Annotated in this window: 45 protein-coding genes and 1 riboswitch (1 of these 46 running past the window's edge); of the genes, 23 read left to right on the forward strand and 22 right to left on the reverse strand. The window is 36.0% G+C overall.

The window, feature by feature from the left end:
• Positions 1-477: 477 nt before the first annotated feature.
• From pruA to GOQ17_RS10150, 7 genes are all read right to left on the reverse strand, one after another.
• A complete protein-coding gene (gene pruA / locus GOQ17_RS10120; protein WP_159637248.1) occupies positions 478-2112 on the reverse strand; it encodes an L-glutamate gamma-semialdehyde dehydrogenase in 1635 nt (544 codons plus the stop codon).
• 312 nt (positions 2113-2424) lie between these two features.
• Positions 2425-3294, reverse strand: coding sequence for an AraC family transcriptional regulator (locus GOQ17_RS10125; RefSeq protein WP_159637250.1), 870 nt, complete (start codon positions 3292-3294; stop codon positions 2425-2427).
• A 9-nt stretch (positions 3295-3303) separates the two neighbouring features.
• Positions 3304-3954: a peptide-methionine (S)-S-oxide reductase MsrA gene (gene msrA, locus GOQ17_RS10130; protein ID WP_159637251.1), complete on the reverse strand. Its 651-nt coding sequence runs from the start codon at positions 3952-3954 to the stop codon at positions 3304-3306.
• 75 nt (positions 3955-4029) lie between these two features.
• Entirely contained in the window at positions 4030-4638 is a 609-nt protein-coding gene (locus tag GOQ17_RS10135; RefSeq protein ID WP_159637252.1) for a superoxide dismutase, read from the reverse strand.
• A gap of 104 nt (positions 4639-4742) precedes the next feature.
• Entirely contained in the window at positions 4743-5213 is a 471-nt protein-coding gene (locus GOQ17_RS10140; protein WP_159637253.1) for a nucleoside deaminase, read from the reverse strand.
• Positions 5214-5215: 2 nt separating this feature from the next.
• Positions 5216-5554 (reverse strand): tRNA-binding protein, encoded by a 339-nt coding sequence (locus tag GOQ17_RS10145; RefSeq protein ID WP_159637330.1) that lies wholly within the window; start codon positions 5552-5554, stop codon positions 5216-5218.
• A 5-nt stretch (positions 5555-5559) separates the two neighbouring features.
• A complete protein-coding gene (locus GOQ17_RS10150; protein ID WP_159637255.1) occupies positions 5560-5775 on the reverse strand; it encodes a hypothetical protein in 216 nt (71 codons plus the stop codon).
• 50 nt (positions 5776-5825) lie between these two features.
• Between GOQ17_RS10150 and GOQ17_RS10155 the strand changes: the two genes are divergently transcribed.
• From GOQ17_RS10155 to GOQ17_RS10210, 12 genes are all read left to right on the forward strand, one after another.
• Positions 5826-6443: a porin family protein gene (locus GOQ17_RS10155; RefSeq protein WP_159637256.1), complete on the forward strand. Its 618-nt coding sequence runs from the start codon at positions 5826-5828 to the stop codon at positions 6441-6443.
• A gap of 123 nt (positions 6444-6566) precedes the next feature.
• Entirely contained in the window at positions 6567-7739 is a 1173-nt protein-coding gene (locus GOQ17_RS16665; RefSeq protein ID WP_159637257.1) for a SusR-related protein, read from the forward strand.
• Positions 7740-7748: 9 nt separating this feature from the next.
• Positions 7749-8183 (forward strand): DUF6377 domain-containing protein, encoded by a 435-nt coding sequence (locus GOQ17_RS16670; RefSeq protein WP_159637258.1) that lies wholly within the window; start codon positions 7749-7751, stop codon positions 8181-8183.
• A 206-nt stretch (positions 8184-8389) separates the two neighbouring features.
• Positions 8390-11359: a SusC/RagA family TonB-linked outer membrane protein gene (locus GOQ17_RS10170; RefSeq protein ID WP_159637259.1), complete on the forward strand. Its 2970-nt coding sequence runs from the start codon at positions 8390-8392 to the stop codon at positions 11357-11359.
• A gap of 11 nt (positions 11360-11370) precedes the next feature.
• Positions 11371-12891, forward strand: coding sequence for a RagB/SusD family nutrient uptake outer membrane protein (locus GOQ17_RS10175; protein WP_159637261.1), 1521 nt, complete (start codon positions 11371-11373; stop codon positions 12889-12891).
• A gap of 34 nt (positions 12892-12925) precedes the next feature.
• Positions 12926-14404, forward strand: a complete 1479-nt coding sequence (locus GOQ17_RS10180) for an endo-1,6-beta-glucanase (RefSeq protein WP_236537120.1) — start codon at positions 12926-12928, stop codon at positions 14402-14404.
• Between the two features lie 4 nt (positions 14405-14408).
• A complete protein-coding gene (locus GOQ17_RS10185; protein ID WP_159637263.1) occupies positions 14409-15749 on the forward strand; it encodes a DUF5125 domain-containing protein in 1341 nt (446 codons plus the stop codon).
• 178 nt (positions 15750-15927) lie between these two features.
• The gene (locus GOQ17_RS10190; protein WP_159637264.1) at positions 15928-16713 is read left to right on the forward strand and encodes a succinate dehydrogenase cytochrome b subunit; all 786 of its coding nucleotides are present in this window, start codon (positions 15928-15930) and stop codon (positions 16711-16713) included.
• A 21-nt stretch (positions 16714-16734) separates the two neighbouring features.
• Positions 16735-18669: a fumarate reductase/succinate dehydrogenase flavoprotein subunit gene (locus GOQ17_RS10195; protein WP_159637265.1), complete on the forward strand. Its 1935-nt coding sequence runs from the start codon at positions 16735-16737 to the stop codon at positions 18667-18669.
• Between the two features lie 80 nt (positions 18670-18749).
• The gene (locus GOQ17_RS10200) at positions 18750-19523 is read left to right on the forward strand and encodes a succinate dehydrogenase/fumarate reductase iron-sulfur subunit (protein ID WP_159637267.1); all 774 of its coding nucleotides are present in this window, start codon (positions 18750-18752) and stop codon (positions 19521-19523) included.
• Positions 19524-19651: 128 nt separating this feature from the next.
• Positions 19652-21655 carry a tetratricopeptide repeat-containing sensor histidine kinase gene (locus tag GOQ17_RS10205; protein ID WP_236537121.1) on the forward strand — a complete coding sequence of 668 codons (2004 nt, stop codon included), beginning with the start codon at positions 19652-19654 and terminating at the stop codon, positions 21653-21655.
• Between the two features lie 32 nt (positions 21656-21687).
• On the forward strand, positions 21688-21954 hold the full coding sequence (locus GOQ17_RS10210; protein ID WP_159637269.1) for a hypothetical protein: 267 nt from the start codon (positions 21688-21690) through the stop codon (positions 21952-21954).
• Between the two features lie 2 nt (positions 21955-21956).
• On the opposite strand, the gene GOQ17_RS10215 is transcribed toward GOQ17_RS10210, so the two are convergent.
• A complete protein-coding gene (locus tag GOQ17_RS10215) occupies positions 21957-22940 on the reverse strand; it encodes a hypothetical protein (RefSeq protein ID WP_159637270.1) in 984 nt (327 codons plus the stop codon).
• 156 nt (positions 22941-23096) lie between these two features.
• On the opposite strand from GOQ17_RS10215, the gene dctA reads away from it, so the two are divergent.
• Together dctA and GOQ17_RS10225 are read left to right on the forward strand one after the other, a co-directional pair.
• A complete protein-coding gene (gene dctA, locus GOQ17_RS10220) occupies positions 23097-24362 on the forward strand; it encodes a C4-dicarboxylate transporter DctA (protein WP_159637271.1) in 1266 nt (421 codons plus the stop codon).
• 20 nt (positions 24363-24382) lie between these two features.
• Entirely contained in the window at positions 24383-24994 is a 612-nt protein-coding gene (locus GOQ17_RS10225; protein ID WP_159637273.1) for a lysoplasmalogenase, read from the forward strand.
• 19 nt (positions 24995-25013) lie between these two features.
• On the opposite strand, the gene GOQ17_RS10230 is transcribed toward GOQ17_RS10225, so the two are convergent.
• The 3 genes from GOQ17_RS10230 to GOQ17_RS10240 form a co-directional block, all read right to left on the reverse strand.
• The gene (locus GOQ17_RS10230; protein WP_159637274.1) at positions 25014-27125 is read right to left on the reverse strand and encodes a type IA DNA topoisomerase; all 2112 of its coding nucleotides are present in this window, start codon (positions 27123-27125) and stop codon (positions 25014-25016) included.
• 87 nt (positions 27126-27212) lie between these two features.
• Positions 27213-28559, reverse strand: a complete 1347-nt coding sequence (locus GOQ17_RS10235; protein ID WP_159637275.1) for a deoxyguanosinetriphosphate triphosphohydrolase — start codon at positions 28557-28559, stop codon at positions 27213-27215.
• Between the two features lie 60 nt (positions 28560-28619).
• The gene (locus tag GOQ17_RS10240; protein WP_159637276.1) at positions 28620-29090 is read right to left on the reverse strand and encodes a hypothetical protein; all 471 of its coding nucleotides are present in this window, start codon (positions 29088-29090) and stop codon (positions 28620-28622) included.
• A gap of 87 nt (positions 29091-29177) precedes the next feature.
• Here GOQ17_RS10240 and GOQ17_RS10245 point away from each other — a divergent pair, with 87 nt between their 5' ends.
• Together GOQ17_RS10245 and GOQ17_RS10250 are read left to right on the forward strand one after the other, a co-directional pair.
• Positions 29178-30239, forward strand: coding sequence for an aldose epimerase family protein (locus GOQ17_RS10245; RefSeq protein WP_159637278.1), 1062 nt, complete (start codon positions 29178-29180; stop codon positions 30237-30239).
• 177 nt (positions 30240-30416) lie between these two features.
• A complete protein-coding gene (locus GOQ17_RS10250) occupies positions 30417-31883 on the forward strand; it encodes a redoxin domain-containing protein (protein WP_159637279.1) in 1467 nt (488 codons plus the stop codon).
• Positions 31884-31943: 60 nt separating this feature from the next.
• Here the strand turns inward: GOQ17_RS10250 and GOQ17_RS10255 are convergent, their stop codons facing one another.
• The 5 genes from GOQ17_RS10255 to mtaB form a co-directional block, all read right to left on the reverse strand.
• Positions 31944-32399, reverse strand: coding sequence for a PepSY-like domain-containing protein (locus GOQ17_RS10255; protein WP_159637280.1), 456 nt, complete (start codon positions 32397-32399; stop codon positions 31944-31946).
• Between the two features lie 41 nt (positions 32400-32440).
• Positions 32441-32884 (reverse strand): PepSY-like domain-containing protein, encoded by a 444-nt coding sequence (locus GOQ17_RS10260; RefSeq protein WP_159637281.1) that lies wholly within the window; start codon positions 32882-32884, stop codon positions 32441-32443.
• 82 nt (positions 32885-32966) lie between these two features.
• Entirely contained in the window at positions 32967-34250 is a 1284-nt protein-coding gene (locus GOQ17_RS10265) for a sensor histidine kinase (RefSeq protein ID WP_159637283.1), read from the reverse strand.
• Positions 34251-34922 (reverse strand): response regulator transcription factor, encoded by a 672-nt coding sequence (locus GOQ17_RS10270; protein WP_159637284.1) that lies wholly within the window; start codon positions 34920-34922, stop codon positions 34251-34253.
• Between the two features lie 105 nt (positions 34923-35027).
• The gene (mtaB, locus tag GOQ17_RS10275) at positions 35028-36347 is read right to left on the reverse strand and encodes a tRNA (N(6)-L-threonylcarbamoyladenosine(37)-C(2))-methylthiotransferase MtaB (RefSeq protein WP_159637285.1); all 1320 of its coding nucleotides are present in this window, start codon (positions 36345-36347) and stop codon (positions 35028-35030) included.
• A gap of 162 nt (positions 36348-36509) precedes the next feature.
• Between mtaB and GOQ17_RS10280 the strand changes: the two genes are divergently transcribed.
• The 4 genes from GOQ17_RS10280 to GOQ17_RS10295 all read left to right on the forward strand — a co-directional run bounded on the left by GOQ17_RS10280 (position 36510) and on the right by GOQ17_RS10295 (position 39537).
• A complete protein-coding gene (locus GOQ17_RS10280; protein WP_159637286.1) occupies positions 36510-37331 on the forward strand; it encodes a thymidylate synthase in 822 nt (273 codons plus the stop codon).
• A 46-nt stretch (positions 37332-37377) separates the two neighbouring features.
• The gene (locus GOQ17_RS10285; protein WP_159637288.1) at positions 37378-37872 is read left to right on the forward strand and encodes a dihydrofolate reductase; all 495 of its coding nucleotides are present in this window, start codon (positions 37378-37380) and stop codon (positions 37870-37872) included.
• 852 nt (positions 37873-38724) lie between these two features.
• Positions 38725-39243, forward strand: coding sequence for a GNAT family N-acetyltransferase (locus tag GOQ17_RS10290; RefSeq protein ID WP_159637289.1), 519 nt, complete (start codon positions 38725-38727; stop codon positions 39241-39243).
• 39 nt (positions 39244-39282) lie between these two features.
• Positions 39283-39537 carry a hypothetical protein gene (locus GOQ17_RS10295; protein WP_159637290.1) on the forward strand — a complete coding sequence of 85 codons (255 nt, stop codon included), beginning with the start codon at positions 39283-39285 and terminating at the stop codon, positions 39535-39537.
• 466 nt (positions 39538-40003) lie between these two features.
• Here the strand turns inward: GOQ17_RS10295 and GOQ17_RS10300 are convergent, their stop codons facing one another.
• The 6 genes from GOQ17_RS10300 to argH all read right to left on the reverse strand — a co-directional run bounded on the left by GOQ17_RS10300 (position 40004) and on the right by argH (position 47018).
• Positions 40004-42451: a phosphocholine-specific phospholipase C gene (locus GOQ17_RS10300; RefSeq protein WP_159637291.1), complete on the reverse strand. Its 2448-nt coding sequence runs from the start codon at positions 42449-42451 to the stop codon at positions 40004-40006.
• A gap of 364 nt (positions 42452-42815) precedes the next feature.
• Positions 42816-43082, reverse strand: coding sequence for a Trm112 family protein (locus GOQ17_RS10305; RefSeq protein ID WP_159637292.1), 267 nt, complete (start codon positions 43080-43082; stop codon positions 42816-42818).
• On the reverse strand, positions 43060-43722 hold the full coding sequence (locus GOQ17_RS10310; protein WP_159637294.1) for a thiamine phosphate synthase: 663 nt from the start codon (positions 43720-43722) through the stop codon (positions 43060-43062). The genes GOQ17_RS10305 and GOQ17_RS10310 overlap by 23 nt, the downstream gene beginning before the upstream one ends.
• Positions 43709-44752 (reverse strand): AIR synthase-related protein, encoded by a 1044-nt coding sequence (locus tag GOQ17_RS10315; RefSeq protein ID WP_159637295.1) that lies wholly within the window; start codon positions 44750-44752, stop codon positions 43709-43711. The genes GOQ17_RS10310 and GOQ17_RS10315 overlap by 14 nt, the downstream gene beginning before the upstream one ends.
• Positions 44745-45476 (reverse strand): class I SAM-dependent methyltransferase, encoded by a 732-nt coding sequence (locus GOQ17_RS10320; protein ID WP_159637296.1) that lies wholly within the window; start codon positions 45474-45476, stop codon positions 44745-44747. Before GOQ17_RS10320 ends, GOQ17_RS10315 begins: the two co-directional genes overlap by 8 nt.
• Before the next feature lie 64 nt (positions 45477-45540).
• Positions 45541-45635, reverse strand: a riboswitch (TPP riboswitch).
• Positions 45636-45686: 51 nt separating this feature from the next.
• A complete protein-coding gene (argH, locus tag GOQ17_RS10325) occupies positions 45687-47018 on the reverse strand; it encodes an argininosuccinate lyase (protein WP_159637297.1) in 1332 nt (443 codons plus the stop codon).
• A 400-nt stretch (positions 47019-47418) separates the two neighbouring features.
• Between argH and GOQ17_RS10330 the strand changes: the two genes are divergently transcribed.
• The 3 genes from GOQ17_RS10330 to tamL form a co-directional block, all read left to right on the forward strand.
• The gene (locus tag GOQ17_RS10330; RefSeq protein ID WP_159637299.1) at positions 47419-50352 is read left to right on the forward strand and encodes a S9 family peptidase; all 2934 of its coding nucleotides are present in this window, start codon (positions 47419-47421) and stop codon (positions 50350-50352) included.
• Positions 50353-50533: 181 nt separating this feature from the next.
• On the forward strand, positions 50534-55819 hold the full coding sequence (locus tag GOQ17_RS10335) for a translocation/assembly module TamB domain-containing protein (protein WP_159637300.1): 5286 nt from the start codon (positions 50534-50536) through the stop codon (positions 55817-55819).
• A protein-coding gene (tamL, locus tag GOQ17_RS10340; RefSeq protein WP_159637301.1) for a translocation and assembly module lipoprotein TamL crosses the window boundary here: on the forward strand, positions 55809-57671 show its 5' portion. The gene runs 465 nt beyond the window's last position; 1863 of the gene's 2328 nt are visible here — the first part of the coding sequence; it begins with the start codon at positions 55809-55811; the stop codon falls past the right edge of the window. Before GOQ17_RS10335 ends, tamL begins: the two co-directional genes overlap by 11 nt.

Genomic DNA, 57671 nt, shown 5'->3' on the forward strand with positions numbered 1-57671 from the left:
CATTAGGTAATTCTCGTGTATTGCTCACTAACTTAAGGTTCATTCCTTCCTTGCTTTGCCGTAAGCAAGTACTACGAAATCGGCTGACTTCTCACAGCTAGCTTTACTCCTTGCTTCTGAAAAAAAAATTCCACAAGTCTGTGAGATCTCCCCGGGTAAGAACGATAACTTTCCTCTCATGTGTCTGCTACATTTACCTTGATGCTTCTGTACAGTATAGGACTTTAGTTTGTGTTGCAACCTCATCCAGCATAGTAGGCCTTATATGTAGTTTCTGTCCGTCAGACCGAGAGTTTGCCTGTGGCTTCCTTCAGATTCCACCTCACGGTGGACACCCTTGCCTTCGGCTAACACTTCCAACTGTAATGGCGTGTTCGGGACTTGCACCCTAGAGTTATCGCCCATGCCGGGTGCACAACAAAAAAAGCTCCGAGAAAATCTCGAAGCTTTACAACCTAATCAACCATCTAATATCTATTATTCTTCAGATAAAAATGGATATCTATAATCCGTATCTGGGGTAAATGTTTCTTTAATCGTACGTGGAGAAACCCAACGTAATAAGTTAATCATCGAACCCGCTTTATCGTTTGTACCAGAACCTCTCGCACCACCGAATGGCTGTTGACCAACTACTGCACCTGTACATTTATCGTTGATGTAGAAATTACCTGCCGCATTGCGTAATGCATGTGTAGCTTGGTCGATAGCATAACGATCTTGCGCGATTATCGAACCTGTCAACGCATAGATCGATGTAGAATCAACTAATTTCAAAGTTTCTTCGAATTTAGCATCTTCGTAAACATAAATAGTCAATACTGGACCAAATAACTCTTCTGATAACGTTTCGTAATCAGGAGTCTTTGCCAAGATAACTGTTGGATGAATGAAATAACCTTTAGATTTATCGTATTCGCCACCAATTACCACCTCTGCATCAGCAGATTCTTTCGCTCTCTCGATATATTTTGTGATTTTGTCAAAAGCTTTCTCGTCAATAACGGCATTGATGAAGTTAGAGAAATCTTCTGTCCCACCGATTTTGAATGATTTGATAACCGCTTCCATCAAGTCTTTCAACTCTCCCCACAATGATTGTGGAATGTAAGCACGTGAAGCAGCCGAACATTTTTGTCCTTGGAACTCGAAAGCACCACGAACTAAAGCTGTATTCAATACTTTGATGTCTGCCGAAGAGTGTGCAACGATGAAATCTTTACCACCTGTCTCTCCTACGATACGTGGGTAAGTTTTGTATAAATGAATATTCTCCCCAATTGTTTTCCAAATATCTTGGAAAACCCCTGTAGAACCTGTGAAGTGAATACCCGCAAAATCAGGATGCTTGAAAATCACATCTCCTGCGTCAGGACCTGAGACATACACTAAGTTGATAACGCCATCAGGAAGACCAGCTTCTTTGAAGACTTGCATTAATACATTAGCTGAATAAATTTGTGTATTTGAAGGTTTCCACACCACTACGTTACCCATCATTGCCACACAAGTAGGCAAGTTACCAGCAATGGCAGTAAAGTTGAATGGCGTCAATGCGAAAACAAAACCTTCTAAAGGACGTTGCTCTAAGCGGTTCCATATACCTTTGCTATTAGCTGGAGGTTGTTGTTGGTATATTTCAGACATGTATTTTACGTTAAAACGTAAGAAATCAATGATTTCACATGCTGAGTCGATTTCAGCTTGATATGGGTTTTTCGATTGACCCAACATCGTAGCCGCATTTAATTTATAACGGTATTTTGTAGAGATTAACTCTGCTGCTTTCAAGAAAATTGCCGCACGTTGCTCCCACGGAAGATTTTCCCAATCATTTTTAGCCGCCAAAGCCGCATTAATAGCATCTTTCACATGTTGTTTTGTACCTTGAGAGTAATAACCCAATACATGTTGATGATCGTGTGGAGGCGTAAGTTTTGCTTTATTTTCAGTACGAACTTCTGCACCACCAATATACATTGGCACATCAATTTCTTGTGCTCTTGCTTCAGCAATAGCAGCTTTCAATAATTCTCGCTCTTTAGTACCTGGAGCGTAACTATATACAGGCTCATTTACTGGAGCCGGAACGTTGAAAAATCCTTTTAACATAATCGTATTTATTTGTAGTAAAGATACATAGAAACCATTAACACCGATTTACCCTATTTATCCATGTATAAACGTATTCTGTCAAATCAACACATCAATTCATTATTAAAATCTTAATTAAAGCTAATTTAGGTTTACGCTATAAAAGTAAAAATTATCATGCATATAATCTTGTTATTTATCGTCACTTCGACTTAAGGAGAAGTCTATTTGATAATCAATAGATATGCTGAAATATAAATTCTCCATGACTTAGATTTCTTGCTTCGCTTCGCGCGAACTGACGCACTAACACAATAGGAAATCCTCCAATTACATGTCCAAGCTATGCGCTTGAATATATTTCTTAGGAGACATTTTAGTTATCGCTTTGAAGACGCGATTAAAATGTACAATATTATTAAAGCCAACTTGAAAAGCAGCTTCGGCGATATTTTCGGATTTATTATTGAGTAATATTTGACAAGCTTTTTCGATACGTACTTCGTTCAAAAAGGTAATGTACGTTTTCATCGTGTGTTTTTTGAAGAACTTACAAAACGAAGTTGGCGTCATATGCACTAGTGAAGCCACTTGATCCACGGAAATATCTTCTTGATATTTGTCAAAAGTAAATTTATAAACCTGAGAGATGCGCACACCATCTTTATCCGAATAACTCATATCGCGTACACCAGAATACAATGAAACTGCATCATGACGGTGTTGCGTCAAAGCGTGTAACAGTTGCAAAAATTCTGCAAAACGTGGCATTCCCGTCTTGACCATCAGATTGGTAAAGAAATGCATCATCGATTCGGAAATCGAACGATCCAACATTTTGGACGTGTGCAATTCATTGAAATAATCGCGCACTGACTCAAATTCCGGAATGTGATATAACTTTTTCATCCGCTCGAGATTCACAAAAATATGAATAGCATGAATATCTCCTTTCTCTTCTTCGGCTTCGACTTCCCGATCAAACATATGTGGCTCATTCGGCTTCAACACAAAAATATCACCCGACTGAAAAGACTGCATCACATTACCGACCATTATCGTACCTTTTCCACGCAGAATATATGTTACCTGCGCTTCATCATGGCGATGATAATAATTATAAAAATTTTCCTTTTTATCCTCCAAAACAGCAAAAACACCTTCGCCGTAAACAGAAACGGTAAATTGAATCGGTTTCATGCGTCGAATCTACTTTTTCTTAAGTTTATTAGCGAACACTTTCTTCACTTTTTCAACTTTTGGACGAGCCACTAATTGACAATACATCTCATTAGGATTGTTATTATAGTAGTTCTGGTGATAATCTTCTGCTTGGTAAAATTTATCAGCCATTTCGATAGTTGTAACGATTGGTTTATCGAAAGCACCTGATTTATTTAACTCAGCTATATAGAAACGTGATTTTTCTTCTTGTTCCTTATTTAGAGGAAAAATCGCTGAACGATACTGCGTACCTACGTCATTCCCTTGACGATTTAATTGTGTAGGATCGTGCATCGTAAAAAATACTTCTAACAATTCATCAAAAGTAATTTTCGTCGTGTCATAAGTTACCTTTACCGCTTCTGCGTGTCCAGTATTTCCTGTACTGATTTGCGCGTAGGTTGGATTTTCTGTGTGCCCGCCAATATATCCAGAGACCACCGTGTCTACACCTTCCAACAACAATAATGGTGCTTCCACACACCAAAAACACCCACCTGCTAATATAGCTACTTCTCTATTTTCCATTTTAATTTCCTCAACTTTCACGTATTCCTTATGCATTTTCGCCTTGCTCTGACACGAAAATAAAACACATAATGTAATACCAACTAAGATAAAACTGAATAATTTCATATCATCACAATTTAATAATAACAAAGGCGACATACTAGGATGTCGCCTTATCAAAATCTTATATCAGATCTCAAATTATTTAGCCGCTGCGTAGTTTGCAGCTACTGCATCCCAATTAATTACATTGAATATTGCATCTAAATAAGCTGGACGTTTATTTTGATATTTTAAGTAATAAGCATGCTCCCAAACATCAATACCTAAGATTGGAGTACCTTTTACTTCTGCTACATCCATTAATGGATTATCTTGATTAGGAGTAGAAGTTACAGCTAATTTACCGTCAGCAGTAACGATCAACCAAGACCAACCTGAACCAAAACGAGTAGCACCTGCATTTTGCAATTGTGTTTTCAATTCATCAAAAGAACCGAAAGTTGCATTGATAGCATCAGCTAATTCGCCTGATGGCTGACCACCTGCATTTGGTCCTAAAATAGACCAAAACAATTTGTGGTTATAATGACCACCACCGTTATTACGAACAGCAGCAGGGTATTTACTAATATTTGCTAAAATATCTTCCAAAGAAGCATTTTCAACATCCGTACCAGCGATTGCTTTGTTTAAGTTATCTACATAAGCTTGGTGGTGACGATCGTGATGGATTTCCATCGTGTCTTTATCAATATGAGGTTCTAATGCGTCATTAGCGTATGGTAACGCTTCTAATTCAAATGCCATAGTTACTTATTTTTAAATTATCGAATTTTAATATTAAAATACAATACGAATATAACAATTCATGAGTCGTAATGTTTCATTTTAATGCCATTTTGTGGAAAAGTTTATCGTTTGCTTTTGAAAAAACGCTTCATCAGCTCACTACATTCTTCCTCCATAACCCCACTCACGATTTCTGTTTTGGGATGAATAATTTTTGGATTTATAGAGACGTAACCACGCTTTTCATCTTTAGCTCCATATACAATTCGGGATATTTGTGTCCAATACGATGCCCCTGCACACATCACGCAAGGCTCGACAGTGACATACAATGTACAATCTTTCAAATATTTTCCACCTAGAAAATTTGCGGCAGCGGTGAAGGCTTGCATTTCGGCGTGTGCCGTCACATCGTTAAGCCGTTCGGTTAGGTTATAACCTTTACCAATTATTTTTCCTTGACTTACAATAATAGCACCAATTGGCACTTCGTCTTCTTCATAGGCTTTTTCGGCAAGTTTGAAAGCTTCTCTCATGTAGATTTCATCTACATTGACGCTTTCTGCTCCTTCTTCAAAATTATATATTCGCATTCTTATATTAATTTTGCCCCATTTGGCAATTTTCGTTCTACACTTGTCAAGACAATATCGCCATTCTCGTCAGCAAAACCTGTCACTAAACATTCGGACATAAATTTTCCGATTTGTTTCTTGGGAAAATTGACAACTGCTACTATTTGTTTACCAATTAATTGCTCCTTGGCATAGTGCTTGGTAATTTGGGCACTTGATTTACGAATGCCTATCTCCTTGCCAAAATCGATATGTAATTGATAAGCAGGCTTTCGGGCTTCGGGAAAGTCTCGGACATCAAGAATAGTACCTACACGAAGATCCACTTTTACAAAATCAGCCCAACTAATTTCCATGATGATTGTTACAAACTATTACTAGACAAATCTGCTAATTGCTTTGAGAGCGTGAAGATAACATACTCTTGCGTACGTTTCAAACGTTTTGCTAATCTGTTGATAAGTAAATTTTCTTCTCCCTCATTATAAGATAGATCTTCTGCTGATAAGTGATTATACTTACGTTGAAGCTTTATTTTGAGAATTTCCCAATCGGAATTAGTAATTTTAAGACTTGACATAATTAAGTGAATAATTTTATAATTTAGACGTCTAAAATAACATTTATTCTATGAAAAAAACAATATTATTGGCATTAATCGCTACGTGTGGTTTCGTTTCGACGACGCTCGCACAGGATTTGAAACTTGGTATCAAAGCAGGTTTCAATGTAGCTAAATTAGAAACAAACGCTACTATCTTCAAGAATGAAAATAGTGTTGGCTATTTAGCTGGTATTTGGGGAAGAATCGGTGGTAGTAAATTCCACATTCAACCAGAAGCTTATTTTACGAGCAAAAGTGCAACGGTACACCCAGAGGCTGGAAACGCGGGTGCTGAACTTGTAAAAGGTGATATTAAATTTACGAATATTGACGTGCCTATATTATTAGGGACTAAATTTCCTGTAGGATTCGCAAAAGTAAAATTACAAGCAGGTCCATTATTCTCATTCGTCGTTGATGAAAATAATCCATATAAAGATAACGCTACTGGCTTTATCAATGAGGGCATCAGAGATTACAAAGATAAATTCGCTGCTTTGGTAGTTGGTACAGGCGTAGACTTTGGCAATTTTTCTGTTGACTTACGTTATGAATATGGCTTAGGAAACATCAGCAGAAACGAGACGGCTGGCAAACAGACCTTGAATCTTTGGACTATAAGTTTGGGGTATAGCTTATTTTAAGGTACATATATTTATAAAGACTAAAAAGCGCAATTATTTTGCGCTTTTTGTTTTTATTAAGGCTGTAATATCTATATTCAAACCTTGATACTAACAGCAATAAGACTATAGATGCTTTAAATTATGATTAAGCCAATTCTTTTATTATTTGCACTTATTCCACTACTTGTATTTTCTCAAGACATTAATAGTCTAGAGAAAGAACTAGACATTACTTTAGAAAAGGGTGATTATTATCATAGAGTCAAATTAGATGATATAAAAAACCTCAAGCAACAACTCAGAACCAGCAAACACTTAAGTAAGAATGAAACGTTTGAAATTAATTACAAAATAGCCAGTCAATATGCTAAGTTTCAATCTGACTCTGCACTTAATTACATACAAAAATGCAAAGCGTCTTTAACTAATCAGGATGATTCCCTTCATTCGATATTAGATCTGGATATGGCTTCATTATTCTCTACTTCTGGTCGGTATATTGAAGCAATTGATATTTTGCAGTCTATCCAAAAAAGCAATCTATCTGATAAAATATTGCCCAAGTACTATCAAACATACGGGTCATTCTACAGCCATTATGGGCAAAGCAACAATAACAATGAATTTTATAGATTGAGTGAAATATATAGGGATTCACTCATACGCAGTCTGGATACGAGTGAGATCCTATACAAAATAGAAAATGCAACGAAAAAGCTTTATCTCGGTAATAGAAATCAAGCTATAGAAGAATTTAAAGTACTCTTGCAACAAAATAGTAAAGACAATAATCAAGTCGCTATCATAGCTTATTTGCTAGGTATTGCTTATAAGAACGAAAACAATCCTGAGCTTCAGAAATACTATTTGATGATGTCTGCAATAGCAGACATTAAGAATGCCAATAAAGATAATGCTTCGCTACAGGATTTAGCCATGACGTATTATGGTTCTGAAGATTTTGATAGGGCTTTTTTACTTATTGACAAGGCAATTAGAGATGCTATTTTCTGCAATGTACGGTATAGAATTATTGAAGGTACCACCTTTTACCCTATTATCAATTCTTCTTACCAAAAGAAAATAAATGACCAAAACCGCAAATTGGTAATTAATCTGATTCTTATTAGTATACTCTCTTGTATTTTAATCATAGGAATTATTTTTATTGTAAAACAATACAACAAACTAAAAGCTATAAAGTCGCAGCTTTCTGAAACAAACAGCAAATTGCTAGTGATGAATCAGCAAATAAATAATAGTAATATTCAATTAGCAGAATCCAACCATATTAAGGAAGAATATATTGCATAATTCTTCGATATGTGTTCGTCCTATATCGAAAAAATTGATGCCATGCGAAAAGGTATGCTCAAAAAAGCAAACAATCAACATATCAGTGCGCTCATAACGGATCTCAAATCCACTAAAGTGATAGAGGAAGAAGTTACTGAACTATACCATAATTTTGACTCTATCTTCTTAAATCTATATCCATCTTTCATAGATGACTTTAATTATTTGTTGCGTACTGAAGAACATATCACACCAAAAAAGGGCGAACTTCTGAATACTGAACTTCGAATTTTTGCGCTTATACGCTTGGGTATTGATGACAGCGTCAAGATAGCTAGCTTCCTTCGGTACTCTTTGCGCACTGTTTACAACTACCGGACAAAAGTCAGGAATAAGGCTATTGGCAATAGGGATGAATTTGAAAATTGTGTGAAAAACATTGGAAATATCAATAGAAAATAACCTTAAAAAGGTACTTTTTTAAGCCTTAAAAAACCAACAATACACTGATAAACAATTATTTAACAAAACCACCAAGTACTTATATTCTTCTTCATATTTCTTATGAACTTTTGTATATCTAATTTTATACAAGCATAAAGTAAGAGGATTTTATGCTATACAGTACTACTGTATTTAGATAACCAATAATCTCTACGTTATAATTTATGAAAAGAAAAATACCATTATTCAATGTAATTGTATTACTGTTATTGGTAATACATGCGCAATCTGTTTATGCACAACAACTCCGATTAATCAAGGGAAGAATAGTAGATGCAGATAATCAATCTGCGATCGTAGGAGCAACTGTTGCAACAAAAGATGGGTCCATAAAAACTTCATCAAACAGCAATGGTTTGTTTGAAATCAATGTACCTGATAATGCTGAAATACATGTCACTTCGTTAAATTATGAACCATATATTTTCAGCGCTAAGGAATCCAACATTACGATATCCTTAATCCAACAAGTCAATAATTTGGAAGATATTGTAGTGATTGGCTACGGTAGTGTGAAAAGAAAAGATGTGACAACAGCTATTTCTTCCGTATCGATGAAGGATATGGAGAAAAGACCCATTGTTAATGTAGGTCAAGCGATACAAGGTAAAGCAGCAGGTGTGTCTGTAACACAACCTAGCGGTGCACCTGGAGGCGAAATGTCAATTCGCGTGCGAGGAACTACATCTTTCAATGCGAGCAATTCGCCTTTGTATGTTGTAGATGGAGTTCCTGTAGACAACATTAAGTTTTTAGCTCCAAATGATATTCAGGATATTCAAATATTGAAGGACGCTTCTTCTGCCGCGATATATGGGTCTAGAGCAGCTAATGGTGTAATACTCATTACGACAAAATCAGGGAATTCTGGAGTAGCAAAGATTGGGGTTAATGCGCAATATACGTCTAACGTCGTAAGCAATTCTTTTCAAGTATTGAATACAGAACAATATAAAGAGTTACAAGATGAAATAGGACTTGTTAATCTTCCGAATGGATTGAAAGATAATACGGATTGGTTTAAGGAGGCTTACAATACAGGTATTCAACAAAATTACCAATTGTCTATTTCGGATGGTACCGAAAAGCTTAAATATTATTTATCGGCTGGTTATGTAGGTGATGATGGTATTTTAGAAAGTTCGTATTTCAAACGCTACCATTTCAGAGGAAATATAGACAACCAAGTACGTGACTGGCTTAAGATTTCTGCAAATATCAATTATTCGGATTATAACGATAATGGCATTATTTCGGGTACAGGAGCTAATCGTGGCGGGGTAGTATTATCTGTTATCAATACGCCTGTGTACGCACCCATATGGGATCCACAAAATCCCAATCAGTATTACAACAACTTCTATGGAATCGGTAATATTACCAGTCCACTAGAGAACTTGAGTCGTGGAAAGTACAATAAGAATAGAGAAAATAGATTGTTAGCTTCTGGTAATGCGTTAATCAGCTTTACAGAGAATCTAAACTTCAAAACAGCACTGACACTGGATCGTAGAAATGGCTTAAATACCACATTCTTAGATCCTATCACATCTGTTTGGGGACGAAGCCAATACGGAACAGCATCAGACTCTAGAAATATGAATACATTGATTGTGTGGGATAATACGTTGAATTATACCAAACAATATGACAAACATAATGTGGATTTCATGCTGGGTAATTCGTGGACTGATTCAAAATACACGAATAGTTATATCAATGGATCGCATTTCCGTAACGAACTTATTCAAACGTTGAATGCTGCAAATAAAATCTCTTGGAATGGCACAGGTAGCGGTGCATCTAACTGGGCAATCATGTCTTATTTCGCACGTGCTATGTATAATTATGATAGCAAATACCTTTTGACAGTCAATATGCGTGCAGATGGTTCATCCAAATTGAGTCCATCTAACAGATGGGGGTACTTCCCTTCCTTATCCGCAGCTTGGAGACTATCTTCAGAATCTTTTATGGAAGATCAGACTTGGGTTGACGACTTGAAAATTCGTGGTGGCTGGGGTCAGACAGGTAACCAATCCGGATTAGGCGATTATGCTTACTTGCAATTGTACAATATCGAACGTTTTCAGTGGTTTCAAGTTGGATTTGAGAATGCTGTTCCAAACATTAGCCCAAGTAACCTTAGAACAAAAGATTTACGTTGGGAAACAACTACACAATCCAATGTGGGTATTGATTTCGTTGGTCTAAATAACCGATTATCAGTGACATTAGATTATTACCACAAAAAAACCACCGATATGTTGATGTATGCGACATTGCCTGACGGTCAGATTGCTAGTACTATTCGTAGAAATGAAGGCGAAATGACCAACAACGGTTTTGAAGCAACTCTTGGTACCAAGAACATCCGCAAGGCATTAACATGGGATACGGATTTTAATATTTCTTTCAACAAAAATCGACTGGATAATTTAGAGCTTCAAAAGATATACTATGCTGCAAAAACTTCCGAAATAGTAAACGATTATGTGGTAAGAAATGAACCAGGACGGTCTCTAGGTGGATTTTATGGGTATATATCGGATGGTGTGAACCCTCAGACTGGTGAATTGCTTTACAGAGATTTGAATAATGACGGTAAAATCTCTTCGTCTGATAGAACCTACATAGGAGACCCTAATCCTAAATTCACTTATGGCATGACCAATAATTTCTCTTATAAGAATTTTGACTTAAGTGTATTTATTCAAGGGTCTTATGGCAACGACATTTACAACGCAAGTCGTATAGAAATGGAAGGTATGTATGATGGTAAGAACCAAATCACTAAAGTACTTGACCGCTGGAAGATTCCTGGACAAATCACGGATGTGCCAAAAGCAGGTTATGACATCAAAAATTCTACCTATTTCATCGAAGATGGTAGTTATTTACGATTGAAAAATATTTCATTGAGTTATAACATTACAACAGAAAAACTGAGAAGAATTGGTTTTTCGAAATTACAACCTTATTTCTCTGCGAGCAACTTGTTGACTTGGACAAAATACACAGGTATGGATCCAGAAGTCAACCAATGGGGTAATAGTGGTAGTGTGCAAGGAATCGATTGGGGTACTTATCCACATAGCCGTTCATTCGTAATAGGTATGAATCTTGAATTTTAAATGGTAAGAACATGAAAACATATTTTAGAACATTAACAACCTTGATACTCTCATGTGCTCTTACATGGTCTTGTTCACTAAATCGAGATCCATTGGATTCGTTTTCGGATGTCACAGAAGGCATTAACGAACAAGGTCAAAATATAGTCTTTAAAGACAGAGCTGCGGTAGACAATTATTTAAACTCCCTCTATCAACAATTGAAAGATAGGCAAGAGCATTGGCATTTGGACTTGCTTTTGATTTCGGATGCGCATAGTGACAACGCCTACGCGGGCACGACAGGAGCTGAAGTTGTACCTTTTGAAAATAATTCGATAGAAGGCTCTAACTCTGTTATAGAGCGTGATTGGCAACGTTACTTGGAAGATATTGCACGTGCAAATCGACTTATAGTGTATATTGATAGTGTTGCAGATAATTCATTAAGTCCTGCACTCATCAGCTCTTACAAAGCCCAAGCTAAAATTTTTAGAGCTTTGGTGTTATTTGATATGGTAAGAATTTATGGTTTTATACCAGTCGTAATGACTGTAGCACCTGATATCACATCTGAAAATGTATCGGAAGTGTATCCACAATATTTTCCAAAACAGAGTACAGAAGAAGAAGCTTATAAGCAGATCGAAGCTGACTTATTGGATGGATTAGCCAATGCACCCGACATTAATCCAACAGACAAAACTCGCTTTTCAAAATCTGTAGCAAAAGCATTATTGGCTAAGATCTACGCAGAAAAGCCTATTCAAGATTACGCTAAGGTCATTCAATACGCAGAGGCTTTGGCACAAGACGGATTTGATTTAAATCCGAGTTATGCCGATGTATATCAATTGACAGCAGACAATAAAGATTTATTGCAACGCAATACCAAAGAATCCATTCTAGAAGCACAGTTTTTCCCAGGTGCAGGAAACTGGGCAAGTTGGATGTTTGGCCGAGATCTCTCCAACTACGATGTGAATTTCACTTGGGCGAAATGGGTTACTCCTTCAAGAGATTTGATACAAGCATATCAAAATGAAGGTGATAATATCCGCATGAACCAATCTATTGTGTATTACACGACTACTTGGAGCAATTATTATCCTTCATCGAATTATCCTTTTATGTTTAAGTTGAGATCAGGCATGAGCAGTATTATCAAATTAAGGTATGCAGATATTTTATTGCTCAAAGCGGAAGCTTTAATCATGCAATCCAACCCAAATCTTACAGCTGCAGCGGATATCATTGACAAAGTGAGACAGCGTGTATCATTACCTAAGTTGACATCGGCTGATAAAGCAAACAAAGAAAGTATGCTGAAAGCATTGCTAAAAGAAAGAAGACTAGAATTAGCTTTTGAAGGCCAAAGATGGTTTGATCTTGTGCGATTGAATAAAGTGGAAGAAGTAATGAATGCAGTATATGCCAAAGATTCGGGACGTAAGCCTTTGGTTTATCCATTTAATGAATTTTCTTATAGACTTCCAATTCCACAATCGAAAATTGACCAAAATCCTAACCTAATACAAAACCCAGGTTATTAAAATAAATATTATGAAACGCTCAAATTATAAACATATGATGCAATTATTTCTTTTGTCTGTGATATTATCCTCGATAGGATGTCAACAAAACAGTTTTACACCTTCTGCTACAAATGAAACCGGAGAAAAAGACAAGGGAGATGTAACACTATATGTCACCACAAACAATAGGGCATATGACTTGACTAAGTTGCATGTTGATTTTAGCTCAAAATTCAATATGTCTCCAAACACCATTCATATTGACAAAGACACTAAATTCCAATCAATAGAAGGCTTTGGCGCTGCTATTACAGGATCAACCTGTTACAATTTGATGAAAATGTCAAAAGAAGACAGAACAATATTTCTTACGGAAACATTTTCTGATGAAAATGGATATGGCATGAGTTATGTTCGTATTTCGATTGGTTGTTCGGATTTTTCACTCAGTGAATATACAGTTTGGGACACACCAGGGAAAGAAAATTTTGGGTTGCAGTCAGAAGAAAGAAATTATGTTATCCCCGTATTAAAAGAAATATTAGCGATCAATCCAAAGTTGAAAATCATGGGTTCACCATGGACAGCACCTCGCTGGATGAAAGTAAACAACTTGACAAGCCTAGCTCCTCATAATTCTTGGACAAGTGGACAATTAAATCCAAAGCACTATCAAGATTATGGATGGTATTTCGTGCAATGGATTAAAGCTATGGAAAAAGAGGGAATTCCTATTACTTCCGTTACCATTCAAAATGAACCTTTGAATCGTGGTAATTCGGCATCCATGTACATGACTTGGCAAGAGCAACAAAAGTTTATAAAAGAATCGTTAGGTCCACAATTGAAAAGTGCCAATTTAAACACTAAAATTTATGCTTTTGACCACAATTACAATTATGATAATATTGAAGACCAAAAGTCATATCCGCTAAATATATACCAAGATCCTGCAGCCGCAGCCTATATTACTGGTGCAGCATACCATAATTATGGTGGGGATAAGTCTGAATTACTAAATATTCATAATGCACGTCCTGATAAAGAATTGGTTTTTACAGAAACTTCTATTGGCGAATGGAACGATGGAAGAAATCTGCAAAAGCGTCTGACTGAAGATATGAAAGAAGTCGGTTTAGGGACGGTAAACAATTGGAGCAAAGCTGTCATTGTATGGAATCTAGTATTGGATACCGAGAAAGGTCCAAATCGCGATGGCGGATGTCAAACATGTTATGGAGCTGTGGATATCAACAGTAAAAATTACAAACACATTACCAGAAACTCACATTATTACGTGACTAGCCATCTTTCTTCGGTCGTAAAATCTGGAGCTTATAGAGTGAATACCACCGGCTACAAAGTGGACGGTTTGGAATATGCGGCATTTCAAAATACAGACAATTCTCTGGCTTTTGTAGTTCTTAATGACTTGAACGAAGCAAAGAAAGTGACTTTAAGTGATGGGAAAAATCATTTTTCTTATGAGATTCCAGCAAAATCAGTAGTTTCTTACAAATGGAAAAACTAACATCATGAAGCAATTAACAAAGTATCTATATAGTATATTGGTGTTTCACACGCTTTTTTATTCCTGCAAGACGGAAAAAGAATACGAATACCAAATAGGAAACCCTACCATATCAGTTAAAAACGAAGTAGCATCAGCCCTATTTGGGGATAGTTTAGCCTTTGATGTGGATGTTATGGATAGTGAAATTCCTCTTTCTACATTGAAAGTACAATTATTCTTCACAGACGATATGGTCTCAGAAACCACCATTCGTACAAAAGATAACGGTAACTATAAAGGCAAAATATTTATACCTTATCTAAAGGATATACCAAAAGGAAGGGCAACTTTACGTTACGTTTTACAAAATATAAGTCAAAAAACCACTGTAAAGGAGATTGATTTACCATTAGCACGCCCAGATTTCCCTTATTTGGATCTTATTACAAGTAATACCACGTACAAATTGCTTAAAGTTGCAGAGAATAAATATGCATTGACGCAAAACCTTCCGCATGCTGTAAAAGGTTATCTTAAAGCACCTAAAGTTGGTCCTTACGGCAATGAAATGATTTTTGGCTGGGTAAATAATGAAGTTCAATTAGGTAGTAATGCAGAAATACCATTTTCCTTTTCATCATCTACAACTTATACTATCGAATTCAACACCTTGACCTATGAAGCTGCTCCATTTATTATAGCTTACGCAGTTAATGGAAGTATCTTCAATAGATTGAATGATAATCAATACAGTGCTGACATAAACCTCAATAAAGGGCAAGAGGTGAAAGTTGATGGTATTGAGAATTTTGATGAATGGTGGATAGATCCTGATTATTTTACTAAAGATCAATCCGGAAAAATAACAAGCAATGTGATCAATGGAAAATACCGCATTATTGCAGACTTTAACCACAAATATTTGAATGTGGAAGCTATGAACGGTAACAGTTTAGCTACACTAAATGCTGATGGAACAGGCGCTGTATGGATTATTGGCGATGGTATCGGAAAACCTAGAGTATCTAATAATCATGTGGGCTGGAATACAGACAAGGCATTGTGTATGGCGCCTATTGGCAATAAACAATATCAAATTACTATCACAGGTAATGTAACGGTGTATACCGATTACATCAACATCAAATTTTTCCATCAAAAAGGCTGGGGTGGAGAATTTAAACATGAACAAATTTCTACTGATAGTGATTTTATATTCGTGGGTAATGGTACTAATGGCCGAGATTCTGGAAACTTAGGTTTATTAAGTGGTAAGCTCATTAATCAAGATGAATCCTACATACTTATAGTAGACCTATCAACAGGTAATGACAAAGCAAAATTGCTAGTAACAAAGAAATAATACTACCTATTTAAAACAAAGGCCATTGATCAAATTGATTAATGGCTTTTTTAGTTAATAAATTTTGATCTCAAAAACTACTTAGAATAATTCTAAATTATATCTTTTTTATGTGTTTAAAGTCATTTTAATAAATGATTAGGTATTTTTGCAGGAAAAATTTAAACATTAAAGGATAATGAGTAGTAAATCAAAGCCGCTATTTAGTTCTTCTCTAGGTAAGAAATTAATCATGAGCTTAACAGGACTATTTTTATGTTCGTTCCTGGTAATCCACTTGATTGGTAACTTACAGTTGTTCCAGAATGACGAAGGCTATGCATTCAACAATTATGCGCATTTCATGACGAATTTCGCTCCTATTAAAGTAGTTTCATACTTACTTTATGCATCTATTATCATTCACGCTGTCTACGCATTAATCTTAACAGCTAAGAACAAGGCTGCTAGACCAATTGGGTACAACCAAACTGCAGGCAACGCGAACAGTAAGTGGAATTCACGCAACATGGGTATTTTAGGTACTATTATTTTAGTATTCTTAGCTACACACATGCAACACTTTTGGTTTCAATACAAATTCGGGACTACGCCTTATGTAGAGTACAACACGGAGATAGCTACTGGAAACCGTCAAATCATTGCTTCGGAAGAACTTCCTTCGAACTATGATGGTTACAAGATTTTTTCAAACAATGGTGTGGAAACTATCCAAACTAAAGATTTGTACAAACAAGTAGCTGTTACTTTCCAAAATCCATTAATCGTATTATTGTACTTGGTTGCTATGGCTGCATTGTCATTCCACTTAATTCACGGATTCCAATCAGCATTCCAAACAATAGGTTTCAACCACAAAAGATATATTGGATTCGTAAAATCAGTAGGTATTTGGGTATTCGGTGTGATTATCCCTATTGCGTTCGCAGCAATGCCATTGTATTTCTTTTTCAAAGGTTTGTAATCTCTATTTAAAAATAAAGATATGTTAGATTCTAAAGTACCAGCAGGCCCATTAGCCGAGAAATGGTCAAAACATAAATTCAACATGAAGTTGGTGAATCCTGCCAACAAACGTAAATTTACTATTATCGTAGTAGGTACAGGATTAGCAGGTGCATCTGCAGCTGCTTCTTTAGCAGAATTAGGTTACAATGTAAAAACATTTTGTTACCAAGATTCACCTCGTCGTGCACACTCTATCGCTGCACAAGGTGGTATCAACGCTGCTAAAAATTATCAAAATGACGGTGACTCAGTTTTCCGTTTATTCTACGATACAATTAAAGGTGGTGACTACCGCGCGCGTGAAGCAAACGTACACCGTCTAGCAGAAAACTCTGTAAATATCATTGACCAATGTGTAGCACAAGGTGTTCCTTTCGCTCGTGAGTATGGTGGTTTGTTGGATAACCGTTCTTTCGGTGGTTCTCAAGTATCTCGTACATTCTACGCACGTGGTCAGACTGGACAACAATTATTATTAGGTGCTTACTCTGCATTAAATCGCCAAATCCACAAAGGAAAAGTTAAATCTTACACTCGTCACGAGATGTTAGATTTAGTAAAAATTGACGGTCATGCGAGAGGTATCGTAACACGTGATTTAGTTACTGGTAAGATTGAAACTCACGAAGGTCACGCTGTATTATTGTGTACAGGTGGTTACGGAAACGTATTCTTCTTATCAACTAATGCAATGGGTTGTAACGTAACAGCTTCTTGGAGAGCGCACAAACGTGGAGCTTTCTTCGCTAACCCTTGTTACACACAAATTCACCCTACTTGTATCCCTGTTACTGGTGACCACCAATCAAAATTAACGTTGATGTCGGAGTCATTACGTAATGATGGTCGTGTATGGGTTCCTAAAACAAAAGAATTAGCTGAGAAACTTCGTAAAGGAGAATTGAAAGCTGCAGATATCAAAGAAGACGACAGAGATTATTTCTTAGAGCGTAAATACCCTTCATTCGGTAACTTAGTGCCTCGTGACGTGGCATCTCGTAACGCGAAAGAAATGGTGGATGATGGTCGTGGTGTTGGTAAGACTGGTTTCGCTGTATTCTTGGATTTCCAAGATGCTATCAACCGTATGGGTGAAGATACTGTACGTGCGAAATACGGTAACTTATTCGACATGTACCACAAGATTACGGATGAGAATCCGTACAAACAACCAATGCGTATCTACCCTGCTGTTCACTATACAATGGGTGGTGTATGGGTTGATTACAACTTGATGACTACTGTACCTGGTTTATACTGTTTAGGTGAAGCAAACTTCTCTGACCACGGTGCTAACCGTCTAGGTGCTTCTGCATTAATGCAAGGTTTATCGGATGGTTACTTCGTAATTCCTTACACTGTAGGTGATTACTTAGCAAACTTAGGTAGCTTCGCTCCTGTAGATAAAAATCACCCTGCATTCGAGCAAACTCGTAAAGATGTTGAAGAACATGTAAACAAATTATTATCACTTCGTGGTACTAAAACTGTAGATGATATTCACAAAGAGTTAGGTCACATCATGTGGGAATACTGTGGTATGGCACGTACTGCTGAAGGCTTAACTAAAGCTAAAGGCTTAATTCAAGACTTGAAAAAAGAATTCTGGTCTAATGCCAATGTATTAGGCGAGAATGAAGAAATGAACATGTCTTTAGAGAAAGCTGGTCGTGTAGCTGACTTCTTAGAATTAGGAGAATTAATGGTGGATGATGCTTTAAATCGTTCCGAGTCATGTGGTGGTCACTTCCGTTTGGAATCTCAGACTGAAGAAGGTGAAGCGAAACGTAATGACGAAGAATTTGCTTATGTAGCAGCTTGGGAGTACAAAGGTGAAGGTCAACCAGAAGTTCTTCACAAAGAAGAATTGGTATTCGAAAATGTTAAGTTAACACAAAGAAGTTATAAATAGAATTGAGATATCAGATGTGAGATATTAGATTTATACTTTGTCTCACATCTTAACTCTCAACTCTCAAATCATATATAGATATGAGTAATCACATGAATTTAACGCTTAAAGTTTGGCGTCAAAAAAATGATAAATCAACAGGTCAATTCGTGACTATTCAAGCTAAAGACATCGCTGATGATATGTCTTTCTTAGAGATGCTTGACATTGTTAACGATGATTTGACTCGTAAGGGAGAAGACCCTATATATTTCGACCACGACTGTCGTGAAGGTATCTGTGGTATGTGTTCATTGGTAATCAATGGTCGTCCACACGGACCTAATCAAGGTACTACGACTTGTCAATTGCACATGCGCTCATTCCACGATGGACAGACTATCGTTATTGAGCCTTGGAGAGCAGCAGCATTTCCAGTTTTGAAAGATTTAGCGGTAGACCGTACTTCATTTGAGCGTATCCAACAAGCTGGTGGATACGTAAATGTAAATACAGGTGGTGTTCCTGATGCGAATGCAATTGCTATCCCTAAAGTAATTGCTGACGAAGCTTTCGAGTCAGCGACTTGTATCGGATGTGGTGCATGTGTAGCAGCATGTAAAAATGCTTCAGCAATGTTGTTCGTATCGGCTAAAATTTCTCAATTTGCTTTATTGCCTCAAGGTCAAACTGAGCGTTATGAGCGTGCTCAGGCTATGGTAGACCAAATGGACGCAGAAGGATTCGGTAACTGTACAAATACAGGTGCTTGTGAAGCTGAATGCCCTGTAGGTATTAAAATGACTAATATCGCTAGAATGAACAGAGAGTATCTAAGCGCTAAAATTCTTTCTCAAAGAGACATACACGCTTAAACCTTTTTTAGTAAAATACAAAGCCTGCTGTAGTTAAAACAGTGGGCCTTTTTTGTAATATAGTATTGATGGGTAAATGAATATTCAAATTATAGTTTTTATATTTGAATATCTACATCAACCGAATAATGCTACTATACCAAAGGATTAAAATATTAGTGTATTTACTAACGCTTCTATTTTTTTCAATACCGATCAAAGCTCAAATTCTTAATACTGATAGTCTACTTAGACTAATTAATGAAACAAATACAGATTCATTAAATGGTCAAATATATTATGATCTTGCTAGAAGCAACTATGCAAGTGACACTAAAAATGCACTTCTGTGGGCTCAACAAGGTGCAAAATATTTTTCAAACACCTCCCATCATCAGCTCATGACACGCTGTATGAACCTGGAAGCGGTTTGCCTATTCATACTTGACAAACATGAGGAAAGCGTAAAACTACATTATAAAATCCTTCGTATTCGCGAACAACATCTGGACACATTGGGAATGGGCGAGACCTTACTCAATATTGGAAATAATTACTATAGAGGTCATGATTTAGAAGAAGCTATTAAATTTTATCATAAAAGCCGAGAATATGCACTCAAAAGCAATAATACAAAGTTATTAGCTAGTTTAAATAATAATCTTGGCAATTACTACAAAGACAAATATGCAGAAAGTAAACAACCAAACGACAAAAATTTAGCTATCAAACACTTAAAAGAAGCGGTCTTTTATAAAGAAAGATTAAAAACAGACCGTACATTAGAAAAGACCTATACAATTTTAGCACATGTTTATTATGAATCAACTGACTATAAAAACTCACTCTATTATGCTAAGAGAGCAGAAAAATATGCCTTGACATATAAAAACGATGAAGCGGTTGGAAGTAGTAAAATATTACTTTGCGAAATTGCATTAATAAATAAAGATTATGACTTAGCACAGTCCATTTTAGATGAGCTTTACATTTATTTAAGTGATAATAAAGCCTTTCATATTCTGAACCTATTCGATGGAAAAATAGTGGTATTACGTGACAAAATTAGAAATCTTCGCGCCAATACTTCGTCTTCTCTAGACACTTTAGATGACGCCAATTACAATTCATTACTTTTATCAAGACAAAAAGTACGGGAAGAATTAAATATTCAATACGAAACTGAAAAAAAAGAGCTTGAAAATGCTAATTTAAAATTGAAAAACGAACTAGCTGAAGGTAAGACCAACAAGGCGATAATTATTACAGTCGTAACTTCTCTTTTTTCTATAATCTTGCTTGGATTACTTCTAAAGTTGAAAAAGAAGAATAAGGCCATTTCTGAATCAGAACAAGCCATAAAGAAGCAAGCTTTACAATTGTTTAATCAAAATAATTTACTCAAAGAATCAGAAGCTTTCAAAACTAAATTGTTCTCTATTATCTCTCATGATCTAAAATCTCCTATCAATTCTCTAAAACTTATTGTCCAGATGTCAAATGATAAACAATTGACCTTGGAAAATTATGCATATTTAATGAGTAATGTAAAAATAGAATTAGACGTCACGTCAAATTTGCTTGAGGATTTACTGTTTTGGTCTAAGGCGCAGATGAGATCCAATTCCGTAAAATGGATAGCTGTTAATCTTAATAACACTGTCGAGAAATGTATAACAACCCTTTCTTCAAGTATTAAAATCAAACAACTTTGTATTAAAAACCATATTCCTCTGGACTTTACAATTTTGGCCGACCAAATGAGATGTGAGTTTATCATTCGTAATATCCTTCATAATGCTATAAAATATAGTGAACTATGCCGTGATATTGAGATTGGTATATTGCACAAACATGAAAAATGGGATATTTATGTGAAAGATAATGGCATTGGAATATCTCAAGATCATTTAGAAAAATTATTTGATTACGAACAGTCACGAAGAAGTTTAAAAGGCACTATGGATGAACAAGGAGCAGGTATTGGTTTGTTACTATGTCATGATTTCATAGAAGAATTAGGTTGGAATTTTAATATTGAATCAGAGATTGGTAAAGGTACTACTTTCCATATTATGCTTCCCAAAAACGATAAGGAGTTTAATTCACAAGTTATGACCATCAAAAATAATAAGGAAATGCAATGGAATTAATATAAACATAGTTTATATAGTATCTTTGTAGCATGGACAAAGCTCTTTTAGTAAATATCGTCTTATTGATTCACATGGCGCTGACAGGCATCATGCTTTTTCGATTATTCAAACTGAAAAACGCTACTGGCGGTCAGCTCATTCTTACTTTTGTTGCCTTAACAATTCCAATTTTAGGGCCTTCTGCATTGATTGCCTATTACAATAAAGAAACAAAGAAGCAAAAACTCGCAAAGGAGAATATTAAGTCCACTGCTTACGCTCCAAGAAAAAATTATTCAAAACGTAAGAAAAGTTAAATCTAACTTTTCACCAAATCAATATTTTCTCTGAAATTTCCGTTTTCGTCCTCTATAAATGACATCGGTTTTTCCGGGTTTTGGATAATTTCAAATAATAAGAAACCCCAAGGTTTCCAAAAATTCTCCAGCACCTGACCATAAGTTTTCACGACCCAATTATCAAAGATTGGTTTGAGTGTCCAATCGTTCAATGGCATTGGTTCTACATAGACTTTTTGCGGTGTTTCCATGTAGGTATATTCTGGCAAACGATTGAATAAATAAGCCGAATAGAAATATCGCGCACAAATCTCTTCAAATTGCACGGGATGCAATTTCTTACCCTCCACTTTTGTCAATACGTCCTCATGATAAATTGCGTGCGTACCATTATCCTGAAGCGTCGCTATAATCGCAAAATTTTTCATTCGTAAGGAGAAAATCAAAGTATTGATTTCATCACGGTACAAAAATGTATTATCTGCATTATCTACTTCAAAAACCTGAACCGTAAAAGGATTTTTGTGTTCAAATTCCATCGGAACTACTATTGACTGCAACATCGCATGTAGGTTTCGGAATTTATGTACCAAAGCTTGCGAGAAGTTCATATCCTCACCAGACATGACAGCTTGACGAATACCCGTTTGAATCTCATTAAATACGACTCCGTACAATATTTTAGCTACCCATTGAAAAAGTATTTCTTGTGAAAGCTCTTTTACTGCAGCACAACCATTTTCCATGGCACGCTCGACTTGCGACTCCACTTGTTCAAAAGCTAAGGCAGCATCCACAGAACAAGGTAACTGCAACTGCTTATAGGTCACAAAACTTTCATCCAACATTTTGAAAGATTTCTCCTCCAAATCAAAAGCACGCATCATCCAAACTGGAAATACTTGAATTTTCTCATCTGCAGAAGCCAACTTCTCCCCTGTCAAAAAACAAGACGTATTATCAAATTTGAAATCTAAAAATGGATTGTAAAGTTTTGTCGTCATATTGCCAACAAAGGTAATTTTTTTATCGCTTTAAAACACGTTTACATAATGTATTGACGAGAATCTGACTTTGTGTTAAAATGCTGTTTGACTTTAAAAAATTAAACTTATTTTAGACCACTAGAATAATTACATAACCTATAACCAAAACATTTTATGAAGAAGCTTTTTAAAACGCTTTATTTCCAAGTTATTGTAGCCATTTTAATTGGTGTAGCATTAGGGCATTTTTATCCCGATATGGGTGTTGCATTAAAGCCATTTGGAGATGGGTTTATAAAGCTAATCAAAATGATTATTGCGCCTTTGATATTCTGTAGTATCGTGTTGGGAATTTCGGGAATGCAGGATGTCAAGAAAGTGGGTAAAATTGGGATTCGCTCGATGATATATTTTCAGATAACTACATTCACAGCCATGTTTATTGCGCTTGCGGTTATCAATCTCGCTAAACCAGGCGAAGGAATGAATATAAATGTAGATCATCTGGACACAAGTCAAGTCGGTAATTATATAGAGGGTGGAAAAGAGCAGAAAGGTATCGTAGCCTTTTTGCTTGATATCATTCCTAATAATATCATTGGTTCCCTAGCTGAAGGAAATATTCTACAAGTATTATTTTTCGCTATTCTATTAGGCTTTGCCTTTGCAAAGATGGGCGCAAAAGCAGAACCAGTAAAAGTTGTTTTGCAATCATTTTTGGATGGTATTTTCTTAGTTATCAAAATGATTATGAAAGTAGCGCCTTTGGGTGCAATGGGTGCCATTGGATTTACGGTCGGACGATACGGATTGGACATTTTGAAATCATTAGGCATGATGATGTTTTGGTTTTATATAGCCTGTTTGATTTATATCTTCGTGTTCATTGGATTGATATTGTACCGCAATAAAATTAGTCTTTGGAAATTCCTTCGCTATATCAAAGAGGAATTGTTAATTGTGCTGGGAACATCTTCTTCTGAATCTGTTCTTCCTGCGATTATGGATAAATTGCAAAAAGCTGGATGTAATAAATCGGTGGTTAATCTGGTTATTCCTACTGGCTATTCTTTCAATTTGGACGGAACAGCTATTTACCTGACCATGGCATCTGTATTCTTAGCACAAGCTATTAATCAACCGATGGGACTTAGTGAGCAATTATTTCTATTATTTGTATTGACATTTACCTCCAATGGCGCAGCCGGTGTAACAGGTTCTGGTTTTATCATCCTTGCCGCAACTCTGCCTGTAGTTGGCCATATACCTGTAGAATCCATTGCAATTGTCTTCGGAATTGACCGTTTTATGAGTGAAGCGCGCGCGTTAACAAATATTATCGGAAATGCTACTGCAGGTTTAGTACTTTCTAAATGGGAAAATGAATTGGACATGGAACAACTGAATAATGTATTGGACCAGAAAGAAATTGCAAATTAATATTAGATTACCTCAATCTGATGAAAAGAACACTTTCGATATTCTTAATAATAGTATTTATAATCGATCTGATTATTATTGGTTTTCAATGGAGTTCTGATTTACGTTTTTACACCAAACCCTTATTAATACCAATTTTGATTCTGTATTACCTCTGCAGTGTAACTCAGAAAAATTGTTTGTTTATTGCTGGTCTAGTAATGAGTTTTTTGGGAGATTTATTTTTGATGTTTTCGTGGGGATTTATAGCTGGATTAACTAGCTTTTTAATCGCCCACATATTATACATTCTTGTGTTTAAAGATTATTTCAAACACAAGAATGTTTACATAATCCTTTTCATTCTAATATATATTAGTGCATTGTATAGTTTTCTTTTTCCATACTTAGGGACTATGAAAATTCCAGTTTTACTATACGCAATTACAATTGGAACAATGCTACATGTTGCAATTGGGACAAAATTAAAATGGTTAATGGTAGGCGCTGTATTATTTGTATTATCTGATACTATTTTAGCAGTCAACATCTTTTATCAAAAATCTCTTATTGGCAGCTTAAGCGTAATGTTGACTTATGTACTAGCTCAATATTGTTTGGTAGAAGGAATGATAAATAAAAGGGTTGAATAGAATTATTCGACCCTCTTATTTACCCCACACTAACCTTAAAATCTTGAAATACTAAAGGTGCATTGATAATTTGTCCATCTTTGGTTTTTACGCCCTTAAGTTCAGATGTCTTACCTTTTTCGAGGAGGTTTTTCATTTCTTTTTCTTCTAGGAAAACACCATTTAATGTACGCCAAATTTTAAAATCACAACCTCGTGCATAATGATCGCATTGTGCTACTTTATCATAAAGATGAATATTTCCAAGCTCACATTTCGGACACTTAATTTTACCTTTTTGTTGAGGTTTGATTTCCTCTTGAGGAATTGACATACGAAGTTGCAAAAGCTCTTTGGTAATCTTAACTGTATAATCTTTGATATGCTTCATAAAGACATCATACGATACTTTATTTGCACGCATCTCTTCCAATTTTTGCTCCCATTTACCCGTCAAAGTCACTTTCGCGATAGAACGGTCTTTGACCAGATTATATACAGCTAACCCTTTTTCTGTCGGAATCAATTTCTTCTTATCCCGTTTGATGTAATCACGTTGGAATAAAGTTTCTATAGTCGCTGCACGTGTTGCAGGCGTTCCCAAACCACAATCTTTCATGGCTTGGCGCATCTCCTCATCTTCGATTTCCTTACCCGATGTTTCCATCGCCTTCAACAATGATGCTTCCGTATGAATCGGTCTCGCCTTTGTAAAACGTTCAGACAATTCTAAAGAAAGAATCTCCAACATTTCTTCTGCTGTCAACTTTGGCAATTGCGCATTTTCGTTGTCTTGGTCGTCCGAATTTTTGTCTTCATCAGGCATTTCGACTTGGTCAGCTGACAATCGCCAACCATACTGACGAATTACAGTTCCTTTAGCAATCAGCTCTACACCTGCTGCGTCAATCGTCACCGTCGTAATATCTTTCAGACATACGTCTGAAAAACTTTCAACCATCCGCTTGGCAATCATATTGTAGATATTTTGTTGCTCTTTGAGCATCGCACCAGGTTTTTCATCCGTTACCAATAAAGCGTGGTGATCCGTTACCTTTTTATCATCAACAGAACGCTTATTAAGCTTCGCTCCTATGAGATTACGTGAAATAGCTGCAATGCTTTCATCTGCTGTATCCGCCAAATGTTGGAATAACGATTCTATTTGCTCAAAAACATCTTCACCAATATAACGCGAACCTGTACGTGGATAGGTGATGACTTTCTTTTCGTATAATGTTTGTGCAATACTTAATGTTTGGTCCGCTGAATAGCCGTATTTCTTATTGGCATCTTGTTGCAACGAAGTCAAGTCAAACAACAAAGGTGGTTGCTCTTTGGTTTCTTTCGCTTCGACTTTCACTACTTTCGCTTCTGAACCAACTGTAATTTTAGCAATGGTTTCTTCAGCTACATCTTTTTTATCAATCTTGTCAGAAGTCGCTTTGAAGGATATATTATCCTTTTCAAAGCCTGCTTGAATTTTATAGAAAACTTGAGGTTTGAAATCTTTATTTTCTAAAAATCGAGAGCAAATCATCGCTAAAGTCGGTGTTTGCACACGTCCCAAAGACAACAAGCCTTTATTTCCAGCTGCCAATGTAATTGCCTGCGTCGCATTAATACCAATCAACCAATCTGATTCTGAGCGTGAACGTGCTGACTGATACAAGCTATCGTACTCCGAACCATCCTTCAATTTCGCAAAACCTTCTTTGATGGCTTTATCCGTTTGAGATGAAATCCACAGACGCTTGAAAGGTACTTTTGACCCTAAATAATAATAAATATTACGAAAAATCAATTCCCCTTCACGTCCAGCATCCGTTGCCACAATGATTTCCTCTGCTTTTTCCAATAAACCTTTGATGATATTAACTTGCTTCAGCGCGCCATAATCATCAATTTGCTTTCCGTCTTTACGAACCTTCTTTACTTCCAACCCAAATTTCGTTGGAATAATAGGCAAATTCGCAACAGACCAAGTGTTATAGCCATACGCTTGAGGTGTACATAATTGCACCAAATGCCCAAATGCATAGGTAAATGCATAGCCATTTCCCTCAATATACCCATCTTTCACATCCTTTGCGCCCATTACTCGTGCCAAATCTCGCGCTACGGAAGGTTTTTCTGCTATTACTACTTTCATATATCTTTTAGACAAGAGATTTTAGACTAAAGACAATAGACTATCCATTTATCTCTCATCTCAAATCTAACATCTGTTAATCTATTTTTAATCCAACGATGGAATTGAAATCCCCTTTATTTTTCGATACAAATCAACAGCGTAGACATCTGTCATACCCGAAACAAAATCCAATACTGCACGTATTTTAGAATATGTATCTTCTTTGTCTGTATGAAATTGTTCTGGAATCATCGCCACCAATTTCTTATCAAACACGGTTTTATTTGTCTTCAAATAAGCTGGTATAAATTCCTCCAATAAAGCATTCATTACTTTATAACCCGCTATTTCGATTTGCACTACAGTCGGTGCATTATAAATACGCGCAATTGAAACTTTTTCAATTTTCTTCATTTGTTGCACGATTTCCACATCTAATGCATCCACTAAAGAGCTTTGGAAAGTGCCCGACAAAAATTTCTCTTGATTTTTAACAAAAACTGAAGCACAGCCATGAATCAACGTATTAATTGCCTTCGCGCGTAATAATTCAACACGAGATCCTGTGTCCCCCAAATTATCCAAACGAGGTTTTAAGCTTTCTCCTCCACATAGAGGTAACAATAAATCTTCGACCTCTTGATAAGAAAGAATTTTGAGATGATGAGCGTCTTCCAAGTCTATGATATTGTAACAAATATCATCTGCCGCCTCAACCAAATACACCAATGGATGACGTAAATAACCATTCGGATTGGTTGGGTCTTTTAGCAAACCTAACTCCACCGCTATTTTTTCAAATGATTCTGTTTCACATTCAAAAAAACCGTATTTCTTGCGATGATGATTTCCTTTCACATGACCATCAATCGCCGCACAAGGATATTTTACAATAGAAGCCAATGTCGCATAAGTCAACGCAAAGCCTTTAGCGTCTTTACCGTTGAAAGCATGTGTCAAAATACGCAATGCATTAGCATTACCTTCAAAATGTGTCAAATCTGCCCATTGCTTAGGAGAAACTTGTTCTTGATATTTTTTCCCTGCTCCTTCAGTAAAATAAGAAGATATTGCCGCTTCACCCGAATGTCCAAAAGATGGATTTCCCAGATCATGCGATAGACAGGCAGCAGAAATAATATTTCCTACTTCCTGTAAATAAGGAACTTCCCCATCGATATTTGGATCTTCTTGCTTCATTAAATTATAAAACAAGCGACCCAAAGAGCGCCCCACTGAAGCTACTTCTAGGCTATGCGTTAATCTATTATGAACGAAAACAGCTCCCGGTAATGGAAATACTTGAGTTTTATTTTGCAACCGTCGAAATGGTGAGGAGAAAATCAAACGATCATAATCGCGTTGAAACTCTGACCTTGCGTCAAATTGTTCGTATGGTACACGTTGTTCATAGCCCCACCTTTTAGCGGATATAAGTTGTCTCCAGTTCATTAAAATATCGGATTATTCGAAATGCAAATATACGCTTTCTGCCTTAAAACAGTTGTTGTTCTATTTTGTATTTGGCTTGATAAAGCCTAGCAACAAATTAACTAATCCAATGGGTTGAATCAACAATAGTAGCCAAAATAAAGATCTATATAATGTAGAACGATCCATGACATCGTGGTAATCCGTTTTTAAATCCTTTAATGAATTATAGGATTGAGAATCTACAGCTTCTTGTATAGAAAAAGAATTATTATCCCAAAGAATTAGGACTACGATGAGAATTAAATAAGAAACAATATGCAAATAGATGAGTCCTTCACTATACAAGCACGAGCCAAAAAAATGATAAAACCCCCACAAACATACACCTATCCCTGCGACCAAATAAAATAACCATTTAGCCTCTATTAAATTTGTCTCCCATCCTGCATTTAACACTAAATGATGTGTATCATCTACAAAAATAAAAGTATAGACAAACAATAATATTGCTAAGATTGCGAAAGCAAGGTAAATGATTCTATTCTCCATATTCTTAAATATAATACAAAAATTCCTTTTCTTCAGCTTGTCATCGTTTTTTATTATTTTTAGCAAAATGAATAAACTTTAGATCCAATGAGCAAGAGCTACACAATACCAGATACAGAAAAATTTGAGGGAAATCTTCACGGAAAAAATACGCATTTATTTACACTTAAAAATAGAGCAGGAATGCAAATAGCATTGACTGACTATGGAGCTAGATTGGTAAGTGCTTTAGTTCCCGACAAAAATGGTAATTTGATTGATGTAGTATTAGGTTTTGATAGTATACAAGGATATTTGAATGCGAAGGAATTGTATCATGGTGCGACTATAGGAAGATTTGCAAATCGTATAGGAAATGGAAAATTCGTTATTGAAAATCAAGAATATATCCTTCCTCAAAACAATGGTTCTAACTGCATACATGGAGGTCCTGATGGATTTCATACGAAGGTTTGGGATAGGCAAGTAAGTTTCAAAAAGAAAGTAACGTTTTATTATGTGTCTCCGAATGGAGAAGCTGGTTTTCCAGGCGAAACTAAAATTACAGTAACATACGAATTAACAGATGACAATGAAATTTTAATCAATTTTAGAGCGACTACAGATAAACGTACTGTTATTAATTTGACAAATCATGCCTATTTCAATCTAAATGGAGAAGGCAATGGAGATATTTTAAATCATTTAGTTCAAATAAATTCCAACAAATTCATTGAAATCAATGAAAGTCAATTGCCGACAGGTAATTTGAAAAGTATTATAGATACACCATTTGATCTCAGAAAAGAAACTAAAGTTGTCGAAAAAATTGGATGCGATGATAAGCAATTGTTATTTGCTAAAGGATTTGATCATAGTTATATTAATGAAAATCCAATTACTCAAGTAGCAGCTTCAGCATATAGCGCAGAGTCTGGTATAGCATTACAATTGTACACAGATTATCCTACTGTGCATTTTTATTCAGGTAATTACTTATCAAATGATTTGGGAAAATCTGGCAAAAAATATTTACCACATGGTGGATTTTGCTTTGAAGCACAGCATTACTTGGACAGTCCAAACCAAGGTAGGTTTCCGAAGTACATTTTAGAAGCAGGTCAAGAATATAACTTTAATATGAAGTATAAATTTTGTGTTAGAAAATAAAATTTATTGTTTAGTATTTTTAAAACAGAAAATATTTCAACATAATAATATTTAAAACTAAAAAAACATATATAGTATTAGAAAAAACTGTTAAAACAAAGAATTAATTTTGAATATCACTAACCCCGTGAATGATTGATGTTTAAATAATAAATTTGTTTAATTAATTAATAATTTATGAAAAGAACAATTTTAACGATAGCACTGATAGCAGGCGCTTTAGCATACAATAATACCTATGCACAACTAGCCAAGAAAAAAGGCATTACTCTAGAAGAGATTTCTAAAGATTTAGGGGCATTGGCTCAAAAAAATGATGAAGTTTCAAAAACTCAATTACTTGTAGAAGCAAAAGCACTAGTAGAAAGTAAAAATGAAAGTTTTGTAAATTTCGGAACTCGCATTTATTCATTTTTAGAAAAAACAGATGAAGTTGAGAAAGTCGAGAAAACACTGTTAAAAAGATTTCCTAAAGGGTTAAAGGCACGTAGTGAAGCTTATAAAAATGTTTTTTCAGAAAGCAATACCTCCGCTTCTGTAGCTGAAAAAAGTTATAATGACTTTTTGAAGAAATTTCCTTCTAACAATTTTGAAGAAAAAGATAGAGGATTGTATCGAGGTGCAGAATCCAAACTTGCAGCAATGTACTTCAAAGAAAATAACCTTTCAAAAGCAAATGAGTATGTAGATAAATTAAAAAATAGTCCTATGTTTATTCAAACTGCATATGGTTTAACAAGAGAACTCGCTGAAAACAAAGACTATGTCAATGCACTTCCAATCTTAGAAGAAGGAATTGCAAAAGCAAAAGAAGACAATAAAGTCGGTCCTACATATCTACCTGCATTCAATGCTGCATATGGAAAAGCCTTGTATGAAACTGGCAACTACGAAAAAGCTATAGAAAGCTTAGAAGATCAATTCATAACTAATAATAATGCAGCTGTAAATTCGGACTTGAATGTAAGTTTAGCAAATTCATACATCAAAATGGGTAGAGATTTAGACGCATTTTTATTATTGGAGAAATATGTTCTGAAAAATGGCAAGAACGATGCTGCTGGAGAAGTATTGAAATCTTTATATTCAAAACTAAACAATGATAAGAGCGATTTCAATAATTACTATTCTAATCTGGACACTAAAATCAAGGAAGCTAGCATAGCTAAATACAAATCAGAAATGATCAAAAAAGAGGCTCCAGCATTTTCTTTGGTCAACAGAGAAGGCAAGACAGTTTCTTTGGCAGATCTTAAAGGAAAAGTTGTGGTATTGGATTTTTGGGCAACATGGTGTGGTCCTTGTATCAATTCGTTCCCTGGTATGCAAGCAGCTGTTAACAAATACAAAGACGACAAAGAAGTGGAGTTTTTATTTATTGACACTTGGCAACGCGAAGAAAACTACAAAGAGCTTGTAGAACAATTCATTACTAAGAATAATTACACTTTCCATGTATTATTTGATGAGATGAAAGATAGAGAAAAAGCAACCACTACAGCATACGGCGTGAAAGGTATTCCACACAAAGTTGTAATTGACAAAGAAGGATTTATTCGTTTTGAGTCATCAGGTAGTGGATCGGATATCGATAAAATCGTGAGCGAAATGGAAACAAAAATAGAATTAGCGCGTAAAGGCTAATACATAAAAATGGGACAATGCAAGTTGTCCCATTTTTATGTATTAGCTATGAATTTAAAATTATAGATCAATTCTGATAAATTTTCCGTCTTTGTCAAATACCAAATCAACATCATTAGTCAGTTCAATATCAAAACCATTCACTTCTCTTTCAATCCCGTTTATACCTACAGATGCATAATTCGCCGTCACATAATCGACAATTGCAGGTAATATAAACGATGTGTTAGGCAACGCGTCACGATCACTTCGCATTTCTACATCTTGCCACAACCCTGAATTGTCAAATTTGATATCTACACCATTATCCAATTTAACCTCGTATTCAAAATTTGAAATTCCTTCTTTATCCTTTAAAGTGGAAATAATTTTTGCCGAACCAAAATACTCTGTTACGAATGACTTCGACGTGGTAGGTAATTCCTCATTTGGAATTAATACTTCATCCTTATCACAAGATGTCATCGTGAATACTACAGCTACGGCTAAGATCGCTTTTGAAAATAAATTTTTCATAGTTTATATATTTTTATATTATGTGTGTTTTAGTTGTTTTATTAATCGTCGATACGTAAAAATTTGCCTTTACTATTGAAAACTAAGTCCAATCCATTTGACAATTCAATTTCATATTTGGATGAACGTCTGGAAAGTTTCACAATATTATTCTTTGGAAAACTCTTTTCTACATATTCTTTTATAGCTTGAGGGATCAACGAAAGCGGAATACTCTTGCGCTTCATATCGATTTCTTTCCATTCGCCATTTTTATCAAATTCAAATTCCGAGCCATCATTCATCTTCACTTCGTAAGATTTTTTCGAAAAGAGTTCGTCTTCTAATTTGACGTATGCGACCGAAAGTTTTGAGCTATACGTCTTGATAAAATTTTGCGCTTGCTTTGGCAACTGACCTAAATCAATTAATTTATCTTGTGCATTTGCGCCCATGCTTGTAGTCAATAAAGCTACTACTGCTAAACTTTTAAATATTGTTTTCATCTTTTAATCTTTGTTTTATACTACAAAAATCAAAAGTGAATTGGGAAAGAATTAGGAATTAGTGTTTGAAATCAAAAAAATATTAAACTTTTTTAATTTCAAACACTTGCATATTATTCTGATAGCTATACTTAATATGTAAGAAAGGATATTTTTCCAAAATGGTCTGTACAATAGACAAACCTAGGCCATTGGAATTATGGTCTTGACTTCCTTTATAAAAACGTTCAAAAATATACTCGGGATTCAGTGCCTTTTCTTGACTTGTGTTAGAAATGATTGCAGCATCTGATTGAATTCGAACTCTTAATTCACCAGCAGGTAGATTGTATTTTATAGCGTTGCTAATCAGATTAGAAAACAAAATTTGCATCAAATCTGGGTTAGCGTAGACTTCAAAATTACCATCTTGCTGAAGATCTAATCTGATATCTTTATAAATTATTAAATCCTCGTAATCATTCAACAGATTAGCGATAACTTCATTTATAGTGACACTTTCATATCCTGCATACTGCTGATTGTTGATACGTGAAAGCGTTAATAAGCTTTTATTGAGACTTACCATACGCTGCAAGGAACGCTTCGCTTCCACAATACCCACGGTATCCTCTTCATTCAAACTCGAATTTTCTAACAGCAATTCCAGCTTGTTAATACTAACTGCCAAAGGTGTTTGCAATTCATGTGCAGCATTTTCCAAAAATCGCTTTTGACTGTCAAAGACTTTTTCATTCTGATCAATCATTTGCGAAATATGATTATTCAAATCATTAAACTCCAAAACAGGCGATTCCACTGAGACAAAACTATTGGCTTTGCCAAAACGATATTTAGAAAGATTTTTTAAAATTTGCTTGAAAGGTTGCCAAGCTCTACCCAATATATAATGGTTAATCACCAAAATGCTGAGGACAATCACTACATATAATACCAACAAAGAAATAGCTAAATTGAGCAGAAAATCATCTTCTTCAACGGTAGAAGTACGAATTTCTAATTGATAAGGCTTACCACTGGGATCATAAAATCCCGTTCGTAAAATACGATAAGGTTCTTCCTCCTCATCATATGGCATGTAAATAAATTCTTTAGAAAACGTATTTTGGTCAACTTTCTCTTGTAAATTTTCTACTTCTTTAATCACAAATTGGTTAATCCCAAATTCTTTGGACTCTTCAATTAACTTTGGGTTATTATAAGCCTCACGGATGATAAGTATTTTTTGATTTTTGAGGCCATCATCAATATTATCATACACTTCGTCCATGATCACAGCATAAAACAATGCTGCCCAAACTGCCATCACTATCAGGATAGCAATACTCACAAATCGATTAGTATAATTTTTTACTGAGATAGCCATTTATATCAATTTATAACCTATACCGTAGACTGCTTGCAAATCACAATCCGCTCCAGCTGTTTTCAATTTCTTACGAAGATTTTTAATCTGCGAATAGATAAAACCCAAATTATCCGCTTGATCAGCGTGGTCGCCCCAGACCGTTTCAGCTAATGTAGATTTTTCTTGCAACTTATTAGGGCGAAGCATGAAATAGTAAAATAAATCATACTCCTTGCGATTCAAAACCAACGGATTTCGGTCTATTTTGACTTCGCGCAATTCTGGATTTAGGCTTACATTCTTGTACTGCAAAAGCTGCTCGCCATCTTGTGCATTACGACGAATAATAGATTTAAGCCGAGCCAACAATTCCGCAAAGTGGAAAGGCTTAGCCAAATAATCATCTGCCCCAATTTCCAATCCAGCAACTTTATCTGCTACTGAATCTTTTGCCGAAAGTATGAGCACAGGACTTTTGACTTGATTTTCTCTCATCTCGCGCAACACATCCATTCCCGAACCTCCCGGAAGCATAATATCCAACAATACGCAGTCGTATGGGTAATTCATCACCTTGTCTATAGCTTCCAAATAGGTAGAAGCTGTTTCTACCAAAAACTTCTCACTCTCTAAAAAATCACGAATACCCTGCTGTAATGCTAACTCATCTTCGACAATCAATACCTTCATAGTAGCGACAATTATAATTTTTGATTTGGGAATATTTTAGGAATAAGTTAGTGAAATTATTGAAAAATAAAAAAGGGATGAACAATCACCCCTTCAAATTCTATTTTAATGTGCCAACAATTCTGGCAACTCTTCTATATCTACATCTCCCGATTCGGAAATGGAAGTGAATTTTACCGGAACAATTTCATTAACCAACAAAGGATCGTAAGGCGTGCGAACTTTCACGTAGTTTTTAGAAAAGCCATGCATAAAGCCATCTTTCTCATCCGATTCGAATAATACCTCTCCTATTGCGCCTAAATTTTCTTCATAGAAAGCACGACGTTTTTTCTCCGAAAGAATATGCAACATTTTACTACGATCCGAACGTTGTGCACCTGGGACAGCACCTTCCATTTGTGCCGCAATGGTATTTTCACGTTCTGAATAGGTAAATACGTGCAAATACGAAATTGGCATATCGTTCAAGAAATTGTAAGTATCAATAAAATCTTCGCGAGTTTCCCCCGGGAAACCAACGATAACATCTACACCGATACAGGCATTTGGCATTAACGATTTGATTTTCGCGACACGCTCGCCGTACAGTTCGCGTTTGTAGCGACGACGCATTTGCGCCAATACTTTATTATTACCTGATTGCAACGGCATATGAAAATGCGGAACAAAACGCTTCGATCGTGCTACAAATTCGATAATCTCATTAGCCAACAAATTTGGCTCAATCGATGATATACGGATACGATCGATGCCTTGTACTTCGTCTAATGCTTTTACCAAGTCCAAGAATTTGTTCTGACGTTTGCCATCACGGATTCCGAAATCACCAATATTCACTCCTGTCAAGACGATTTCCTTCACTCCTGAAGTAGCAATTTCTTCCGCTTGACGCACGATATCCTCGATTTTTCCCGAACGACTTGCCCCACGTGCCAAAGGAATCGTACAAAACGTACACGAATAATCACAACCGTCCTGCACTTTCAAGAAAGTACGTGTACGATCGCCAATCGAATACGCCGTCACAAATTGATTCGTTTCGTCAATCGGTCCATTATGAACAACCGCTTTTTCCTGTTTGGTCAAATCATTGATATGTTCAATGATGTTGAATTTCTCCGCCGCACCCAATACCATATCTACCCCAGGAATCTCTGCGATTTCCTGCGGCTTCAATTGTGCATAACAGCCTACTATTGTTATATAGGCATTTGGCGAATATTTCAACGCTTCCTTCACTACCTTTCGACATTTCTTATCCGCATTGTCCGTTACCGAACAGGTGTTGATTACATAAACGTCTGCTGGCGAGTTGAATGGCGTAGTATCGTAACCCGCATCCTTGAACTGACGTCCAATCGATGAAGTCTCCGAAAAATTCAACTTACAACCCAGTGTATAGAAAGCTACTTTTTTATTCATAATAAGTTGCAAAAATACGCTTTTTTTTAGACTTAGCTTTATAGATATAAGATTTGAGATGCCAATGACATTTTTAAAAGTGAAAGCACTTTTTCCTTCCCGCTAATTTCAGTAGTTTTGAATATTCTAAAATCGTAGAAAATCTTTAAAACTTACTGAAACATGAAACAATATTTAGATTTACTAAGGCACGTATATACCACAGGTGTGGACAAAACAGATAGAACGGGTACAGGTACACGCAGTGTTTTTGGTTATCAAATGCGTTTCAATCTACAAGAAGGTTTTCCGATTATTACGACCAAAAAACTGCATTTACGTTCGATTATACACGAATTGATTTGGTTTCTAAAAGGTGAAACAAACATCAAATACCTAAAAGATAATGGTGTAAGTATTTGGGATGAGTGGGCAGACGAAAACGGTAATTTGGGTCCTGTTTACGGTTCGCAATGGCGCTCTTGGCCTACACCAGATGGCAGACATATCGACCAGATTACTCAGGTAATTAATCAATTAAAGAATTCACCTGATTCGCGTCGTATCATCGTATCCGCTTGGAATGTCGCGGAAATCGAAAACATGGCTTTGCCGCCTTGTCACGCTTTCTTCCAATTCTATGTCGCACCAGCACAACCCGAAAAAGGAATTTTGAAACCGCAACTTTCGTGTCAATTGTACCAACGTAGTGCGGATATTTTCTTAGGCGTTCCTTTCAATATAGCTTCTTATGCCCTATTGACGATGATGGTCGCGCAAGTTTGTGACATGGAAGCGGGTGAATTTGTACATACGTTTGGTGATGCACATATCTACAGCAACCATTTCGAACAAACGGAATTGCAATTGTCGCGTGAACCAAAAGCATTGCCGACAATGAAAATCAATCCAGACGTAAAAAATATTTTTGATTTCAAATTTGAGGATTTTGAGTTGGTAGGTTACGAGTTTGATCCGCATATCAAAGCACCTGTAGCCGTATAGAAAATTGGAGAAGGAGATAATTTGGAGATTTGAAAATTAACAATCAATGAGTGATACTAAAATAACATTAATCGTAGCTGCTGCAGAAAATAACGCCATTGGCAAAAACAATCAGATGCTTTGGCATTTGCCGAATGATTTTAAATACTTTAAGAAAAATACTTTAGAGCATTCGGTTGTAATGGGTCGCAAGACTTTTGAATCTATTGGCAAACCACTTCCCGAGCGTCGCAATATTATTTTGACACGTGATATGAACTACAGCCACGAAGAAGTTGATGTAGCGAATAGCGTGCAAGATGTGCTAAACTATTGCCGTGACGAGCGTGAAATCTTTATCATCGGTGGTGCAGAAATCTACAAGCAAACGTTGCCCTTAGCGGATAAAATCTTATTGACTCGTGTACATACCACTATAGACGGCGATGCATATTTTCCAGAATTATTAGACCATGAATGGAAATTAATAAGTGCCGAAAAGCACGAAAAAGACGAAAAACACGCTTTTGATTATAAGTTCGAAGTATACGAAAGAGCGTAACAAAATATAAATTTCCTTTCAAAAGCATCTCCCTGATACTTTTGGAAGGAAAGATTTTAAAAGAACCAATTGTAACATCAACAAAATGCAACTTTTGACACTCCTTTACTCGACGCAATAAAAACAGTAATTAAGGAAGAAATTGTATTAGTTCAAAAAAACGATAAATCATTAAGTGGCATTGTTACTATCACAGACATAAGTTCTCAATTTTTTACTTTAACAGAACCTTTTCTTTTATTAGAAAAAATAGAAAACCTGATTCGACTATTATTAGATGAAAAATTCCTAGTTCAAGAAATAAAAGATTTATGTATTGAAACTTATGATAAAGATTCCATAGAATACATTGATGATTTAACATTTGGGCAATATATAAGAATAATTGAAAAGGAAGAAAATTGGCAAAAACTCAACTTAAAAATAGAAAGAATTCCTTTTGTAAAACAATTGGACAAAATTCGTCTAATTAGAAACGACATTATGCATTTCGATGCTGAAGGTATTTCACAGGAGCAAAGAGATGATTTAAATAATATGGCCAATTTTCTAACTGAATTAATTAAATTTAATTAATAATACCCCATCATGCACATTACCATCCGACAAGATCAGCCTAAAGACCACCAAGCAGTTTATAAAAAATAAACAACATGTATCTTCAATACATAACCTCGATGGTACATACCAAACCCTAATCTTTACTTAAAATTAAATTAATTTCAATAATTAAAAATTAATTTGTATTTTGATAGTGCAGTTATAAGCAGCGCAAGCATTTAAAAATTTTATTATAAAGCACACTATAAATAAAGCCATTACGTATAATTTCAACCTTAAAAATATAAATCTATGCCTATCACCATCAGACCCGAAACCCAACAAGACCATAAAATAATCTATCAGCTCAATAAGCATGCTTTTGAGCGCGACAATGAAGCGAAGTTGGTCAATCACTTGCGCGAAAGTTCTGCGTTTATTCCTGATTTGTCGCTAGTAGCAGAAATGGAAAATCAAATCATAGGACATATTCTATTTGTAAAAATTTTAATTAAAAATTCGACGCAACATTTCGAAAGTTTAGCTCTAGCCCCTATGGCTGTGCATCATGATTTCCAAAAACAAGGATTTGGTGCAAGGCTCATACAAGAAGGACTTAATCGTGCTACGGAATTGGGTTTTAAATCGGTTATAGTGTTAGGCTACGAACAGTTTTATATTAAATTCGGTTTTGAACCAGCCCAAAAATGGGGTATAAAAGCTCCTTTTGATGTGCCTTCTGAAGCTTTTATGGCAATAGAATTAGTACCCAATGCACTAGAAAATGTAAATGGTATGGTTCAATATCCTAAAGAGTTTGAATTGGTTTGATGATAGTTTTACTTAAGTTTAGTTTGTTTACTAATAATAATGGAAATAAAAACCATACATGAGAAAAGCACAGAAGAGCTTGATAAAACACTAAAAAGTCTTAAATCAGAAAAGATTATTAACGCCGTACTTGTTGGTTTTACCATTGGAGTATTTGTGTATAGCATTCTTAAAGGAGGTATTGGTTTTGGTTCCTTTATGGCGTTGGCTGTTGCTTATTTTTTTATTAAAAATGCCAATAAAAGTAATGCACTAACCAAAGAAATAGAGAAAGAGTTAAATAATAGAACTTGATTGTCCTCTATGCCGGACAGGCATAATACTTTTGACCGCAAAAGTATTCAAAACTCGTCACTAGAAACCTTTGGCTAAACATTTTGTGCCTCCACCTGCTCTTGCCAAAAGTTTCTAAGGTGACATACTAAGAATTTGTAAAGATTGTGCTCAACTTTTACACTATCCAGGTTAACTATGCACAATACTTTTATTAAAAAATCTAAGGTTTAAAAGCATTATTAATCTGGATAAGAAATTAAAAGGCAAAACTCCAATAATAGCATCTCCCTCTTAACTTAGTCAAAAGTCGCCTAAGAATATTTCGCAAATATGAAGGCAGAGTGAAACATTGTTGCGAAAGATTCTAGCGACAAGTTTTTGCATACTTTTTACGATAAAAAAGTATGAGCCACTCGCGGCTTGAGCGAGACTACAGTTTGTTTCACTAAAAAAAAATGTCAATGATTGATGAGAAGAGATTATTTTACGCCATTAACGGATCCGAAATACTTGGCTCTCCATTTTCAATACGCCCAGCATATTGTCTCTCCCAGCCTTCTGTTTTTATTTGGACATCATACCATCGACCAAAATTCTTAGTATCAATCTCTAGTACAGTTTTTTTCTTAGGTTTGAGTGTAAAATCTTTCGTCGATTTTGTATATGCATTAGCAATATTTATAACCTGAATAGAATTAGAAATATTTTCTATTTCCACGACCAAGTTACTTTTAGCTGAATACGCTATATTAATTTGCAAAGGTTCATTCCCGCCATAAGAGACGTACTTACGAAAAAATCCATTTGGACCATGAACAGCTAAGTTATATGCATTTGATGAATCCTTTTCCCAACTATAAGTCAATTTTCCTCCTGCTTTAACAGCGAAAGATTTACTGAATCTATTATTTTGTAATAAATCATAAACATTGAATGCTCCTGCCAAGGACTTTTGCCCAAATTTTTTGTTAGATGCCTCGAAAGTGATTTGCAATTGACCATCAACATGTGCTTCATATACGTGTAAGTCGTAACATAGCGCATTTGATAATTTTGTACCTGCTTCTTGCTTCGGTAAAGCTGGATGATTTTTTCCGTTTTTTATATCCTCGATTTCCGCACTGGACAATAGCTGAAAGCCATCAGGCAAAGGTTTATCCTTAGCTTGATTGATACTTAAAATCTGTTCTTTCATATCCAAAAAGTCAGGTAAATTAACTTTCTTTTTTGCTTGATATGGTCTGAATACAGATGTCAAATCTCCCGTAATCGCTCTACGCCAATTTGAAATATTCGATTCTAAGATTTGTTTATTGTATTTTTTATTCAGAAAAACTTCCAGAAATTGTATAGTTGAGGTAATATCACAAACTTCCGAATTTACCCAACCTCCCCTAGTCCAAGGAGAAGCAATAATTAGTGGCACACGATATCCCAACCCGACTGGACCTTCGGTTGCGTATTCCTCTCTGACTCCTGATGCTAACTCTTGCTCTTTCGTTAAATATTCGGTTTGCAAACCCTCTTTCAACTCTTCAGAAACCAAGCCTGCGGATTTATCATTGGGCTTTGGCGCAACAAAAGGTGGAATATGGTCAAAATACCCGTCATTCTCATCGTAATTCAGAATGAAAATGGTGTTCTTCCAAACTTCAGGATTCTTAGTCAGAATATTTAATATCTCCGACACATACCAAGCACCATACATAGGCGCACTTGGATGGTCAGAGAAATTTTGTGGTGCCACCAACCAACTCACAGTAGGCAACTTGCCGTGTTCCACATCCTTTCGAAACTGATGTAAAATATCTCCCTTAGGCACTCTGATTTTCGAACCTTCAAAATCAATATCCTCCGTTTCATGATAATTTGGGTCTCCTTCATTCGTTTGAAAAGCACGTTCGTGCAATTCCTTCTCAAAAGCTGATAATTTTTCAAAATTCGCTTCGGAATATTGTTCTACCTCGCGTTTGAAACTTGCTAATTGTCCTTGCTTTTGCTCTAAGGCATTTTTTACTTTTTGAGCATGAGGTTCTGCTGCCAACTGCTTTTCTAAATCGGCTATTTCTTGCGGTAATTCTGCAAGACGCTTTTTATAGAAATCTATATGGCTTTTTTTGAAACGTACACTATACTGCGCAAACCATTCGAGATTATTATCCGTAAAATTGCCGAGCAAAGCTTCTCCATTTCTTGAAGCCTCATTCTGCAAGCTAATCTCATTTTGGTAAACCTTCCAGCTTACGCCATTTTCTTGCAAACGCTCCGGAAAAGTTTTCCATTGCGCCATTTTATTAAAATAGATATCCGAATTTCGTGTCAGCGGTTTGCTATCTGCAGTTTCTGTACATTTTCCTGTCCAAAAATAATGACGATTAGTTGTCGTACCCGTGATGGACGAACAAAAATGCTGGTCACAAATTGTAAAAGCATCCGCAAAAGCATAATAGAACGGAATATCCTCTCGCGTATAATAGCCCAATGTCAGTGGCAAATCCTTATACTCCTTTCGTCCCGAAACTTTCCAATCCAACCATTTATCAAATTTACCTTCGTTCCAAGCACCAATCTGATTTTCCCAAGAATGTGGTAAATCATTTGTCCAACTTGCTTTGGAATTTTTGATATCCATCCGAAACGGCGCATAAGTCAACCCTTTTGCATTGGATTGCAACCATACAGGATTTCCATTTGCCAAAGTAATAGCTCTTCTATCGTTAAAACCACGTACACCACGCAACGTCCCAAAGGAATGGTCAAACGAACGATTCTCCTGCATCAATAACACGACATGTTCCGCATCCAAAAAGGTAGAACCTTCGATAGGATTGATTGCCAATGCGGCTTCAATAGATTTAGGTAAATGGGTTAATGCACCAAACGAACCTGCTAAAATTCCAGCTTTTTTGATAAATATTCTTCTGCTTTCCATAATGGAGTATAAATGGTCTTAATTATTGTTAGACAATATAACAATTATTGAAATTTATTACTCCTCCTTAACGGATTAGTTACGTAGAATAAATAAAGCAACAAATGTTCGAAATAAGAATAACTTTTCAAGAATAGAGCTAATAGCCTATATAATCAAGTTATTGAATAAACTTTTGTTTAACGGAAAATGTCGCCTTAGCGAGTTGCCATTTGCAGGAATGATGAAGCGATGTGGCAACTCGGTACAGCGACGAGTTTTGCCTACTTTTGCGATAAAAAGTAGGATGCCTGCCCGGCATAGAGGGCTTTAAAAAAATCTTAGCGATTTGATGTTAAAGCTGAACATTTAGGTTTCGCTTTTTTTATTCTATTAATCTAAAATTTTCTATGTTGTGGTTTGATTTATCTAATTCTAAAAATTGATAATAAGCGTCTTCTATCTCTACGTCGCGATATTCATCAGGATTCATAATGGGAATCCCAGATATGATGGGATAGAAACGTTTACATTCGGTGCAAGTGAGGCTCCCAGTTCGAATATCTTTATCAAGCGTTTGTTCGATAATTTCCAATTTCAAATCCGCCTTATCAAACGGACAGCAAAGTTTATGTATGGTGGTTATTTTCATGATTTTGATTTATTTGGTTATAATATTTTTCTACGATTTCTTTGGGTTGTTCCTGTTGCATAAGCCCAGACACCAACGCTATTCCTTGGTAATTTAGATTGTTCAATTCGGGAATATTTTCCGGTGTAATTCCTCCAGCTAAGAAAAAAGGTATCTGTAATTGTTTTTGTGCACGTATCAAAAATTCCCGATTCACTAATTCACATTTCGAATTATTCGCCGAAGGAAATAAAGAACAAAAGGAAAGATAGTCTATATGCTGCTGCGCTGCCCAAGTCAATATATGCTCGTCATTGGTACAAGTCATACCCACGATTTTTCCCTGTAGCAAGTCTTTTATATCATCCCAATGAATAGGAATTTCATCAAAATGAACACCATCAAAATCTAATTTTGGAAGCATACTCACTTGATTATTGATAAGCACAGGAATCTCATGAACATGGGCTATAGCAATTATCTGTTCCAACAAATCGAATTTATCTTCATATACCTTTTGATTATCCCATATCTGAATGGCACAGATTTGGCCGGACAACAAATAGTCCAATTTCCTTAAATCAGATATACGAAAAGCGTTCAAATCTAAAATAACATAGACTTTACGCGATGAATCAAACTTTATTTTACGATAAGCCATCTTGAATACATTTAGCAAAAACTTCCCAATATTTATCTACTCCCGGAGATTCCAATCCCACATTCTTATTGTTCTGTAACACATACATCCCCTCTTCCTTCGGACAGAAATAACCTATTTCTGTACATTGGATATGATTTGCACGAATTTTTTCTAAAATTTGATGCTTTTCATTTGGGCTACAAGCGATTAACATGCTACCTGCACCTATAATCTTTGTAGCATCCAAACCAAAGAGATTGGCTGTCTTTTCGACTTCTTCATTTACAGCAATAGCCTCTTCAACTACCTTAACACCAATATCCGAAGCAGTAGCCATTTCATAAATTGCGCCTAAAATCCCTCCTTCTGTTACATCATGCATGGCATGCACTATCTTCTCCGAAACATTTATTCCGCGTACTAAATAAGCTTCCTGCAAAACAGAAATATCCCAAAAGTTTGATATTAGTTTATCTAAAATATCAGCGCCCAAATTTGTTTTCACATGATTCGAAAAAGACATTGCTAATACACTAGTCGCTATTAATCCAGCAGATTTGGTCATCAGCAACACATCTCCTACTTGTGCTTGAGAAGAAAGCAATAGGTTATCTCTTTCTCCTATAGCAAACATAGTCACAGCTCCGACTATGGTCGAATCCTGATGCGCATCAAATCCTGTATGACCGCCTGTAATATGTAATCCAATCTCCGCAGAAAATTCATTGATATAGTACCAATATTCTTTTAATTGACCTTCTGAAATACTAGCGGGAAGATTCAAAACAAATTGTCCATATTGTGGAGAACAACCAGTCGTAGCTATATCATTAGCTGCCAGATGCACCGAAATATAAGCCGATTCTTTGACACCAATGCTTGGAATAAAGCTCAAAGGGTCACTTGCGACAGCCATGGCTTGCTTATCTGACAGCTCAATTAAAGCACAATCCACACCATATCCAGGCCCTTGAAGAACTTTCTCTCGTCGAAAACCTAACTGCCTTGCAAATAAGTCCTCGACCATATGTTCAGCAATTTTACTCATGGTCTGTATCCAAAAATTGAATATGTAACCCGAAAAAATCGCCATAAGGCACAGACCATTGCTGAACAGGAAACCATTTGGGTAGTCCAGTACACGACCAAGAAACTTTATATTGGCGTCCTGCCAAAGCTTTATCGATGATGCGAATAAGATTTTGCGGTGTATAAAAATGAGCGGTCACATAGAATGGATTTTTGCCAAAAGCTTGTTGAATGCGTCTTCTGAAATATTTGGGCGAATTGCGATTCATCATGCCCATCACGATACCATGACGCGCTACGCGTGCCGCTTCTTGAATAACCCGAATGGGGTCTTGGTAATATTCAAAAGTCGTAATAAAGGCAACACAATCGAAGGTGTTGTCCTTAAAAGGCATAAAATGAGAATCGGCCATAGCCAAATCTCCGTCAAACAAATCTTTAGCTTGGGAAAGCATTAAAGGCGAAATATCTCCTCCTATGGCATCAATACCAATTTCTTTCCACCAACGGGTGAATCGACCTGTACCGCATCCAAATTCTAATAATTCTTGAATCCGTGAATCCGATTTAACCAAATCAGTGATGACTTTCTTTTGCCAGACTTCGGCTCTTTTGTATGGGCCTTCATACCATTGTTCGTACGTATCCGTATGTTCACGATTGAAAAACCATTCTGGCCGACTTTGCCAGTTCATTTTGCGCTGTGGCAGTAGCACTTGTTCATTTTGTCTTATTAATTCCATACGATATATTGAATAAAAAAATACTCCATTCGTATGGATAAGACCAACAGAATGGAGTACAACAAAATATCGTATCCTGCATCCCTACGTTGGCATTATCCAAATCAGGTTTTCGGGTATAATCTCAGCTCCTCTTACAGGGCACCCCGTGCTATTAATAATTTTTTTAGATATAACTAAACTATCTTAGTCCAAGATACATGTTATTCTTTATTTGACCAAATCTGCTAAAGCTTTTTCAACTTTCTCAAATCCGAAATCAGCTTTTACTTCGGCAAACATACGTTGAATTTGGTCATTGCAAAGGTTTCCAATACTTCCTTCGTGTGTATGATTTACCTCTTTCGAAGGTTGGAAAGTTCCTTCTTCAATCGCTAAACCAATATTTTTATATGCTTCACGGAACGGAACACCTTTTAATACTTCATTATTCACAACTTCTACAGAGAATAAGTAATCATATTTAGGGTCATCCAAAATATTGTTTTTAATCTCGATATTCTCCAACATGAAAGTCGCGATTTCCAAACATTCATTCAACGATTGGAATGCTGGGAACAAGTTTTCTTTCAGTAATTGCAAATCACGGTGATATCCCACTGGAAGGTTTGTTGTCATCATCGCAATTTCTGTAGGTAAAGCTTGAATCTTATTACAACGTGAACGAATCAACTCAAATACATCAGGGTTTTTCTTGTGTGGCATGATGCTAGAACCCGTCGTCAAATGCGCAGGGAAAGAAATGAATCCAAAGTTTTGATTGATAAACAAAGTCACGTCCATCGCAAACTTAGCCAACGTAGCCGCAATAGAACTCATTGCTTGCGCTAAGATACGTTCAGTCTTACCGCGTCCCATTTGCGCATACACCACATTGTAGTTTAGGTCTTCAAAACCCAACAATTGTGTAGTCAACGTACGGTTCAATGGGAAAGAAGAACCATAACCTGCCGCCGAACCCAAAGGATTCTTATTACATACAGACCATGCCGCTTTCAATAGGTGCAAATCATCTACCAAACTCTCTGCATACGCCCCAAACCACAAGCCAAATGACGAAGGCATTGCAATTTGCAAATGTGTATAACCTGGCATCAATACATTTTTGTATTGCTCGCTCAACTTGATTAGTTCATTGAATAATACTTCTGTATTGTTGAAAATACTATGTATTTCCGAACGGAAATATAATTTCAAATCCACCAATACTTGGTCATTGCGCGAACGGCCAGAGTGAATCTTTTTACCTGCATCTCCGATACGTTTTGTCAACATCATTTCTACTTGAGAGTGTACATCTTCGACACTATCCTCGATTTGAAATTGACCGGCTTCGATTTCTTTATATATATTTCTAAGCTCTTGTTGAACAGCGGCCAAATCTTCATCCGTCATCAAGCCAATGCTATTCAACATACGCGTATGTGCCAATGAACCCAACACATCCGCACCTGCTAAATGCATATCCATCTCACGGTCTTTGCCTACCGTAAACGATTCAACAAAAGAATCTACATCAATATTTTTCTGCCAAATTTTCATTCAAAAGTTATTTTGAGTCACAAAAATACCATTAATTTATATATAACTTTTATAAACTTAATCTTTTTAAAGATTGAGCTTATAAAAGTTATCCATTATATTTTTTAAAAAATTAAGTAATATCTGTTTTAATTTCCATCAAATAAAGAACCTTAAAATATTAAAGAGTTGTTCAAAGATTCATTGAATAAATCACATCATAATAGCCCGGTTAACGAACAAGATTCAGATGATTATTTTCATTAATGACATTAATACCAAAAATTATTCACACCCAAACATGAGTTATGTCCCATTTAACATATCTATTGTGCACTTCACATAACATCTTTAATACAGTATAAAAGATTGAAAGATAATAAATACCTTTATATCGTATATTTTAACCTATAGAAAATAAATGACAAAAAAATCTATATTGTATTTTGCGTGTCAAATGGCATGGTTAACACCTTTCGCTCAAGAAAATCCAAAAACCCTTACATGGCAAGACATTCCGAAATGGGAATACGTACGACTAAACGGAGCAACTCCTTCGCCAGACGGTAAATGGTTAGCTTACGTTTCTGGACCGACAGAGGGAGATCTTACCCTTACTTTGCGTAATACGCAAGATACCACCAAATTCAATTACAAAATTGGTGGTGCCAGCACACCTATTTTCTTTAACCAAAATGCGCAGTATTTCAGTTTTTTTGAAAACCTTAAACATACTGAAATCAAAGCAAACGAAAAATCACGCAGACCATCAAGTAAAAAACTGAAAATCGTCGCTTTGAAAGATACAGCATCTGTGACATTTGATAAAGTACAGAATTACAGCTTTTCAAATGAAGATAGTAAATGGGTTGCAATTCGATTTGAAGGACAAGGTGGTGCTCCTGCCTCACCAATGGCTCCACGTCCTGAAGGCGCGGCAAAAGGTGCGGATTTGTTGTTGTACAACTTGACGACTAAAAAGAAATATAATTTAGGTAATGTAAGTGAATACAACTTTAATAAATCTGGGCAATATTTAGCTTACATAATCGATGCAAATGGAAAGAATGGAAACGGCATTTTTTTAATGGATTTAAATACGGGCATATCAAATGCCTTGCACAATGATGAGGCCACTTTCTCTAAACTAGCTTGGAATAAAGAGGGAACTGCATTCGCATTGTTGAAATCCAAAAGCTATAAAAAATATAAGACACCAGTTTATACATTGTTGGGTGTCAAAAATCTAAAAGCGCATAATGCAGAGGTATTCACATACAGTGGTTTGGATGAAAACCAAATTACAGCAGGATTTGGTATTAGCGAAAATTCTTCTGCCTTTTGGAGCAAAGATTTAAAAACAATATTCTTTGGTATAGGCAAATTAGAAAAAGCAGAAGAAGCAAAATCTACTGAAAAGAAAATTGATGAAATTGCTAAAGCTGACGCAAAAAATGCTGCTGCGAAAGATTCAATTGCAGCAAGTAAAGATTCTACGCAGGTTGCTACCAATTCAAAACAACCAGCAACTCCTCAAAAACCGGCAGTCAACAAAAAAGACCTTGAAAAGCCAGATATGATTATTTGGAACTGGCAAGATGTACGTTTGCAATCGGCCCAAAGAACACGTCTTCAATCCGACAAGAACTACACGACAATGAGCGCATGGAACGTGGATGAGAACAAATTCGTTTCATTAGCAGATAGCGCAGTGAAATCCATTGCACTTTCGCCAAATCAATTAGTTGGATACGGTTTTGATTATAAGCCGTACGAGTTTGAATCGAATTTAAATGGACAGAGTTATGCTGACTTGTATATAGTCGATATCAAAACAGGAAATAAGCAGTTGGCTTTCAAAAAAATGTATCTGAATGCAATGCGAGGTTTGCAATTCTCACCGCAATCGGATTACTTATTGTTCTATAACGATGGAAATTACTTTACACTTAATACAAAAACACTCGCTAAAACTAATATTACAGAGAATATAGGAACTTCTTTTGTGGATATGTTGGCTGATCATAATGTTGAGAAAAGTGGTATCGGTTCTTTTGGATTTACTGCAGACAACAAATTTGTATTATTAAGAGACAACTTTGATGTTTGGAAAGTTTCAATTGATGGAAAATCTGCGGAGCAGTTGACCGATAATTGGAAAAACCAAAAGCTGCTGTCTACAAATGTTAATAACCTCTATCCCGATGATGATTTTATTGATTTGAAGAAAGATCAATATTTCAATATATATAATCATGCAAATAAGCAAAAAGGAGTAGCATTATTGGCTGCTAATGCGAAGAAAATTCAAATCCTGAAATTAGATGATAGTAGTTTCGGTGGTATTCGTAAGCCAAAAAACAGTTCAAACCTTTTCTACACAATTGAGAAATCGAATGTTGCACCTGAAATTTTTGTGGCAACAGATAAAAACTTGTCAACCGAAAAACAATTAACGAATAATACATCTGATAAACAAAAAGATGTGTTGTCCGCAGGTTCAAAATTGATAACATATGTATCTGCACATGGCGATACGTTAGAAGCAACCTTACATCTTCCTGCTAATTATATAGAAGGTCAATCGTATCCTACGATTACTTACATCTATGAGCGCTTGACGAATGAGCATAACAGCTATTCGCAACCATCATATCCTGGAGGAGGTTTCAATAGAGCGATGTACACCAACAATGGATATGCGGTATTGATGCCAGATATTAAGTATAAATTGAATGATCCAGGAATGTCGGCTGTAGCTTGTGTTGTTCCAGCGGTAAAAGCAGCTATTGCAACAGGAATAGTAGATGAGAAAAATGTAGCTATTCATGGTCACTCTTGGGGTGGTTACCAAACATCTTTTTTAATCACGCAAACGGACATCTTCAAAGCTGCTGTTGCTGGCGCGCCGTTGACCAATATGATTTCAATGTACTCGCTGATCTATTGGAACACAGGTTCATCGAATCAAAGCATTTTTGAATCAAGTCAAGGTCGTTTGACGACAGGATATTGGGACAATTGGGATGCTTATGTACGCAACTCACCAATATACCACATCAAAAAAGTGAATACGCCATTAATTATCATGCATAATGATAAAGATGGAGCTGTAGATTATACACAAGGTGTGGAATATTACAACAGTTTGCGTCGTCTCAACAAACCCGTAGTCATGTTGACGTATAACGGCGAAAATCATGGTTTAGTGAAAGAAGTCAATAGAAAAGACTATGCGGTACGCATGATGGAATATTTTGATCACTACTTAAAAGGCAAACCAGCACCGGATTGGTGGGCAAAAGGAATTGATTTTATTGATCTACCTAAACACTTAGAAGATCGCGCATTTTAAAATTAAAAGCTAGTCAACTGACTAGCTTTTAATTTTTTAATATATTAGATATTGAAAAACAAAAAGAACATTTACCATAACATGGATTTATTTTTGGCTTTTCCGCATTAAATAGTAAACATTTCAACTATTTTTATGTTATTATTTCAGTGTTAACAATTTTAAGTAGATAAACTCAGGTTTGAATAGATTTACCCGTGTCGCTGTTCGTATTTTCCTTTGGATAATAGGTTCAATAATAGCCCTATTGCTCTTGGTCGTATTTTTAATACGCCTGCCTGCTGTACAGAATTATATAGCAGGAAAAGTATCAACCTACCTAGAAAACAAAATTGGAACTCCAGTAAATATTGGCTACGTGAATATCACATTTCCAAAAATGTTGGTATTGGAGAATGTGTATTTTGAAGATCAAACGCGTGATACCTTAATCGCTGGCGAAAAGATCAAAGTGGACATAGATATGTTTAAGATTTTCAAAAACACAATCGAAGTTCAAGAAATACAACTAGCTGGTATTACTTCTAAAATAAAGCGTACTGCCCCTGATGGGAATTTTAATTTTGATTATATCGTAAAAGCTTTTGCTTCGGAAGAAGAAAGTACTCCAACAGCTACAGACACAACTTCCGCATTGATCTTTAAGTTAGACAAAGTTGGTTTAGAGCGCATTCATTTTGTGTACAATGATGATATGATTGGTACTTCAGCCGATATTCGATTGAATAAATTGGACACACGGGTCAAAACCTTCGATTTGTCAAACAACATGACTTTTGATTTGCCAAATATTAATATTGATGGTTTGTCGGCTATTGTTAAGCAATGGGCGCCAGCAACCGAAAGCAAAGAAGTTAAAGCGGAAGATTTTGGTATTACAGATGCGTCTGTAACTGAAACGTCCCTCCTGCCAAATCTAGGAACAGAAACCATCACATTGAAAAACATCTTTGTCAAATATGACGATGCATCTTCGGCGATGAAAACTCAATTTGACATTAAAAACCTTTCGGCGAATGTTGACCAAATTGATTTAAACAAAGAAATAGTTAATCTAAAAGAAGTTATTTTAGATCAATCTGATTCGTACGTTGTCTTTGATAAATTTACTAAAGTTAAAGAAACGGCAGACACAGCTTCTGCTCCTGTCAATTGGATAGTATCAGTAGATAAAATTGCTGTAGACAAAACGAATTTCTTATTCCGTGACGACAATCAAGCGCGAATGAAAGGCTTTGATTATAGTAATATAGGGATTAAAGACCTCGCAGGTGCAATTAAAGGTATTTACTACTCCAACGATTCTATTTCAGGTTCTGTCCAAAATTTAACGGCAAAAGATCATTCTGGTTTGTATCTAAAGCAATTGAAAGGTGATTTTGTATATGGAAACACGGGTGCTGTTATTGAAAATTTGTTAATCCAAACTCCAAAAACCACTATCCAAGACTACATTAAAGTCTCATACCCATCATTAGATTCTGTTTCTAAATATCCAGAACTAGTGAACATTGATGCACGTATCAAGAAGACTCAAATTGATATGACAGATATCAAATACTTTGCTCCAGATCTAGAGCAGATGGATGTGATGAAACCATTGATGACACGTAAATTTTACATTGATGGTCGTGTGGTAGGACGTTTAGATGATTTAACTATCCCAAATTTGGAATTCAAAACGCTGGATAAAACACATATCATTGCGTCAGCTAAGATTAAAGGTTTGCCAAATACAGATAAGCTTAACATCGATTTAAATCTTAAAAAATTAACAACAGGCAAAGCAGATTTGGATCGATTAGTGGCAAAATCCTTGTTACCTAAAGATATGACGATTGAATATCCGAATTCAATATCATTGGCAGGTACATTTAAAGGTGGAATGAGTGGATTTGACGCCAATATGAAACTTGTAACTGATAAAGGAAATGCCGCTGTAAATGGTTATCTCAATATGGCTGGGCGAGACACCACATACGATGCGCAAGTTTCTATTGATAATTTCAATTTAGGTCATCTTTTAAAACAAGATTCTGTATTGGGTATTATCTCCGCTGAAGCACAAGTAAAGGGTAAAGGATTAAATCCCAAAACCATGGCTGCTGACGTCAAAGGATCCATCAATCGCTTTGATGCGATGGGTTATGCTTATCATGACATCAATTTGGACTTGATGGCGCAAAGCGGCGATATCGCTGGCTCTATAAATAGTACCGATCCGAATATTCGTTTTCAAGCCAATCTTGCCGCCGATATGCGCGATACGTATCCTAAGGTAAAGATGAATATGATGATCGACTCCGTCAATTTGCAAAATCTAAAATTGATGGATCAAAATTTCAGGTATCATGGAAAAATCGACGCCGACTTTGAAACTGCAGATTTAAATTATTTGAATGGAAGACTTCATGTTTCTCAATCTTCTATAGCTTACAATGAAGAACGTTATGCCTTAGACACGATTTCCTTAATAGCTCGGGCAGATACCTCGCGCAATATGTTGATGTTGCGTTCTGAATTTTTACGTGCCCATTTAGTCGGAAAATATAAGCTGACCGAACTCGGAGCCTCCATGCAAGACGTTGTAAGAGTTTATTATAACCCGAATAATGAGCCACCAAAAGAATTGAAATACGATGCACAGAATTTTGAGTTTTCTGCGACTTTAAATTATTCCCGATTCTTAAAAGATTTCTTTCCTGACATTCAGAAAATGAGTGACATCACCTTGGATGGTACATTCAACAGTCAGCAGAAAAGTATCATGGCAAAACTTCTTGCGCCTAGTATTATTTACGGCGGTATTGTGGTTGATCGTTTGGGTATGGATTTTATTACGGTCGATAGTACATTATATTATTCTGCGCTGATCGATAAAATAAAAGTCAATCAAATTGAGCTTAAAAACACGACTTTGAGTGGTCAAGCTGTAGAAAACAATTTAGATTTTGGGCTTTGGATAAAAGATAAGGAAGATAAAGATCGTTATCATCTTGGTGCACGAATGGCCGTAGATCAAGGAAATTACCTATTGAGTTTGTTGGAAGATGGCTTAATGTTGAATTACGATACATGGCAAACCTCCCCGAGCAATCAGTTGAGTTTTGGTAAAGATGGTATTCGAGCACATGAATTCATTTTGAATAACAATGGCCAAGAGCTGCGTATACAATCCCAAGATTCTACATTGAATGCACCAATTGATGTGACTTTTAACAATTTCCGTATTGAGACCTTGACAGAAATTTTAGAGTCGGATACGTGGAATGTTGGTGGTGGTATCAACGGTGCTGCGACAATTTCTCGACTAGATGCAAAACCTGTTTTCGTGTCGGATTTGGAAATCAACAAATTCTATTTCGGACAAGATACCGTTGGAAATATTTTAGCAAATGTACACAACCAGCAAGAAAACACTTTCTCTGCGGATGTACGCATCACAGATAATGGTAATGATGTGCAATTATTGGGTGAATACATTGCTCCTCCTAATGGCACTCCAACTTTTAATGCAAAATTAAATCTAGCTCCACTAAAAATGAAAACTATCCAAGCATTTAGCATGGGGTACTTACAAAATAGTGAAGGCGATTTAAGTGGTGTGCTGGATATCTCGGGAAAATTGGATGCACCAAAAATCAATGGTGATCTAACATTTAATAAAGCCAGACTAAATGTTGCGATGCTAAATGCTGACTTTTTGATGGATAATCAAAAAATTAGTTTCACAAATCAAGGGTTACAGTTCAAACAATTCTTGTTAAAAGATGGAAAAGGCAACGAAGCGAAATTGAATGGTACCATTTTAACTAAAAACTATACAGACTTTGATTTCAATTTGAATTTGACAACGAATAATTTCGCTGTCGTAAATTCTACACGTGAAGACAACGATTTATTTTACGGCAAACTGTATGCAACATCAAATATCCGTATTCGTGGAAATATTGACAAGCCAGTTATAGATGGAAATGTTTCAGCCAATGAAAATACAGACTTTGTATTTATTGTGCCAAATGAAAACCCTGGTATCGCCGAGCGTGATGGCGTTGTAAAATTCGTAGATAAAAGTGATACAGTTCGCAATAATGTATTCGCGAAGTTAGATTCGATGACTACCGCAACGCGACTCACAGGAATGGATTTATCGCTAAACCTAAGCACGGATCGTGATGCGAAATTCAAAATAATTATCGACGAAGGCTCACAAGACGCCCTGAATATTCAGGGTGTTGCGGAGTTAACAACTACAATTGACGCCAGTGAAAAAATCACTATGTCCGGGACTTTCACAGTTGAAGATGGAAATTATTCCTTCAGCTTTGGGCCTATTAAAAAAGAATTTGATTTCCAAAAAGGAAGTACCATTACATGGAATGGCGATCCGCTAGATGCAAGATTAGATATTACAGCCCTATACAAAGGACGCTTCCCTACGCTAGATTTGGTTGCCAACCAAATAGGAACAGAAAGTGGCAATTTATATAAACAGCGCATCCCCTTTGATGTAAAATTGATTTTGACTGGCGAATTATTCAAACCTCAAATTGCATTTGACATTGATTTGGATGAAAATAATGCCATAGTGTCACAGGATGTCGTATCAAAAGTAAATAATGCTTTGGTTGCATTGCGCGATGATCCAGCAGAATTAAATAAACAAGTCTTTTCATTGATCATTATGGGCAGATTCATGTCCGCAAATCCATTTGAGAGTCTGTCTGGAGGCGGCGGTGTAGAGGGTATTGCACGTAGCTCGGTAAGTTCATTTTTGACCAGCCAATTGAATAATCTTGCGTCCAACTTAATTCAGGGAGTAGAATTAGATTTTAATTTGCAATCAGAACAGGATTATCTTTCTGGTTCGGCGCAAAATAGAACGGATCTGAATATTGGACTGTCCAAAATGTTATTTGATGATCGTTTAAAAATTACTATCGGTTCTAACTTTGAAGTAGAAGGGAAAACTCGTCCTGGAGAAAAACCAAACAATATTGCTGGCGATATTTCATTGGATTATCAATTATCAAAAGATGGTCGATACTTCGCCCGAGTGTACCGCAAAAACCAGTATCAAGCCACTTTGCAAGGTCAATTTGTGGAAACAGGTATTGGTTTCATTATCAATATGAGCTACAATCAATTCAAGGAACTATTTATGAATGAAAAAGCGTTGGCAGCCTATGCAGACCCTAATAATAGCAGTTTCCGCAGAAGATTTAATGTAGAACGAATGGAAACCGATTCGGCTTATCGTGATAGTGTACGTTTGGTCATTCGTGATAGCATGATGACACATAATCCTGCATATCGCAAACGTGTAGAAGAACAACAAAAGAAAGAAGAATTGAATAGAAACCAACGTGATTCTACAGAAAATAAGAATGATACGACAGACGTTAAGTCCATCAAAGACACAGCTATTCGCAACGAAGACGAGGAAAGGAGATCGAATGAAAAGTAAAAGAATTGGCATTGCACTATTAAGCACATTGTGCTTCTATATGATTTCTTGTAGTACAACGAAACATCTTCCAGAAGGTGAGAAATTATATGTAGAAGGTGATGTCAAGCTGGAGATGGACAGCAATGTAAATGCTGAACGCAAGCAACTCTTTGAAGAACATTTGGAAGGAATGTTGATGCCAAAGCCAAATAAAAAAGCTTTTGGTGCAAAATGGAAACTGATGATGTGGAATGCAGGTGGTGGATATGACACAACGAATAACTTCTTTCAGCGTTGGTTAAAAAAACGTGGCGAAGAGCCGGTGCTTTTGAGCGATGTAAATAGAGAATACAACGAGAATCTATTGCGTAATCGTATGGAAAATCTTGGTTTTTTCAATGCCACAGTGAGTTCTGATACGAGTATCGATGGAAAAACTGCTAAAGTGATTTATACAGGAATTCCCCGTAAAGTATATCGTATTGATACCGTAGTATTTGCTATTGATTCCACGAGCAATATTGGAAAAGATATTGCCTCTACGAAGGCGGAATCTTTACTTAAAAAAGGATCGAATTACAATTTGGATGTGATTTTGAATGAACGTGATCGCATAGATAATGATTTAAAAAATAGAGGGTATTATTACTTTAATCCTGACAACATTTTGGTAGAAGTAGATAGTACCGAAGGTGATCATCAAGTAGATATGTTTGTCACTCTTAAACCTGAAACTTCTGCCCAAGCAAAAGAACCACAGAAAATCGGTGATATATTTATTTATCCAAATTATACATTAACCTCGCAGGGTTATACTAGACGACCAAACACAGAATATTTGGAACTCTTTAATGATAATTATTATATCATTGATAGACAGAATACATTTAGAAAGAAAGTATTGGCAAATCATATTTTCTTTCAAAAAGGACAAGTTTACAATAGATACGATCACAACCTAACGATTAACCATTTGGTAAATCTTAATGCATTTAAATTCGTCAAGAATAGCTTTGAACCAAATCCAGATTCAGCAAACACATTGGATGTATATTATCATTTGACGCCATTACCAAAGAAATCATTGCGATTGGAACTTTTAGCAAAGACAGCTACAGTATATAACGGATCGGAAGCAAATGTTACATGGACGCTACGCAATGCATTCAAAGGTGCGGAGACTGTTTCTGTAAATGTATTTGGCGGCTATGAGACACAGACAGGTGGTAATGTAAACTTAAATTCTTCGTATTACCGCTATGGTGCTGAAATGGCTATTACTTGGCCAAGGCTTTTGTCACCTTATAAATGGACCCCAGGTAGACGTTTTATTCCCAAAACCTATCTAAAATTTGGATATGAATTTTTGAATCGTCGTACGGCGTACACCTTAAATTCATCGAGTTTGAACTATGGTTATATGTGGAAAGAAAATGAGCAAAAACAACATGACTTGACTTTAGCAGAAATTATCTACGTACAACCACGCAATATTTCCGAAGCCTATCAAGCGCAAATGGATACCGTTCCTACGTTGCGCCGTATTGTAGAACCTCAATTTTCTTTCGGTCCAAATTATACGTATACCTTCACAAACACCATGGAAGAGTCTAGAACAAATACATTTTATTTCAAAGGTGGGATGAATTTGTCTGGAAATGTATTGGGATTGATTCAGGGTGCAAGCTATAAAAATGACAATCAGAAAGAATTATTCGGAACCATTTACAGTCAATTTGTGAAGATTGAAGCCGATGGTCGCCATTATTGGAAATTGGGACAACACGCTCAATTGGCCTCTCGCGTAATGTTAGGAATGAGTTATTCCTATGGTAATTCACGTTCACTACCCTACTTGAAGCAATTCTAT

The organism is Sphingobacterium composti (assembly GCF_009829075.1).
Lineage (GTDB): Bacteria > Bacteroidota > Bacteroidia > Sphingobacteriales > Sphingobacteriaceae > Sphingobacterium > Sphingobacterium composti.

Coding starts and splice junctions, on each gene's coding strand:
- pruA (WP_159637248.1), bottom strand. CDS start 2,112: ATGTTAAAAGGATTTTTCAACGTTCCGGCTCCAGTAAATGAGCCTGTA.
- GOQ17_RS10125 (WP_159637250.1), bottom strand. CDS start 3,294: ATGAAACCGATTCAATTTACCGTTTCTGTTTACGGCGAAGGTGTTTTT.
- msrA (WP_159637251.1), bottom strand. CDS start 3,954: ATGAAATTATTCAGTTTTATCTTAGTTGGTATTACATTATGTGTTTTA.
- GOQ17_RS10135 (WP_159637252.1), bottom strand. CDS start 4,638: ATGGCATTTGAATTAGAAGCGTTACCATACGCTAATGACGCATTAGAA.
- GOQ17_RS10140 (WP_159637253.1), bottom strand. CDS start 5,213: ATGCGAATATATAATTTTGAAGAAGGAGCAGAAAGCGTCAATGTAGAT.
- GOQ17_RS10150 (WP_159637255.1), bottom strand. CDS start 5,775: ATGTCAAGTCTTAAAATTACTAATTCCGATTGGGAAATTCTCAAAATA.
- GOQ17_RS10155 (WP_159637256.1), top strand. CDS start 5,826: ATGAAAAAAACAATATTATTGGCATTAATCGCTACGTGTGGTTTCGTT.
- GOQ17_RS16665 (WP_159637257.1), top strand. CDS start 6,567: ATGATTAAGCCAATTCTTTTATTATTTGCACTTATTCCACTACTTGTA.
- GOQ17_RS16670 (WP_159637258.1), top strand. CDS start 7,749: ATGTGTTCGTCCTATATCGAAAAAATTGATGCCATGCGAAAAGGTATG.
- GOQ17_RS10170 (WP_159637259.1), top strand. CDS start 8,390: ATGAAAAGAAAAATACCATTATTCAATGTAATTGTATTACTGTTATTG.
- GOQ17_RS10175 (WP_159637261.1), top strand. CDS start 11,371: ATGAAAACATATTTTAGAACATTAACAACCTTGATACTCTCATGTGCT.
- GOQ17_RS10180 (WP_236537120.1), top strand. CDS start 12,926: ATGATGCAATTATTTCTTTTGTCTGTGATATTATCCTCGATAGGATGT.
- GOQ17_RS10185 (WP_159637263.1), top strand. CDS start 14,409: ATGAAGCAATTAACAAAGTATCTATATAGTATATTGGTGTTTCACACG.
- GOQ17_RS10190 (WP_159637264.1), top strand. CDS start 15,928: ATGAGTAGTAAATCAAAGCCGCTATTTAGTTCTTCTCTAGGTAAGAAA.
- GOQ17_RS10195 (WP_159637265.1), top strand. CDS start 16,735: ATGTTAGATTCTAAAGTACCAGCAGGCCCATTAGCCGAGAAATGGTCA.
- GOQ17_RS10200 (WP_159637267.1), top strand. CDS start 18,750: ATGAGTAATCACATGAATTTAACGCTTAAAGTTTGGCGTCAAAAAAAT.
- GOQ17_RS10205 (WP_236537121.1), top strand. CDS start 19,652: ATGCTACTATACCAAAGGATTAAAATATTAGTGTATTTACTAACGCTT.
- GOQ17_RS10210 (WP_159637269.1), top strand. CDS start 21,688: ATGGACAAAGCTCTTTTAGTAAATATCGTCTTATTGATTCACATGGCG.
- GOQ17_RS10215 (WP_159637270.1), bottom strand. CDS start 22,940: ATGACGACAAAACTTTACAATCCATTTTTAGATTTCAAATTTGATAAT.
- dctA (WP_159637271.1), top strand. CDS start 23,097: ATGAAGAAGCTTTTTAAAACGCTTTATTTCCAAGTTATTGTAGCCATT.
- GOQ17_RS10225 (WP_159637273.1), top strand. CDS start 24,383: ATGAAAAGAACACTTTCGATATTCTTAATAATAGTATTTATAATCGAT.
- GOQ17_RS10230 (WP_159637274.1), bottom strand. CDS start 27,125: ATGAAAGTAGTAATAGCAGAAAAACCTTCCGTAGCGCGAGATTTGGCA.
- GOQ17_RS10235 (WP_159637275.1), bottom strand. CDS start 28,559: ATGAACTGGAGACAACTTATATCCGCTAAAAGGTGGGGCTATGAACAA.
- GOQ17_RS10240 (WP_159637276.1), bottom strand. CDS start 29,090: ATGGAGAATAGAATCATTTACCTTGCTTTCGCAATCTTAGCAATATTA.
- GOQ17_RS10245 (WP_159637278.1), top strand. CDS start 29,178: ATGAGCAAGAGCTACACAATACCAGATACAGAAAAATTTGAGGGAAAT.
- GOQ17_RS10250 (WP_159637279.1), top strand. CDS start 30,417: ATGAAAAGAACAATTTTAACGATAGCACTGATAGCAGGCGCTTTAGCA.
- GOQ17_RS10255 (WP_159637280.1), bottom strand. CDS start 32,399: ATGAAAAATTTATTTTCAAAAGCGATCTTAGCCGTAGCTGTAGTATTC.
- GOQ17_RS10260 (WP_159637281.1), bottom strand. CDS start 32,884: ATGAAAACAATATTTAAAAGTTTAGCAGTAGTAGCTTTATTGACTACA.
- GOQ17_RS10265 (WP_159637283.1), bottom strand. CDS start 34,250: ATGGCTATCTCAGTAAAAAATTATACTAATCGATTTGTGAGTATTGCT.
- GOQ17_RS10270 (WP_159637284.1), bottom strand. CDS start 34,922: ATGAAGGTATTGATTGTCGAAGATGAGTTAGCATTACAGCAGGGTATT.
- mtaB (WP_159637285.1), bottom strand. CDS start 36,347: ATGAATAAAAAAGTAGCTTTCTATACACTGGGTTGTAAGTTGAATTTT.
- GOQ17_RS10280 (WP_159637286.1), top strand. CDS start 36,510: ATGAAACAATATTTAGATTTACTAAGGCACGTATATACCACAGGTGTG.
- GOQ17_RS10285 (WP_159637288.1), top strand. CDS start 37,378: ATGAGTGATACTAAAATAACATTAATCGTAGCTGCTGCAGAAAATAAC.
- GOQ17_RS10290 (WP_159637289.1), top strand. CDS start 38,725: ATGCCTATCACCATCAGACCCGAAACCCAACAAGACCATAAAATAATC.
- GOQ17_RS10295 (WP_159637290.1), top strand. CDS start 39,283: ATGGAAATAAAAACCATACATGAGAAAAGCACAGAAGAGCTTGATAAA.
- GOQ17_RS10300 (WP_159637291.1), bottom strand. CDS start 42,451: ATGGAAAGCAGAAGAATATTTATCAAAAAAGCTGGAATTTTAGCAGGT.
- GOQ17_RS10305 (WP_159637292.1), bottom strand. CDS start 43,082: ATGAAAATAACCACCATACATAAACTTTGCTGTCCGTTTGATAAGGCG.
- GOQ17_RS10310 (WP_159637294.1), bottom strand. CDS start 43,722: ATGGCTTATCGTAAAATAAAGTTTGATTCATCGCGTAAAGTCTATGTT.
- GOQ17_RS10315 (WP_159637295.1), bottom strand. CDS start 44,752: ATGAGTAAAATTGCTGAACATATGGTCGAGGACTTATTTGCAAGGCAG.
- GOQ17_RS10320 (WP_159637296.1), bottom strand. CDS start 45,476: ATGGAATTAATAAGACAAAATGAACAAGTGCTACTGCCACAGCGCAAA.
- argH (WP_159637297.1), bottom strand. CDS start 47,018: ATGAAAATTTGGCAGAAAAATATTGATGTAGATTCTTTTGTTGAATCG.
- GOQ17_RS10330 (WP_159637299.1), top strand. CDS start 47,419: ATGACAAAAAAATCTATATTGTATTTTGCGTGTCAAATGGCATGGTTA.